The sequence below is a fragment of the Allokutzneria sp. NRRL B-24872 genome (assembly GCF_002155965.1).
Lineage (GTDB): Bacteria > Actinomycetota > Actinomycetes > Mycobacteriales > Pseudonocardiaceae > Allokutzneria.
In genome coordinates, this window is the sequence record NZ_MUMH01000035.1 from 1 (window position 1) to 52,881 (window position 52,881).

Below are 52,881 nucleotides of genomic sequence, written 5' to 3' on the forward strand. Positions count from 1 at the left end.
CTGAGCCTTGAACTCCAACGAGAACTTGTTCGCCATCACGACACCTTCCCGCGGCCGAGCCACCGACCACTCTGACGGTGTCCACCAAACCGGGGCAAGCCCAAAGCTCACCACGTATTGCACTGGACAAAGCACCGAGGGCCAACGGATCTGAACAACATGACGCTGTTGTGCTCGCACCACCATCACGCTATCCACCAAGAGGACTGGAAGATCGTCTTCGCCGAGGACGGAAGGCCGGACTTCATCCCACCACCGTGGGTGGATGCGGAGCGGAAACCGATGCGCAACATCAGAGTCGACCCACGACTCACTGGATGAGGATGCCTGAAAGGTGGTCAGCACAACGGAACTGAGGCTCGGCCTGGGGCGCGAGGGCCCCAGGCCGAGCCGGAACCCCGCTGGAAATCAGATCTTGGTGAGCAGTTCCTTGAGCTTCTCGACGATCGTCCATGCACCCTTGTCGCAGTCGGCCTGGTGCGCGACGTAGTAGCTGTCGATGGTTTTCCGTTCCGCCGCATAGCGTTCGGCGACGAACTTGTCCATGGCGGCACGGGAATCAGCAGCGCACGGGTCGGGGAACTTGTACAGCTCGTGCCAGACGGCGTTGACGAACTTCTTGACGGGATCGGGCATCTTCTTGGCCTGCTTGGCGATGATGTCGGTGCCCGCGAGCACGAACCGCACACCCTTCTTCTGGGCGCAGGCGGCGTCGAAACTCGTGCCGACAGCCTTCACGGCGGCTGTGATATCGCCCTTGGGCACGGGAGCCGGCGGGGCCGCCGAAGCGGACGGGGCGGCGAGGAGGAGTGCGACCGGAACGCAGAACGCTGCGATGATGGGACGCTTCATGCAGGCGACAGTATGCACGCGCACGCCAACCGGCAGGGCACGGCCGGGGCTGTTCGATCGAAGGAGTGATCAGCCGAAGGTGTCCAGCGCGGCCCGCGCCTCGGCCAGCAGCATGCGGTTGCCCAGCTCCTCGGCGTGCGCCAGGGCCAGCTCCAGGTGCTCGCGGGCCAGCGGAAGCTCACCCAGCTGGTGCCGGATCTTGCCGAGCCCGATGTGCGCCAAGCCCATCGCCCAGCGGTCACCGCTGCGGGTGGCGTTGTCCAGAGCGCGGCGCTGGAAGCTGAGCGCCTCCTCGTGCTCGCCGAGCCTGCGGTGCAGCGCGCCGAGCGAACTCACGGCAAGACCCCACGACCAGCGGTCGCCCAACCGCTCGCTCAACTCCAACGCCTGCTCGAAACGAGAACGGGCGCTGTCGTCATCGCCCTCGTCGACATCGATCAAACCGAGGTTGGTCAACGCCAAACTCCGCGACCACAGATCGCCGGTGGCCTCGCTGACCGTCAGCGCCCGGTCGAGTTCCTTGCGCGCCAACGAGATCTCGCCGAGCTGGCGGTACGCGCTGCCGAGGCCGAGTATCGACGGCGCGCGGCCGGACTCGACGCCGAACTTCTCGTACAGCTCATCGGAGCGCAAGAAATGACGCAGCGCCTCCTCGTGCTCGCCCTGCCAATCGTGCACCAGGCCGAGCCGACCGCGCGTCCTGGCCTCGTCGCGTTCGTTGCCCGTGGCCAGATCGCGGTCGAGCGCCTCCCGCAACTGCGCGATCGCCTGCGCGTCGTTGCCGAGGCGCCAGTTGAGCACACCGAGGTTCTTCAAGATCTCCGCGCGGGCGTCGAGATCCCCGAGCCGTTCGGTGGCCGCGAGCGCGATCTCGTGCGTGCGCTGCCAGTCCTGGTGATAGGCCCGCGAGAGGAAGAACTGCCACAGCACAACGGAAATTCGCCACGCGTGCTCATCGGAGCAGTGCTCGACAACCGCGACCAGGTTGGCGCGCTCAGCCTCCAGCCACTGCGACGACGCCCGGGTCGCGGCGGCGAGGTAGTAGTCCCACAGCCGCACCAAGGACTCGTTCACAGCAGCGGGATCTTCTTCTGCGACAGCCGTTGCGGCCGCGTGCCCGCGAAGCAGGTCGTGCAGCCGGTAACGACCGGGTTCTCGCTGCTGCACGAGGTGAACGTCCACAAGGGACTCAAGCAGGTCCTCCGCGTCCAGCGGCTCGATCCCGGCCAGGGCGGCAGTGGCGTCCGCGTCGATATCGGCACCGGGGTGCAGGCCGAGCAAGCGGAACACCCGCCGCTGCGCCTCGTCGAGATGCTGGTGGGACAGCGCGAAAACCGCGTTCAGCTCGGACAGACCGCGAGTGCGCCTGCGGAGCCGCTTGTTCAAGTGCTCGATCGTCCACACTGGACGGTCGCGGAGCCGGGCCGCGGCGATCCTGATGGCCAGCGGGAGGAATCCGCACAGCCGCACGCACTCGCGGACGGACGCGTCGTCGCCGCGCTCGGCACCGGCGATGCGCCGGAACAGGCCGACGGCCTCGTCTTCGCGCAGCACGTCCAGAGCGAGCGATCTCGCGCCGTCCACCTCCGACAAGCGCTTGCGACTGGTGATCAGCGTCAGGCAGCCGGCGTGTCCGGGAAGCAGCGAGCGCACGTGCGCGGCATCGGCGGCGTTGTCCAGGACGAGCAGGACTCGACGGCCTGCGAGCGTCGACCGCCACAACGCGGCGCGCTGCTCGACGGTCGGCGGAATGCGCTCCCCCGGCACATCGACCGCGCGCAGCAGCGTTTCCAGCGCGGCAGCCGGGCTCAGCGGCGGATGCCCCGGCGTGTGCGCGTGCAGGTCGACGAAGAACTGGCCGTCCCGATAGCTCGGCGCGAGCCGGTGGGCGCACCGCACGACGAGCGAGGTCTTGCCGACCCCGCCCATGCCGTCGATCGCGTGCACGTCCGACGTGGCGACGGCGGCCAGCAGCGCGTCCACTTCGGCGTCGCGGCCGGTGAAGTCGCCGATGTCCCTGGGCAGCTCGTTGCGGGGCCGCCAACCGGGCTGCTCGGCCGGGGCCGCGGCTTCGGCCACCTCCCACAGGCCGCGCAGCCGCGCCAGCTCCCGGCGGGTGGCCCCGCACACGGCCGCCACCTGGCCGACCAGGCGGAAATCCGGTGGGAGCACCGTTCCGGCGCAGTAGCGGTGCAGGGTCGACCGGCTCGTCCCGGTCCGGTGCGCCAGCGCGGCGAAGCTGCGCCCCGACCGCTCCTTCAGCCCGCGCAGCGCGGCGGCGAACTCGGCGAGCGCCTCGGTTGCTCCCACCGCCCCATCATCGCGCACACGGGGCGAAGGTCTCACTTGCCAGTGCTTCCAGGAACAAGGCCTCGATGCTTATGCTCCGAATGTGATCCAAACAATCGCGGCGGCCCTGTCGCTCTTATTTTTCTACGTATTTCCCCCGGCGGCCACGGACTGGCTGCCGGTGGGTTCCGGAACCACCTCCGGAGTCAGCGGTTCGGCACTCACCGCGAGCGGTCAGCTACTGATCGTGCGGGACAACAAGAAATCCGGCGAGAACCGCGCCGCCCTCGTCACCTTTCCCGGCGCGAAGGTGACGCCGCTGAAGTGGAAGGGCACCGTGCTGGACGACCTCGAGTCGCTGGCCGCGGTCCCCGGGCGACCGAACGAGTTCGTCGCGCTCGCCAGCTACGGCAAGGGCGCCCGGATCTCCCTGCACGACAAGGAGGTTCGCGTTCTCAGCGAGTTCACCCTGCCCAAGGGCGTCGACGGCGACAACTACGAGGGCTTCGCGCTCTCGGTGCTCGGCGGGCGCACCGTCGCGACGTGGGCGGACCGCGGCCAGGACGCGCGAGCGGGCAGGCTCATCGCCGCCGAACTGGACCTGACGCGGATGACTTTCGGCCCCACCACCTCGCTGAGCATTCGGGCGAACTACCCCGAAAAGGACGTCAGGCACATTTCGGATATCGCGATCACGCATTCCGGAGAAATCCTCGCCTCTTCGGCATCCGATCCCGGGGACGAGGGCCCGTTCACCTCCACTCTTTATCGCGCCGCGCGCGTTTCGATCACCAATGGCCGCCTCGCCCTGACGCCGATCGCCGGGCAGCCGGAAATCGCCCGCCACCCCGGCCACAAGATCGAGGCGATCACCTGCGCGACGGTCACCTGCGACCGTCACGTCCTCGGCACCGACGACGAGTCCGCGGGCGGCTCGGTCAAGTTCGACTGATCCCCCGTCCCGCCCCGCACCGGATCTCCGCGACTGCGCCGCAGCTCAGGAGCTGGTTCCGTCCCACGACGTCCCAGCACCCTGGCCGCGCCGCGGCGCGCGGGGCAGGCTCGGAAGCGCCTGGGGGAAGCGCCGGTGGGACCCCGATCCGCTGGGGTCCCACCGTTGCGCCGCCCGGCCCCTCGCTCACGCCCGAACAGCCGCACTTCGTAAGAAGTCTTCACGAAATGCCTCCGCAGTTGGTGAGAACTTGTTAGACATCGGCTCCCCGCACCTGGAGGAACCGATGCGCCTCATGACCTCCCTGGCCGCCGCGGTGCTGCTCATCGCCGGCGCGGTCACCCCTGCGACAGCCGCCGCCGCTGAGCTGACCCAGATCTCGCGCACCCCGTACAAGCTCGCCGAGGGCGGGAGCTTCGCGCGCTACGCGCCACGAGTGGCCGCACTGGACGGGAAGCTGCGCCGGGCGTCCTTCGCGGACGTGCTCGCCGACGGCAACCGCAAGGCCCGGCCGCTGTGCCGCCCGACCGGGATCAGCGGCGCGAGCGGCTTCTGCTGGCAGAACGACGGGGACACCACCGACAAGCAGTGGTACCCGCAGGGGATCACCGGCAGCTGGGACTCCTCGGCCTCCGGCAGCTACGGCGGGCACAAGGCGATGCTCGTCAGCTGGCACAGCGACAACGCGCCGAAGCCCAAGGGCGTGCGGATCTCCTTCGTCAACTACGACGACCCGGCCAAGGTGTCCTACCGGCACGTCCTGCTCGTCGAACCGACCAGCGACGACACCTTCGGCCCGGTGAAGGTGCACGCGGGCGGCATCGCCTGGGTGGGCGATTTCCTCTACGTCGCCGACACCAAGCGCGGGTTCCGCGTCTTCGACCTGCGCCACCTCTGGCGCACCGAGGCCGACCCCGGCAAGTCCAAGATCGGCAAGGGTGCCGACGGCAAGTACTACGCCTACGACTACCGCTACGTGCTGCCGCAGGTCGGCAGCTACGGGCAGAGCGGCAATGGCAGCTGCTCCGTCTCGCCGCCCGTCACCGCGCCGCTGTGCTTCTCCTTCGTCGGCCTGGATCGCAGCACCACGACCCCGTCGCTGATCGCCGGTGAGTACTACTACGACGGCAAGGGCGGCTCGCGGCTGACGCGGTGGAACCTCAACGCCGACAACAAGCTCGCCGAGGAAACCGCTGCCGGCGCCTACCGCAGCTCGCACCCGAAGATCCAGGGAGCCTTGGCGTACAAGGACACCTTCATGCTCAGCAGCAGCCGCACCTCCACCACCGCCGGCGTGCTCTACCGTTCCAAGGTCGGCGCGGCCAGCTCCACCTCGCACCTGCCCGCCGGCCCCGAGGACCTCTCCTACCAGGCGTCCGCAAAGCGCCTGTGGGCGTTGACCGAGCACCCCGGCAACCGCCAGGTGATCGGCATCCCCATCACCCTCGGCTGACCCACGCCGCGTAGCGCCTGAACGACCCGTTTAGGTACTTGAACGCACCAAACGACCCGTTCAGTGCGTTCAACGCACTGAACGGGTCGTTCAGGGAGATTCGCGCTTGGGAGGTCCCACCGTCGCGCTGCGCGCGGTCGGCTACGCCTACCCTGCGCCCGGCGCGGTGATCCGCAGCAGTGTGATGCGCAGGACCGCACTGTGGACCAAGTAAGTGATCAACCCGTAGTCGAAGGCGCTCGTCCACCGGTCTGTCTTCGCATCGCAGGTGGCGTTGCGCTCGGGGTCAGCCGTCAAGCGAGCGATGTGACGGCTGACCGCTCGCTGCACTTCCGGTGGAAGACTCTGGTACTGGGCCTCGGCATGCGACACCCACGCCACCTCGAACCTGCTCACGGTCCACGCTCGACGTGATCAACGATCACACTCGGGTCGCCCTCTTCGATGCGGCGCTGGTCCTCGTCGATCGCGGCCACGTACTCAGGATTGGCGGCCATGAGGGCGACGGCGAACCAGCGCTGGACCACGGCGTCTACGCGCCCCAGGTCGAAGTCGTCGTCTGCCTCGGCCATCGCGATGTGGAACTCCGCCTCGAAGTCGACGAGTCTGTCGCGGTCATAGGCGGCCAGGGCCGCTCGAACGGCGACGGCGCTGCGCTCGAAGGTCACGCGGGGCCGGCACAACGGCCGGTCAGGGGAGTCGTCGACGACGAGGCCGGGGATCTTCACGCGGCGAGTGTCCGCCACGGCACCGAACCGGGAAATGCCTGGGGTCAGGGGAGTTCGGTCAGCTCGACGGCGGTGGTGAGCACGGTGATCAGCTGCCGCGCGGTGTCCTGGTCGAGCACCATGACGGTGCCGAGCGAGGTGGTCAGCAGCACCTGGCGGCCACGGACCCGCACGTCGAGGGCCGCCGAGCGCCGGGGACGCCGGGGTCCGTCGGTCGAGTCCATCCCACCCCGTTCCGCCCAAGAGACTCCGCCTGAGCGTGCGTACCGTGGATCGTCCGTTAGTGCAAAGGGGTCCTCGTCACCCCGATCCGGTGAGAACGGCGTCATCGGGTGATCCGTGCGGTGTCTCCCCGGCGGAGGTGACGCACATGTCCGCGTCCGTTGGCCGGTGGGAGCTCCGCCGTGTCTGACCTGATCGCCCCCTTCCTCATGACCGTCTTCGCCCTCCTCTTCCTCGGAGCCTGGGACAGCACGCCCTGGCGGCACCTGCGGGCCCGTCGCCGCAGCCGCAGGGTGGTGCGCGAGATCCGCTCCGGCTGCCCCTTCGCCCGGTTGGTCCTACGCCGAGGCGGTGGCAGGCACCGCGCCCGTCCCGTCCGAGGTCTTCCGCTGTCCACAATGGACTTGAATCGGTCGACCGGACGCATCGAGGTGGTTCGCGAGCACCGCCGACGGCACGCGGGTGTGGGGTTGAAACACATGGGCTGAGATCCACATCACCTCTACCGTCGTGGCGGGACACGGGTCGGGGAGGCGCCATGGCGGGCAGGTCCAACACGCTGAGGGTGGTCGGCGCCAGTCTCGCCGGCACCACGGTGGAGTGGTACGACTTCTACATCTACGGCACGGCCGCGGCGCTGGTGTTCAACAAGCTGTTCTTCCCGGCGTCGGACCCGCTGGTCGGCACGCTGCTGGCGTTCGTGACCTACGCGATCGGCTTCCTGGCGCGGCCGCTGGGCGGGCTGGTGTTCGGCCACTACGGCGACCGGCTCGGGCGGAAGAAACTGCTGGTCGCGAGCCTGTTGATGATGGGGATCGCGACCTTCGCGATGGGGTTGCTGCCGACCTACGCCTCCATCGGGATCGGCGCGCCGATCCTGTTGACGCTGCTGCGCCTGGTGCAGGGCTTCGCGGTGGGCGGCGAGTGGGGCGGCGCGGTGCTGATCGTCTCCGAGCACGGCTCGGACAAGCACCGCGGCTTCTGGGCGTCCTGGCCGCAGGCCGGAGTGCCGGGCGGCAACATCCTCGCATCGGCGGCGATGGCGGTGCTCTCGGCGACGCAGAGCAACGAGGACTTCCTGTCGTGGGGTTGGCGCGTGCCGTTCCTGTTCTCCGGCGTGCTGGTGCTGATCGGCATGTGGATCAGGCTCTCCATCGCGGAGTCGCCGGTCTTCGTCGAAGCCGCGGAGCAAGCCAAGGGCACCGACGAGCGTCCTCCGGTGTCGGTGGTGTTCACCCGCTACCGCAAGGAAATCCTGATCACGATGGGCGCCCGCTTCGCCGAGAACGCGGGCTACTACCTGATCACCGCGTTCGTGCTGGTGTACGTGGAGCAGCACCTGAAGCTCGACCGCGGCGTCGCGTTGAACGCGGTGCTGATCGCCTCGGCGGTGCACTTCGTGGTGATCCCGCTGTGGGGAGCGCTGTCGGACCGCGTGGGCAGGCGCCCGGTCTACCTGTTCGGCGCGGCCGGGACGGGCGTGTGGGCGTTCGGTTTCTTCGCGCTGCTGGACCTGCGCTCCTTCGGCGCGATCACGCTCGCGGTCACGATCGGACTGGTCTTCCACGGCGCGATGTACGGGCCGCAGGCCGCCTACTTCGCGGAGATGTTCGGCACCCGGGTCCGCTACTCCGGCTCCTCGATCGGCTACCAGCTGGCGTCGATCTTCGCGGGCTCGCTGGCACCGATCATCGCGACGGCGCTGCTGGCGGCCTACGGCGGCTGGTTCGCGATCGCGCTCTACCTCGCGGGGATGTCGGTGATCTCGGTGGTCGCCGTGGCGCTCTCCCCCGAGACCCGGCACCGCGACCTGCGCGCCGACCCCGACCAGATCCCCGCTACCCCATAGTTTGGGGGCGTGACGGTGGTCGAGCGGTTGGTGGCCGTCGCCGCCGCGGGCGGCGGAGCGGGCGGGCTCGCGGAGGTGGTCGCGGGCTGGCTCGGCGGAACGGTGGTGATCACCGACGCGGAGGGCCGGGAGCTGGCGCGCGCGGGGAGCCGGCGCGGCGGACCGGCGCTCAAGGTCGCGGCGCTCGCGCACGGGCGGCGGGTCGGCGAGGTCAGCCGCACCGGGCCGGAGCTCGACGGCGAGGGGCGGCGGAACCTGGACGTGGCCGCCTCGGTGATCGCGCTCGACCTGCTGGTCCGCGAGTGCGCCTTCGCGGCCGAGGAGCGCGAGCGCGGACAGTTGCTCTCCGACCTCCTCAACGGACACGCGCCTCAGCACGAGCGCGCGCGGCGGTTCGGACTCGACCTCGACGCGCCGTGCTCCGTCGTGGTGCTCGCCGGTCCTGCCGGGCTCGCGTCGGCGGCGGCGCACTTCGCGAGCTCGCACGGCGGCCTCTCCACTGAGCACGAGGACCACGTCGTGCTGCTGCTCCCCGGGGGCGACGCGGCCGACCACGCGGAGCGGAGCGCGCGCGTGCTCGGCGCGGAGCTGCGCAAGCCCGTGACGGCAGGAGCGGCTTCGGATTCGGGCTCGGGCGAGGTGCGGGCCGCGCACGCGGAGGCCGCGCGCTGCCTGACCGCGCTGCGGGCGCTGGGCGGAGCCGGGCGCGGAGCGAGCGCGGAGCAGCTGGGCTTCGTCGGCCTGGTGCTCGGCGAGCAGCCGGAGCCGAAGGCGTTCGTCCGGGCGACGATCGGAGCGCTGCTGGATCACGACGCGAGGCGCGGGACGAGCCTGGTGCCGACGCTGCGCGCGTACTTCGCGGCAGGGCGCAGTCCGACCAGGGCGAAGGACCTGCTGAACGTGCACGTCAACACGGTGGCGCAGCGGTTGGAGCGGATCTCCGCGCTGCTCGGGCCGGGCTGGCAGGAGCCAGCACGCGCGCTGGAGACCGAACTCGCGTTGCGGCTGCTCGACCTGATCCGAATGTGAATATCTGTGTAAGTGTGAAAAAATCTATTACCCCGCTAATGGACCTGTCCGGTCGACTTTGCCGAATTTAGACTGGGGAATAGCCGTATCCGCAGGTCAGACCAGACGAGCCGAAGCGCCGGTCGGGGTGGTGCGATGCTCCAGGAAAGAGTGGGACCACGTTCGAAAAACGGACAACTGTGTACGTTACCCGCTGGTACCTCTAGGCTGCGGGGCGTGGTGACCCGGCGCGACAACGACGGGGCGAGCGGCTGGCTGCCCAGCGGGGCGGACTGTCGCTACGCGGTGGTGCTCGCGGTACTGGTGCTCGTCGGCTCGACGCTGCTCGGCGAGCTGCTCGACGACGCACGTCCGCCCGACGCGTGGGGCTTCGCGCTCGCGCTGATCAGCTCGGCGGCCCTGGCGTGGCGGCGGAGGGCTCCGCTGGCCGCGCTCGCGGTGACGGTGGTGGCGGTCGGCGTCTACACGCTGCTGGGCAACCCCTACGGCCCGATCCACCTGTGCATGGTGCTGGCGATGTTCGAGGTGGCGCTGCGCCGCTCGGCCGCGACCTCGGGCCTGGCCTGCGGTGCCGCCGCGGCGGGCGGGGTGGCCTTCGCGCTGCCCAGGCTGATGGTCGACTTCCGGCAGCCCGCGCTGATCGTGATCGCGTGGACCGGCTGGTTCGTCGTCCCCTGGCTGCTCGGCAGGCTCGCCCAGGTCAGGCAGGCGGCGTCGGACCGGATGCGGCACGCGCTGATGGCCAAGGCCGCGCTGGAGGAGCGGATGCGGATCGCCCGCGAGGTGCACGACGTCGCCGGGCACGGGTTCGCGGTGGTGGCGATGCAGGCCGGGGCGGCGCAGGTGGCACTGGAGGCGCAGCCGGACCAGACCAAGGCCGCGCTGGAAGCGATCCGGTTGACCAGCACCCAGGCCTTGGCCGAGCTGCGGTCGGCGTTGGACACGATCCACGCCAGGGACACCGACTGCCCCGCGGCCACCGGGCTTCGCGGACTGCCTGCGCTCATGTCGAGGGTGCGCGCCGGCGGGATGCTCGTGGAGCAGGAGGTCAACCTGAGGGCGGAGGAACTGCCCGAGGACATCGACGCGGCGGTCTACCGCGTGGTGCAGGAGTCGCTGACCAACGTGCTCCGGCACGCTGGGCCGACCAGCGCGAAGGTGCGGGTCTGCCGAGAGGCCGACGAGATCGTGGTCGAGGTCGCCGACCGGGGCCGGGGCGCGGTGCAGCGGGCCAAACCGCCCGGTCGCGGGCTCACCGGCATGCGCGCCAGGGTCGAGGACGCGGGCGGCAGCTTCCTCGCCGGGCCGCGCGTCGGCGGCGGCTTCGAGGTCCGCGCCCGCTTCCCCTGCCGGGTCTGACTCAGGCCTCAGCGCTTGTAGAGACGGGTCTCCGAACCGCACACGTCCTTGCCGTCGTCCATCTTGCGGCAGACGCGGAAGCGGATGCCCTCGGGCCCGGCGATGCTGGTCATGTGCATGTTCTTCGGACCGGCGGTGGCCCTGTTGTAGGTGGGGCCGACGAAGTACTTCCAGTCGGTGTCGGGCAGGTTGTTGTAGACGACCTTCCACTGCACGCCGGTGCGGCCGTGGCCGTCCTTGGGATCGGCGGTGAGGGTCAGTTCGAAGGGCCACTTGCTGTGCGGACCCGCGGGCCCGTCCTGCCTCGGCTTCCAGACGATCTTGCCCCAGCCGTAGCCGTCCTTGCTCTCGAACTTGGCGACGGTCTCGGCGAGCGCGGGGGTGGCGGTGCCGAGAACGAGCACGGCCGCGAGCGCGGCGGAGGTGAGGGCGCGGCGGCGGTTCGCGGTGGTCATGCCGCGTATCGGACCCTCGCTCGCGATCCGGTTTCAAGCATTTCGGCGAGAACCCCGAGCATAAGCTTGACGGAGTCAACTATATTATTGACGTGGTCAATGATTCGGTGGTCTCGTCAGTCCGGGCGTTCTCGCGGTTCTACACGAACTCGGTGGGCGCACTGCGCTACGGCGCGTTCTCGCTGACCGAGGCGCGCGTGCTGTTCGAGCTGGCGCAGTGCGAGTCGGCCGACGTCGCGGACCTGCGCAAGGAGCTGGACGTGGACGCCGGGTACCTCAGCAGGCTGCTGACCCGCTTCGACGCCGACGGGCTGACCACCCGCGCGAAGTCCGCTGTGGACGCTCGACGCCAGGTGATCAGCTTGACGGACAAGGGAAGGGCGACTCAGCGCGAGCTGGACGACGCGTCCTCGGGCCAGGTGGCCGCGCTGCTGGACGGGCTCAGCGAGCAGGAGCGGGGCGAGGTCGTCGGCGCCATGAACACCATCCGGCGACTGCTCGGCGGCGAAGCGAAGGACCGCACCCTGGTGCTGCGGCCGACGCGGGTCGGCGACTACGGCTGGGTGGTGCAGCGGCACGGCGAGCTGTACGCGCGGGAGTACGGATGGGACGCGAGCTTCGAGTCGCTGGTCGCGCGGATCGTGGCGGACTTCGTCGACGGGCACGACTCCGCGCGCGAGGCCGGGTGGATCGCCGAGGTCGACGGCGAGCGCGTGGGCTGCGTGTTCTGCTTGAAGGAGGACGACGCGACGGCCAAGCTGCGGATCTTGCTGGTGGAGCCGAGCGCGCGCGGCACGGGCGTCGGCGCGCGCTTGGTCGAGGAGTGCGAGCGCTTCGCGAGGGCAGCCGGGTACAAGCGGATCACCTTGTGGACCAACGACGTCCTGAGCTCGGCGCGGCGGATCTACCAGCGCGCGGGCTACGTGCTGGTGGACGAGGAGCGGCACCGCAGCTTCGGCGCCGAGCTGAACGGGCAGAACTGGGCCAAGGACCTCTGAGCTGGCCTCTGGACAAGCTCGGGAAAGCGCTCTCACCCGTTCTGCCCTGTCGCCGGAGGGCGGCGGCCGTCATTGTTGTGACTCCCAACAATCCCGCCGCCGAACGGGAGGTGTTCGGATGAGAGCGCGTGTGGCGGTGGCCCTCGCGACGGCGGGTCTGATGGCAACCTCGTTGCTGAGCTCGACTGTGACGGCGTCGGCGCAGCAGGTCGTCTACCTGGACAAGGGCGCGGCGGTGCAGGACCGCGTCAGCGATCTGATGGCGCGGATGACGTTGGCCGACAAGCTCGGGCAGATGGTGCAGACCGAGCGCAAGGCCGTGCAGCCCGCCGACCTGACCACGCACCGGATCGGCTCGCTGCTCTCCGGCGGCGGCTCGGCCCCGGCGCCCAACACGGCGACGAGCTGGGCCGACATGTACGACACCTTCCAGCGGGCCGCGCTGGCGACACCACTGCGCATCCCGATGATCTACGGCGTGGACGCGGTGCACGGGCACAACAACGTGCACGGCGCGACGATCTTCCCGCACAACATCGGACTCGGTGCGGCCCGCGATCCGGAGCTGGTGCAGCGCATCGGCAAGGCCACCGCCGAGGAGGTCTCGGGCACCGGGATCGACTGGAACTTCGCGCCGTGCCTGTGCGTGGCCCGCAACGACCGATGGGGTCGCACGTACGAGTCCTTCGGCGAGGAGGCTGAGCTGGCCACGGCGATGACGACGTTGGTGACCGGGCTCCAGGGCAGCGCGCTCAACGCGCCGGGCTCGGTGCTGGCGACGGCGAAGCACTGGGTCGGCGACGGCGGCACCACGAACGGCACCGACCAGGGCGACACCGAGGTGTCCGAGGCCGAGCTGCGCTCGCGGCACATCACCCCCTTCCGCGAGGCGATCCGGCGCGGCGTGGGCTCGGTGATGATCTCCTACAGCAGCTGGAACGGCGTGAAGCTGCACGCGCACAAGTACCTGGTGACCGACGTGCTCAAGGCGGAGCTGGGCTTCTCCGGAATCGTGATCTCCGACTGGGACGCCATCGACAAGATCGACGGCCAGCCGGGATTCACGCCGGAGGAGGTCCGCGCCTCGGTCAACGCGGGCATCGACATGATCATGGTGTCCGCGGAGTGGCGGCGGTTCCTCGACCTGCTGCGCGCCGAGGTGGAGTCCGGGCGCGTGCCGATGGCGCGGATCGACGACGCCAACCGCCGCATCCTGACGAAGAAGTTCGAGCTGGGCCTGTTCGAGAAGCCGTTCACCGACCGCTCGTACACCTCGACCGTGGGCAGTCCCGCGCACCGCGCGCTGGCTCGCGAAGCCGTGCGCAAGTCGCAGGTGTTGCTGAAGAACGCCAACGGTGTGCTGCCGTTGCCGAAGACCGCGGACAAGCTCTTCGTCGCGGGCAAGAGCGCTTCGGACATCGGCAACCAGTCCGGCGGCTGGACCATCGAGTGGCAGGGCAAGAGCGGCGCGATCACGCCGGGAACCACTGTCCTGCAAGGCATTCAGCAGGCGGTGCAAGGAACGACGGTCACCTACAACCGCAACGGTGACGGCATCAACGACACCTACAAGGCAGCTGTCGCGGTCGTCGGCGAGACCCCGTACGCGGAGTACAACGGTGATCGGCCCGGCGGCCTCGGCTTGGACTCGGAGGACTTGGCGACTCTGGCCAAGCTCAAGGCGTCCGGAGTGCCCGTGGTCGTGGTGCTGGTTTCGGGGCGCCCCATGGACATCGCGGCTCAGCTGCCCGACTGGTCGGCGTTGGTCGCGGCGTGGCTGCCCGGCACCGAGGGCGCTGGCGTCGCGGACGTGCTCTTCGGCGATCACCCGGTGTCCGGCAAGCTCCCGGTGAGCTGGATGCGCTCGGTCTCGCAGCAGCCGATCAACAACGGTGACGGCAAGTCCGCGTTGTTCGGCTACGGCCACGGCGAGTCGTTCCCGGCGGCGCAGGACGCTTATCAGGTGATCGGCGCGGCCTACTACGACGAGCAGCGCGGAACCGGCGTGCAGCGGTGCACCGACGGCGGGTGCGGCCAGAACGTCGGGTGGATCGCGAACGGCGACCACCTGGGCTACGCCGACGTGGACTTCGGCTCGACGCCCGCCGCTCGCGTGACGACGCGCTTCGCTTCGGGCGCGGCGGCCGGTGGTTCTCTGGAGTACCGCCTGGACTCGCCGACCGGTCCCGTCGTGGCCACGCAGGCGATCACTCCGACCGGTGGCTGGCAGACGTGGGCCAGCGCCACCACCACGGTCACCGGCGCGACCGGCAAGCACCGCCTGTACGTGGTGGCCCGTGGGGGAAGCGGCGACTTCGCCAACCTCAACTGGTTCCAGTTCGCCCGCTGAGGCCGTCGTCGTTTTTTCCCGTTTCGTACTCATAGCGGGTCGGCTACCGCTATGAGTACGAAACGGGTACCACTGCGGCCTGCGGGGCGTTGGGTTCAGCGGCGGCGTTTACGGCTTCTCAGGGACGACGGTGACGGCCACGGCGGTGATGTCGACGGGGGCCACGCCCATGGAGAGCGGGGAGATCTTCTCGAAGGCGCCACGGGTCAGGTTCACGCAGCGGTCGCCCTGAGCCGCGAAGCGGTCGTTGACGCGGACCTCGACGGACAGGCCGGTGCGCTTGTGCGTCACCTTGAGCTTGGTGTCGAAGGGAAGACTCGCGTGGGCGGCGGTCAGCGCGGTCGGGTCGAGCACTTCGCCGCTCGCGGTGTAGACCGGCGTGGTGGCCTCGGGGTTGCCGTACCAGGTGGCCACGCACTGCTTGGGCGGCTCCTCGGTAGCGGAGACGGGGGCAGCGAGGCCGAACACGAGCACTGCCGCGACGAAAAGGGCGCGCACCAAAGGACTCCTCAGTAGACGGACTTGATCAACTGTAGGTGAACGCGCCCCGGTCGAGCACGACGGCACCCGAGGAGTCGGCAGTGCGGAACGCCACTTCACCCGGTCCGGTGCGCCACGCGGACACCACCAGCTCGGCACCCGGCACGACCGGCAGCGAGAACCGTCCGAACATCCGCCGCACCTGGGCGGCCTGGCAGAACTCGCGGATCAGCAGGCGGCACGTGATGCCGTAGGTGCACAGCCCGTGCAGGATCGGCCGCTCGAAGCCGCCGCGCGCCGCGAACGCGGAGTCCACGTGCAGCGGGTTGTGATCACCGGTGAGCCGGTAGAGCAGCGCCTGGTTGGCCGAGGTGGTGAACCGCAGCGAAACGTCCGGCGGCCGGGCGGGCGGCTCCCACGAGGTGGACGGCCCGCGCTCGCCGCCGAAGCCGCCTTCTCCGCGCACGAACACCGACGAAGACGTTGACAGCAAAGGATTTCCGGCTTCGTCGGCGGCGTCCCACCGGCTCGCGACGAGCGCTCCGGAGCCCTTGTCGAACACGTCGGTCACCGTGCGCGTCACCGAGACCGAGCCGCTCGACGGAAGTGGTTGGTGCAGAACGATCTCTTGTTCTCCGTGCAGGAGCAGGGCCGGGTCGTAGTCGCCGAGCCGCTCGTCGAACGCGCCGAACTGGGCGAGCACGACGCCGAAGCTCGGCAGCGCCTCCTGCCCGGTGCTCCACGCCAGCTCGTCCTGACCGGCGCCGACCGCGAGGGCGTAGAGGGCGCTGTCCTCGCGCGTCCACGTGCGCTCCGACGGCCCGGCGGTCTGCCCGACGAGGCTCTGGAAGATCGCCACGCTCAGCCCCTCGGCCCGCCGTCGACGTAGAGCACCTGGCCGGTGATGAAGGACGCGCCGTCGCTGGCGAGGTACGCGACGGCCGAGGCGACGTCCTCCGGCCTGCCGATCCGGCGCAGCGGCACGGCTTCCGCGACCGCCTTCTGGAACTGGTCGAACTCCACGCCGATCCGGCTCGCCGTCGCGGCCGTCATGTCGGTGGCGATGAAGCCCGGCGCGACGGCGTTCACGTTGATGCCGAAGGGCCCCAGCTCGATCGCGAGCGTCTTGGTGAAGCCCTGAATGCCCGCCTTGGCCGCCGCGTAGTTGGCCTGGCCCCGGTTTCCCAGAGCTGAGGTGCTGGAGAGGTTGACGATCTTGCCGTAGCGCTGCGCGACCATGTGCTTCTGCGCGGCCTGGCTGCACAGGAACGCACCGCGCAGGTGCACGTTCATCACCGTGTCCCAGTCGTCGTCGGTCATCTTGAACAGCATGTTGTCGCGGATGACCCCGGCGTTGTTGATCAGGACGTGCAGCCCGCCCAGCTCGTCGACCACGCGCGCCACCGCGGCCTCGACCGCGTCGCGCTGCGAGACGTCGGCGCCGACCGCGATCGCTCGGCCGCCCGCCGCGGTGATCGCGTCGACGGTCTCGGCGCACGCCGACTCGTCGAGGTCGACCACGGCGACGGCGGCTCCCTGTTCGGCCAGCGTGCGCGCGGTGGCCGCGCCGATCCCCCGCGCCGCGCCGGTCACCAGCGCGACCCGTTCCTGCGAGCTGCTCACCCGTCGAACCCCTCTCAGCCCAGTTCCAGTGCCAGATAAAGGTCTACCCGATCCGGGAAGGAGCCAAGATCGCGTCCGGTCAGTTCCTCGATGCGGCTCAGCCGGTATCGCAGGGTGTTGACGTGCACGTGCAGCTGCGCCGCGCTCCTGGTCGGTGAGCCCGCGCAGTCCAGGAACACGCGCAGCGTCTGCACGAGTTCGCCCTTGTGCGCGGCGTCGTAGTCCAGCAGCGGCCCGAGCAGCTTGGTGCGGAAGGACTTCCGCAGCTCATCCGGCACGGTGGCGAGCAGCAGCAGGTGCGAGGCCAGCTCGGCGGCGGTCGCCACCTTGGCCCGGCCAGGGCGGTGTTCGGCCAGCCGCCGCGCCTGCCTGGCCTCCTCGACGGCACCGCGCAGGCCCGCCACCGTCGCCAGGCCACTGACCCCGACGACCAGGCGCGCGTCGCCGAGACCGGGCTCCATCGTGCGCACGGCCTCGCTGATCTCGTCGAGCGCCGCCGCGAGCCCTTTGGCGTCAGCGGACAGCAGCGCCAACGCCTCCTGCCCGGCGACAGCGACGAAGCCGCGCGCCGGGGCTCCGTGGACGAGTTCGCCCAGCACGATCGGCGCGAGCCCTGGGCCGCCGCCGGAGGTCGTCGCGGCGAGCACGCACAGCGGCTCTCCCCTGGCGAAGCCGAGCGCGCCCAGGCGGGACTCGACCTCGTTCTCCTCCACCTCGCCGTGCATCGCGGAGAGCAGCAGCGGCCCGGCGAGCCTGCTCTCCAACCGCTGCCGTTCCTCGCGGCGCGAGCGCTCCAGCGCGATCAGCGTGGCCAGCTCGGTCGCGGTCTCGCTCGCCACCGCGTCCCACTGCTCGTGATCGCCTTCGACCACGAGGAACCAGCTGGCCAGGCGCTGCCCGGCGCGGCTCGCGGAGGGCAGCAGGGACACCGGCTCTCCGGTGCGCTCGCGCGCGGTCTTGGGCAGGCGGTCGGCGTGCAGGAACTGCTGCACCAGCAAGCGCCGACGCTCGGGAGAGATCCCCGGCGGCCCGCCGATCACGCGGCCGGACGGTGCGAGCACCCAACACCGCGCGCCGAGCCGAGCGGCACCCATGTCGAGGACCGCGGCCAGCCCACCGCCGTCAACGGCGGCGGCGACCATCCGGCGGTGCCAGTCCAGCTCGCCGCGCTCCCCGGCCAGCGCCAGCACCACGCGCTCGGTGATCGTCGCGAAGGAGACGTCGACCGGGACGCCGAGCAGGGGTACGCCGTGCGCGCGGCAGGCTTCGACCAGGTCAGCGGGCACGGCACCGAACTCGGCATCCCCCGCGGCCAGCGCGGTCACCCCGGCGGCGGCGAGCGCGGCGACGAAGGCGTCGGAGTCCTCGGCGCTGCGGCGCCAGACCAGGCCGGTCAGCACGAGCTCGCCACCGGAGAGGTAGCGGCTCGGATCGCGCAGGTCGGTGGTGTAGATCCACCGGATCGGGCGATCGAGCTGGTCCGGGCCGGTGAGCAGGGCCAGGTGCAGGTCAGCGGCCTCCACCAGGTCGCGCAGCCTCATCCCGCCCCCTCACCTCTCCAGGGAACCTACCCGCACCGGGTTTGGAGGATGTTACGAAAGGCTCACCCAACTGCGCGCTCGCCTTCATGCGTTCTCGCCATAGTCGCCGTGAGCGCACGCGTGTGTACTGCGAACCACTCTCGGCCGCGAGGAGGGACACCGGTGTCCACTGACCAGTTCGACGCGCGCTTGGACCGGGAGGCCCTGCTCGCCTGCTGCGCGAACCCGCTGTGGGCGGAGCGCGTGGCGCGGGCGCGGCCGTTCGCCGGCGTGGAAGCGCTGGTGGCGTGCGGGGCGAAGGAGCTGGCCGAACTGGACTGGGCGCAGCTCAAGGTCGCCGTCGACGCGCACCCCCGGATCGGTCAGCGGGCCGAGGGCGACGGGCGCGAGGCGAAGTGGTCGCGGGGCGAGCAGTCCGCCGCGGTCACCGAGGACGAGCGCGTGCGGACTGAGCTGGTCGAAGGCAACATCGCCTACGAAGAGCGGTTCGGCCACGTGTTCCTGATCTGCGCGACCGGGCTCGCGGCGGCGGACGTGCTCGCGGCGTTGAGGGAGCGGCTGGGCAACGACGAGGCCGCGGAGCGCGCGGTCGTGCGGGAGGAGCTGGGCAGGATCGTGGAGCTGCGGTTGCGGAAGCTGGTGACGGGATGAGCCTGTCCACGCACGTGCTGGACACCAACAGCGGACTGCCCGCCTCGGGCATGGCGGTGCGGCTGGAGCGGCTGAGCGGGACCGAGTGGGAGCCGCTGGCCGCCGACAAGACCAACGCTGACGGGCGGATCACCGGCTGGGGTCCCTCGGTCGACGTGCCGCCCGCGACCTACCGGCTGGTCTTCGAGACCGCCGACTACCTGACCGCGCAGGGGCTCCCGGTGTTCTTCCCGGAGGTCGTCATCAGCTTCGTGATCACCGACGGCGAGCGGCACCACCACGTGCCGCTGCTGCTGAGCCCGTACGCGTACTCGACCTACCGAGGGAGCTGACCATGACGATCACGCTCGGCGGCAACCAGTACGGCAAGGCCGAGGTGCGCCTGGTCCGGGTGGACCGGGACGGAAAGCGGCACCGCGTCACCGACCTCAACGTGAGCGTCGCGCTGTCGGGCGATCTGACCAGCACGCATCTGACCGGCGACAACAGCAAGGTGCTGCCGACCGACACGCAGAAGAACACCGTCTACGCCTTCGCCAGGGACGGGGTCGGGCAGGTCGAGGAGTTCGGGTTACGCCTCGGCGAGCACTTCGTGCGGTCGCAGAAGTCCATCCACCAGGCGCGGATCGACTTCGAGCAGTACAGCTGGGACCGCATCAAGGATGAGCCGCACTCGTTCTCCCGCAACGGTTCTGGGACACGAACAGCCACTGTCACCTGGTCCGGGGACGGCGCGCACGTGGTCTCCGGGCTGACCGGGCTGACGGTCATGAACACCACGGACTCGGAGTTCTGGGGCTACATCAAGGACGGCTACACCACGCTCGCCGAGACCACCGACCGCATCCTCGCGACCGATGTCGACGCGCGGTGGCTGCACCACACGCACCCCAGCGACTGGCAGGAGTCCTTCGAGCAGGCCAAGCACGACCTGCTCACGGCCTTCGCGGAGACGCACAGCCTCTCCCTGCAACAGACCCTGTACGCGATGGGGCAGCGCGTGCTGGACAAGCAGCCCGGCATCGCCGAGATCCGGCTCTCCATGCCGAACAAGCACCACTTCCTGGTGGACCTGGCGCCGTTCGGCCTGGACAACCCGAACGAGGTCTTCTTCGCCGCCGACCGCCCGTACGGGTTGATCGAGGGCACGGTGCGCCGCGACGATCTTCCCGAGCAGAACTCGGCATGGTGACGAGAGAGGTGTCCACAATGGACTTCATTCGGCCGACGAGCCTCGCGCGGGCCCTGGCCGCCAAGGCCGAGGTGCCCGGGGCGGTGCCGATCGCCGGGGGCACCGACGTGATGGTCGAGCTGAACTTCGACCGGCGCCGCCCGGAGGCGCTGCTGGACCTCAACGCGGTCGGCGAGCTGGCCGAGTGGTCCGAAGTGGACGGACGCATCCGGCTCGGCGCCTGCGTGCCCTACGTCCAGGTGATCGAGGAGCTGGGCGACCGGCTGCCGGGCCTGGCGATGGCCTCGCGGACCGTGGGTTCGCCGCAGATCCGCAACCGGGGCACGGTGGGCGGCAACGTGGCCGGAGCCTCCCCCGCCGGCGACTCGCACCCGCCGCTGCTGGCGTCGGACGCGGTGGTCGAGGTGGCCTCGGTCAGGGGCACCAGGACGATCCCGATCACCGAGTTCTACCTGGGCGTCAAGCGCAGCGCGCTCGAACCCGACGAGCTGGTGACCGCGGTCCTGATCCCCCCGGCCGACGGGCCGCAACAGTTCTCGAAGGTCGGCACGCGCAACGCCATGGTGATCGCGGTGTGCTCCTTCGCGGTGGCGCTGCACCCGTCGAGCGGGACCGTGGGCACCGGGCTCGGCTCGGCCGCGCCCACCCCGCGCCGAGCGTCCGACGCCGAGGACTACATCGCCAACGAGCTCTCGGGGCTGTGGCAGTCGCCCGCGCCGCTGGCGGACTCCGTGCTGCGGCGCTTCGGCGAACTGGTCGGCGCGGCGGCACAACCCATTGACGACGTCCGGGGCAGCGCCGCGTACCGGCGGCACGCCCTGGCCGTGCTCGCCCGCCGCACGCTCGGCTGGGCCTGGCACGACTACCGCGAAGGGCGGGAGACGGCATGCGCGTGAAGTTCACGGTGAACGGCGAGCAACGCACCGCTGACGACGTGTGGGAGGGCGAGAGCCTGCTCTACGTGCTGCGCGAGCGACTCGGCCTGCCCGGCGCGAAGAACGCTTGCGAGCAGGGCGAATGCGGCTCCTGCACGGTGTACCTGGACGACACCCCGGTGTGCGCGTGCCTGGTCGCGGCGGGCCAGGCCCAGGACCGCGAGGTCCGCACGGTGGAAGGGCTCGGCTCCGAGGACGAGCTGGACCCGGTGCAGCAGGCGTTCATCGAGCGCGGTGCCGTGCAGTGCGGCTTCTGCACGCCCGGCCTGATCGTCGCGGCGCACGACCTGATCCGCCGCAACCCCTGCCCGAAGGACGCCGAGATCCGCGAGGCGCTCGCCGGGAACCTGTGCCGTTGCACGGGATACGAGAAGATCATCGACGCCGTGCACACCGCGGCGGCGCACTCCCGCGGGGAGGCGACGTCATGAGAACCGTGATCAACGGCGCCCACGTCGCGACCGTGGACGGCTCCGGAACGGAGTACGCCTCCGGGCACGTGGTGATCGAGGACGGCGTGATCGTCGCGGTTGGCGACGGCGCGGCGGAGACCCGCGAGGGCGACCAGGTCGTCAACGGCTCGGGCTGCCTGGTGACGCCGGGTCTGGTGAACACCCACCACCACCTCTACCAGTGGGCCACGCGCGGATATGCCCAGCAGGCAACGCTTTTCGAGTGGCTGGTCGCGCTCTACCCGGTGTGGTCGGGCATCGACGAGCGCGTGGTGGCCGCGACGACCACCGCTGGGCTGGCGTGGATGGCCAAGTCCGGGTGCACCACGGCGGCTGACCACCACTACGTCTTTCCTTCTGGTAGCGGCGACATCATGGCCGCGCTCGTCAACGGCGGCAAGCGCGTCGGTACTCGGCTGCACATCGTCCGGGGTTCGATGGACTGCGGGAAGTCGCAGGGCGGACTGCCGCCGGACTCCATCGTGGAGACCACCGAACAGGCTTTGCTGGCAACTGAAGAATCCATCACCACCTACCACGACGCGTCGCCCGGCTCGCGCCTCCAGATCGCGGTCGGGCCGTGTTCGCCGTTCTCCGCCAGCGGTGAGCTGATGCGCGAAGGCGCTGCGCTCGCCCGGCGGTACGGCGTGCAGATGCACACCCACCTCGCCGAGACCACCGACGAGGAAGAGCACTGCGTCGAGCAGTTCGGCTGCACTCCGCTGGAGTACGCGGACAAGCTCGGCTGGCTCGGCCCCGACGTGTGGCTGGCGCACGGGATTCACTTCTCCGACAAGGAGATTCAGCGGCTCGGCGCCACGAAGACCGGTGTGGCGCACTGCCCCAGCTCCAACGCGAGGCTGGGCGCGGGCATCGCTCGGGTCCGCGATCTGCTCGACGTCGGCTGCCCCGTGGGGCTCGGCGTCGACGGTGCCGCGTCGAACGAGGCGGGCGGGCTCGGCGACGAACTGCGCCAGTCCCTCTACCTCGCCCGGCTCCGCGGCGGCCCGGCCGCGATCACCGCGCGGGAGTCCTTGTGGCTGGGGACGATGGGCGGGGCGAAGTGCCTCGGCCGGAGTGACGACATCGGCTCGATCGAGGTCGGCAAGCAGGGCGATGTCGCCGTGTGGCGGGTGGACGGCCTCGCGCACGCGGGCATCACCGACCCGGTCGCGGCGCTCGTGCTCGGCTCGCTGCCGCCGTTGGAGCTGCTGTTGGTGGGTGGCGAGACGGTGGTGCAGCTCGGCCAACTGACCACTGTGGACGAAGAGCTGGTCGCAGCGGATCTCGCCGCCGCGTCGCGCGTTCTCGCTGACCGAGCAGGGGTGACGGCATGACATCACAGACCACTCGCACGGCGAACCCGCCGCTGACCACGCCGATCACCGGCGGCGTCGGCGAAAGCCCGCTGCGGCCGGACGGCGCGTTGAAGGTGCGCGGCGAGTTCGCGTACTCCTCCGATCTGTGGGCCGACAACATGTTGTGGGGGGTGACGCTGCGGACTCCGCACCCGTACGCGCGCATCCGGTCGATCGACGTCGGCCCCGCGCTCGCGATCTCCGGGGTCTACGCCGCGCTGACGCACGAGGACGTTCCCGGCCAGAACGCCTACGGCCTTGAACACATCGATCAGCCCGTGCTGGCGGTGGATGTTGTTCGCTACCAAGGAGAAGCGGTCGCGATCGTGGCGGCCGACCACCCGGAGACCGCGCGCAGGGCGGCTGCGGCGATCGTGGTGGACTACGAAGTCCTCGATCCGGTCGACAACGCCGAGACTGCGATCTTCGGCGAGGACGTGCCGAAGCTGCACGAGGGCGGCAACCTCGTGCGCTACGTGCCGATCTTGTTCGGCTCCCAGGACACGACGGCCGAGGTCGTGGTGTCCGGCACGTACGAGGTCGGCATGCAGGACCAAGCCTTCCTCGGGCCGGAGTCCGGCATGGCCGTGCCCGCCGAGGACGGCGGCGTGGACCTGTACGTCGCGACGCAGTGGCTGCACGTGGACCAGCAGCAGATCGCGCCCGCGCTGAACCTCCCGCAGGACAAGGTGCGGATCACGCTGGCCGGTGTCGGCGGGGCCTTCGGCGCGCGTGAGGACCTGTCGATGCAGGTGCACGCGTGCATGCTGGCCTTGCACACCAACAAGCCGGTGAAGATGGTCTACACCCGCGAGGAGTCGTTCTTCGGCCACGTCCACCGCCACCCCGCCGTGATGTACTACGAGCACGGCGCGGACCGCGACGGGAAACTTGTCTACGTCAGGGCGAAGATGTTCCTCGACGGCGGCGCTTACGCGTCCAGCACGGGCGCGGTGGTCGCGAACGCCGCCACGCTCGGTGTCGGCCCGTACAACGTCCCCAACGTCAAGATCGAGGCTTGGGGCGCGTACACCAACAACCCGCCCTGCGGCGCGATGCGTGGATTCGGCGCGGTACAAGCCTGTTTCGCGTATGAGTCCCAAATGGACAGACTGGCCGAGGCGGTCGGCGTCGACCCGGTGGAGATCCGCCTGCGCAACGCGATGAGCGAGGGCTCGATCATGCCCACCGGGCAGCTCGTCGACTCCGCCGCCCCGGTTCAGGAGCTGTTGGAGCGCGTCCGCGACAAGCCCATGCCTGCGGCTCGAACGTCCGAAGTGGACATTCGCACGATGCCGGGTGGCGCCTCCAACACCACGCACGGCGAGGGTGTTGTGCGCGGTGTCGGCTACGGCATCGGCATCAAGAACATCTGTTTCTCCGAGGGATTCGACGACTACTCCACCGCGCGCGTGCGCTTGGAGGTCATCGGCGGCGAGCCAGTCGCGATGGTGCACACAGCGGCTGTCGAGGTCGGCCAGGGCCTGGTGACACTCCAAGCGCAGATCGCGCGAACCGAGCTGGGCGTGCAGCGCGTGACCATCCAGCCCGCCGACACCTCAGTCGGCAACGCGGGCTCCACGTCGGCTTCGCGGCAGAGCTACGTCACCGGCGGCGCCGTTCAGGCCGCGTGCGCAGCGGTGCGCGAGGAGGTGTTCGACCTCGCCCGCGAGCGCTTCGGTGTGAGCGATTTGGCTCTGGAAGGCGGAAAAGTCGTCTCCACGAGCCGTGGCGTGCTCGCGGATCTCGGCGATGTGCTGGGCGACAAGGCGATTGAGCACACGCGCGAGTACCGGCACCGCCCGTCGTTCCCGATCGACCCGCTCACCGGCCAGGGCAACGCCCACGTGCAGTACGGCTTCGCCGCTCACCGCGCGGTGGTCGACGTGGACGTGGACCTCGGCCTGGTGCGCGTCGTCGAGCTGGCGTGCGCGCAGGACGTCGGAAAGGCGATGAACCCGGACGCGGTGATCGGGCAGATCCAGGGCGGGTCGGCGCAGGGGCTCGGGCTCGCGGTGATGGAGGAGATCCAGCTCTCCGGGGCGAAGATCCGCAACCCCTCGTTCACCGACTACCTGATCCCGACGATTCTGGACATGCCGCCGATGGTCATCGACGTGCTGGAGCTGGCCGACCCGAACGCGCCGTACGGCCTGCGCGGCGTCGGCGAGCCCCCGACGATCTCCTCCACCCCGGCGGTCGTCGCGGCCATCCGCGACGCGACGAAGCTGGCGCTGAGCCGCATCCCGGTGCGGCCCGAGCACATCACCGGGACATGAGATGCACGAGATCGCCGGGGAGTTGGCGCGGTGGGGTGACGCGGAGGTCGCCTTCGCCGTAGCCACCGTGATCGACGTGCGCGGCAGTGCTCCTCGGAGCCCTGGTGCCGCGATGGCGGTGCGCGCTGACGGTGCGGTGGTGGGCAGCGTCTCCGGTGGGTGCGTCGAAGGCGCTGTCTACGAGCTGGCGCACCAGGTCCTCAGCGAGGGCGGGGTCCTGCGGCACAGCTTCACCTACTCACCCGACGATCCGTTCGCGGTGGGGTTGACGTGCGGCGGCGAGATCGAGGTGTTCGTCCGAAGTGGACGATCAGCCGCGATGGCCGCCGCCGTCGACGCCGCCGCGAGCGCGCAGGCAGTCGCACTGGTCACCGTGCTCGGCACCGGGGCGGAGGTCGCGGTCTTCGCCGACCACCACGTCGGCTTCTCCGCACCGGAGATGCGCGCCGTGGCAAGGGAAATGCTGCTCGCGGGCAGCACAGGTCTGCGCACGCTGCCCGATGGCACGGAGTTCTTCGTCGAGTCGATCGCGGCTCCGCCGAGGATGCTCGTCTTCGGCGCCGTCGACTACGCAGGCGCGGTTTCTCGCGTCGGAAAGTTCCTCGGCTACCACGTCACGATCTGCGACGCGCGCGCGGTTTTCGCTACCGCGGAGCGCTTTCCCGATGCTGACGAGGTGGTTGTGGAGTGGCCGCACCGCTACCTGGCGAGCACGCACACCGACGCGCGGACCGTGGTCTGCGTGCTCACCCATGACGAGAAGTTCGACGTCCCCGTCCTGGCTGAGGCTCTGCGCATGCCGCTGGCCTTCGTCGGCGCGCTGGGGTCCCGACGCACCAACGAGGCGCGAGCTGAGCGGCTGCGCGCGGCCGGGGTGTCCGAGGAGGAGCTGGCCAGGTTGCGCGCGCCGATCGGGCTCGACCTGGGCGCACGCAGCCCTGAGGAGACCGCTGTGTCGATCGCGGCGGAGATCGTGGCCGCGCGCCACGGCGGAACCGGAAGACCACTGTCCGAAGTGGACGGACCGATCCATCGAACTCATCGGCACGGCTGAGCATTCGGAGGCGGTAATGGCACTGCTGTTCCTCAATGGCGGCGGCATGCGCGGCGGCCCGTTGCACCATCAGCTCCAAGGCGCGGAGCCGGTGCGCGTGGCCCGCAGCGCGCCGAAGTACCGGTACTTCTCCGTCGGCAACCGGTTCCCCGCCATGCACGAGGTCGGCGAGGGCGGGCACAGCGTCGTCGGCGAGCTGTACGACGTGCCGCTGGAGACGCTGCTGCACCACCTCCTCCCGGCCGAGCCCGCCGAGCTGGAGCTGGGCGTGATCGAACTGGAGGACGGAACCGCCTGCCTGGCAACCGTTCTGCGCAAGTCCTACGGCGGCGCCGACCAGCTGATCGACATCTCCGAGGTCGGCGACTGGCGCAAGTGGTGCGCCTCGCAGAGGAATCCTCAGTGACCGCGTACGACCTGGTCGTGCGCTCCCGGTGCACCCACCTCCCCGACAGCGTGCGCCCCGCGGCGGTGTGCGCGCGGGACGGCAGGATCGCCGAGATCGCCGACTACGAGTCCACAGTGGACTCTCCGGTCGAGGTGGATCTCGCTGACCTCGCACTGCTTCCCGGGCTCGTCGACTCGCACGTGCACATCAACGAGCCCGGTCGGACGGAGTGGGAGGGCTTCGCGACGGCGACGCGCGCAGCCGCTGCGGGCGGTGTCACCACGCTGATCGACATGCCGCTGAACTCGTTACCGCCCACAGTGGATGCTGCGGCCCTCGCGACCAAACGTGCTGCTGCACAAGGAAAATGCTATGTCGACGTGGGCTTCTGGGGCGGCGCGATCCCCGGCAACACCCACCACCTCGCCGAGCTGCACGAGGCCGGGGTCTTCGGCTTCAAGTGCTTCACGTCCCCGTCCGGCGTGGACGAGTTCCCGCCACTGTCCTGGGCCGAACTCCCTGACGTGCTCGCGGAGCTGCGGCGGATGGACGCCCTGCTCATCGTGCACGCCGAGGACCCCGCCGAGCTGGCCGAAGCGCCGGACAGCGACGAGTACGCGGGATTCCTGGCCTCACGACCGCCGCGCGCCGAGGACAAGGCCATCGCACGGCTCGCGGGCTTGGCGGAACGCGCGCGAGCGCGGGTGCACGTGCTGCACCTGTCATCGGCGTCCGCGCTCGGGGAGATCCGCTCGTCCACGCTCAGCGCGGAGAGCTGCCCCCACTACCTGACCCTGGACGCGAAGGAAATCCCTGACGGCGCGACGGCTTTCAAGTGCTGTCCGCCGATCCGCGGCCGAGAGAACGCCGACGAGCTGTGGCGCGCGCTGGCTGACGGCACGATCACCTGCGTCGTCTCCGACCACTCCCCCTGCACGGAAACGTTGAAGGAAGGCAGTTTCGGCACCGCGTGGGGCGGCATCTCCTCGCTCCAACTGGGGTTGCCGGTGATGTGGACCGAGGCGCGACGGCGCGGGCACGAGCTGGCCGATGTGGTGCGGTGGATGAGCGCCGGACCCGCCGAGCTGGCCGGGCTCACCGGCCGCAAGGGCGCGATCACAGTGGGCGCCGATGCCGACCTGGTCGCGTTCGACCCCGACGCCGAGTTCACCGTGGACACCGGGAACCTGTTGCACCGCAACCCTGTCACGCCGTACGCGGGCCGAACCCTGCGCGGCGTGGTGACCGAGACCTGGCTGCGCGGCACCCCGGCAGGCCAGGACCCCGTTGGAGTACTGCTCAGGAGGGACACCCGGTGACCGACCAGCCCGACCTGCCCGACCTCGCCGCCCGCTCGCTCGGCGGATCGGTGATCGCCGCCAACGACGAGTTCTTCGCCGAGAAGGAGAACCTGATCAAGGCGGAAGCGCCGACCTTCCGCCCGCACACCTTCACCCCCAAGGGCCAGGAGTACGACGGCTGGGAGACCCGGCGCCGCCGTGGCGATCCCGGTTCCGACTGGGTGGTCGTGCGGCTCGGCGCGCCCGGACTCGTCCGCAGCGTCGTCGTGGACACCGCGTACTTCGTCGGCAACTACCCGGAGAGCTGCACCGTCGAGGCCACGGCCGTGGAGGGCTACCCCGCGCCGTCCGAACTGGACGACCACAAGTGGGTCGAACTCGTGCCGCGAAGTCCGTTGCAGGGCAACACCGCCAACACCTTCCAGGTCTCCAACTCGCAGCGCTTCACCCACGTGCGGCTGACCATCCACCCCGACGGCGGCGTCGCGCGCTTGCGCGTGCTCGGCGAGCCGTTACCCGATCCGCGCGAGCTGGCCGACATCCCGATGGACCTCGTCGCGCTGCTCAACGGCGGCCGGACGACGGCGTGCAGCGACAGCTTCTTCTCCCCGCCCAACAACATGTTGCAGCCCGGGGAGTCCAAGTTCATGAGCGACGGCTGGGAAACCGCGCGGCGGCGCGGCGAGGGCAACGACTGGGCCGTGCTCCGCCTGGCCGGAGCGGCCGTGCCCAAGGTCGCCGAACTGTCCACATTGCACTACAAGGGCAATCCGCCGCACGCGATCAGCTTGCTGGGCAGCGAGAACCCCGACGACCCCGACTCGTGGTTCCCGTTGCTGGAGCACACCGAGGTGCTGCCCGACACCCGGCACCGCTTCCGGCTCAGCGGAAACGCCCCCGTGACGCACGTCCGGCTCGACATCCACCCCGATGGCGGCGTGGCGCGGTTCCGGTTGTGGGGCAAGCTGACCGAGGACGCCGCGACCTCGCAGGCGTTGAGCTGGTTCAACCTGCTGCCCGCCGAGCACGCGGTCGCGGTGCTGACCGGCGACTGCGGACTGACCGAGGCCGCGGCCACCGAGGTCGTCGCGGCCCGCCCCGTCACCGAACTGCCGGAGGAACTGGCGTTGATCGTGCGATGAACCAGGCTGCCGGGATCGTGTTGGCCGCAGGAGCCGGGGTCCGCTACGGCGGGCCCAAGGCTCTCGTCGAGCTGCGCGGCGAACTGCTCGTGGAACGCGCGGCGCGGACGCTGCGCGAGGCCGGCGCGGACCCGGTGGTCGTCGTGGTCGGGGCGCGGGCCGACGAGGTCCGCGCCCGCGCCTCGCTCTCCGGAGCGCTTGTCGTGCACAACCCCGACTGGGCGACCGGCATGGGCTCCTCCCTGCGCGCCGGGCTGATGGGCCTGATCTCGTGCCGGGCCGCCGCCGTGCTCGTGCTCCCCGTCGACATGCCCGGCGTCACCCCCTCCGCCGTCCGCCGTGTCGCCTCGCTGGCCTCACCGGGCGTGCTCGCCGCCGCGTCCTACTCCGGCCAACGCGGGCACCCCGTCCTGCTCGGCCGCGCCCACTGGGCCGCCGTCGCCACCTCCGCCACCGGCGACCAAGGCGCCCGCGACTACCTCCGCGAACACCCGCCCCTGCTCGTGCCCTGCGACGACGTGGCCTCCGGCGCCGACGTCGACCACCCCGAGGACCTCCCTGGGTAACCCCCGCGCGAACGCCGGTTCTGTGCGCCCCTGGCAATGACTTCCCGTACCGTCCGGTATGTGACCGAACCGGTGTCGAGCGACATGCCATGGAACAACGACCCGTGGGAGCGCGACGGCCTCGCCCAGGTGAGCGACATGGTGTCCACCGGACAGATCCACATGGACGCGGGCACCAAGGAGTGGGTCACCAAGCACATGGACGAGTTGATCCAGATCGCGGAGAAGGAACTCAGAGCCGCAAGGCAGTTCTCATATAGGGCACAGAAGATTGATTTCGGCGCCACGCGAGCCGGGCAGGCGATGCGGGAGAAGTTCATCCACCGCAGCTCAGACCAAGAGGGCGGACTCGTCTGGTTCTGGCAGCGATACCATGACGCCCTGGTCGAGTTCCGAAGACGCATAGTCGGAATGGCGACCGCACTCGAAGCCAACGACCGGAAGGGCGCAGAACTCCAGTGGAAGGCCGGATCATGAGCCTCGCCCGTAAGAGCCACGTGTGGCTGGCCATCATGGGCACGACCACGGCTCTCGCCGGCTGCTCCGGTGTTGTCACCGGCCAGGCCACTTCCCCGAGCACACCGAGCCCGGTACTCGCGCCGGGACAAGTCCCAACCGCTGCGGACCTGTGCCGCTTGATGACTCCCGCCGACTTCCCCGTCCAGGGACAAGTCTCGCCAAGCTCCCCCGAACGTGAAGAGAAATACTCCCCTTCGTGCGGATATCACCTGAAAACGGGAGGAATCGGGGAAACCATCTCGGTCAGCCTCAGCTTCATCCCAGAATCGAAGTTGAATCAGGACAGCTTCAAGGGCCGCACGGAAATGGCCGTCGCCGGAAAACGAACCGCCGTTGGCCAGGGATTAATGAAGGGAGAACCAGGGGAGTGCGATCTGGCCTTCGATTCACCCGCTGGAGAGTGGCTGATCGTCGTCATTGACAACTCCGCGCCGAACCGGGACGGATGTGCGGCGGCGAAGCACGTGGCGGAGCGTGTGATTCCTCGGATTCCGTGAACACCGCCCGCGCCACGGTGATGGTTTAGAGCTTCTCGCCCGCCTGGACGCGGCGCACGACCTGCTTCTCCGCGTAGAAGGACACGAAGGGGATGGTGCCCGCGATGAGCACCAGCAGCGTGCCCTTGGCGGACCACTTGCAGCGCTGGGCGAGGTCGAAGGCGGCCACCAGGTACACCATGTAGAGGAAGCCGTGCGCGGGCGCGATGATCGCCGACGGCGTGGTGATGTCGGTGGTCAGGCGCAGCCCCATCGCCACGAGCAGCCCGAGCAGGGCGAAACCCACGATGTAGGCCATCACCCGGAACCGCACGAGCGCCTTGGCGATGCGCGTCTCCGCGAGCGAGTCCTCGGTGGGTGCGTCCTGCTGGGTCATCTCGTCTCCTGATCGCGGAGTTCGCGGAGGTAGCGGTTGTACTCGTCCATCTCGGGGTCCGCGTCGCCAGGCGTCGGGGCGGCCACGGGGCGGCGCCCGTAGCTGGTCGGCTTGGTCTGCGCCGGAGCGGGCGCGACGGGGGCCTCCCCGCGCTCCTCGGCGAGCTCCATGCGCGCCGTCCGCACCCACATGTACACGCCGAAGAGCGCGAACAGCGGCCACTGGAGGGCGTACCCGAGGTTGAGGAAGCTGCCGCCCGCGGACTGCGAGCGCTCCCACTGCCACCAGCCGAGCGCGCAGCACACGACCACCCAGATGACGGCCAGCACATGCAGCACCAACCAGCGGGGAGTCAACAGCCTGGCGAGCACGTGTCGACGGTACACCGCCCCATCGGGCGAACGCGTGACGGTGTGCCCACGCCAACGCTCCCGCTCCGGTGACACCGCACCGCACGATCGGCCCAGTGCGGCACACAGCGTCCACTTCGGCCCCCCGCATGGGCCACCACGACCGCGTGAAGAACTCCTGCGGTGTGCATTTCGTTGCCGCACAAGCATTCCCGGGGTGTGCTGGAGACACACCGCAACCGCTGACCGCAGGAGGACTCTGTCGTGTCCCGCACCTCACGAGTGGCCCAGCTCACCGTCGCCGCACTCGCCGCGCTCGCACTGCCAGTGGCGATCGCCCCAACGGCCTCAGCGGACATCGGGCAGTGCCTGAAGTACTTGGAGCGCGTGGGGATCGAGACGGACCGCACGCACGACAACGCGTGCTGGCACGGCGAACGCGGCTTCGACTCCGACTACCACTTCGCGCGCTGCGTCGACGAACTGCTCGACGTCGGTGTCAAGGCGTACGACGCGCGGAGAGCTTGTGAGCGTGCGACATGGTGACCGAAGGCGTCCGAGCGGGCTCCGAGCACAGCAGCACCATGACGGCGAGCCCGGCCCCGAGATGGGTCCGGCCGTGGCCCCGAGACCCTTTACCCGCGCCGGTGAAGCGCGCATGACCTGGTGGCCGCCCCGCTGAAGCACGCGGACGATGCGGCCCTCTCAGCGGCGGGCGGCCAAGCCACCTTCACGGTGGTGCCGCCCGCCGCATTCATGCGCTGAGGACACGGTCACATGGCGTTGGGCGTGTAGCGGGGATAGGGCCGGGCGGCCTCGGCCAGGGCGTCGGCGACGGTGTCCACTTCGGACAGTGGGAGCACGGCGGTCGTGATGCGCAGGTGGTGCGTCCCGGTGGCGCGGACGAGGAACGGCGAGCCCGGGGCGGCGCCGATGCCCTGGGCGGCGAGCACGACGAGGGCTTCCCGCTCGCGCTCCACCTCCACCCAGAGGTTGATGCCGTCGGCGCCGATGGACTGCACGCCCCGGGCGTCGAGCGCGGTGCGCAGGGCCTCCCGCCGCTGCGCGTACACCGTCCGCGCCCGGGCGACGGCGGCGACGCTGCCCGGATCGGTGAGCATGCCGACGAGGATCTCCTGGAGCAGCCGACTCGACCACGCCGCGCCGAGGTGCCGCCTCGCGACGAGCGGCCCGACCAGCCGCGAAGGCCCGCCGAGAGCGGCCAGCCGCAGGTCAGGGCCGTGCGACTTGGAGAAGCTCTGGATGCGCACGACCCGTTCGGGCAGCGCCGACGCCAGGCTCACCGGCGGGGCCACCGCGACGTCGCCGACGTGGTCGTCCTCGATCACCACCACGTCCGGGGCCTCCGCCAGCAGCGCGCCCAGCTCGGCGATCCGCGCGGCGGAGGTGCTGGTCCCGGTCGGGTTCTGCGCGCGCGGCTGCATCAACAGCGCGGTCGGCCGTTCGGCCAGCGCGGCGCGCAGCGCGTCCGGGCACATGCCCTCGGCGTCCATCGGCACGGGCAGCGCGGTCGCTCCGACGGCGTCGAGCAGGTCCAGGAACGGCGGGAACGTCGGGTTCTCCACGATCACCCGGTCACCGAGCGCGACGAGCTGGCTGAGCGCGCGGTCGATGCCGTCGAGCGAGCCGTTGACGATGGTCAGCTCCTGCGGGTCGCAGATCCCCCGCCACGACTCGCGGACCAGCCGCTCCAGCTCGGGCAGCACCGGCGTGTCCAGGTACCCCGACAGCGGCGGTTGGCCGTCCACGCGCGCGAGCGCGGGGCCGAGCGGGGGCAGCAGCTCGGGGTCGGGGACGCCCGCGGAGAGGTCGCGGGTGAACCGCCCGGTCGCCCCGGCGAGCCGCCAGAAGCGCGCGGGCTCGGCTCGGCGCTGCCCTCCGGTGACGAAGGTGCCGTTGCGGCCCCGGGTCTCGATCGCGCCGATCCGGGTCAGTGAGCGCCACGACTCGCTGACCGTCGTGGGGCTCACGCCGATCTCACGCGCCAGCGCCCGCACCGTGGGCAGTTTGCCGCCAACGGCCAGCTCACCGGCCCTGATCAGCCGGTTCACCGAGGCGGCTATGCCCTCGGCCGAGGTGTCTTCGATCTTGTTCGCGAGCCAGCTCAGGTCAACGTCCACCGCCACCACCGGCACTCGGGTGAAAAGTTTGTCCGGTAACAAAACATGTATTGCACCAGTGTGTTCCGCTTCATAGGTTCTACACCCTCTACCGCCCACCCCCGCAGGGAGCTTCCGGCATGGCCAACGTGGTGCGCGCGGCGCTCGTCCAGACCAAGTGGACCGGCGACGCCGAGTCGATGACAGAGCTGCACGAGAAGTACGCCCGCGACGCCGCCGCGCAGGGCGCCAAGATCATGGGCTTCCAGGAGGTGTTCAACGCCCCCTACTTCTGCCAGGTGCAGGAGCCCGAGCACTACAAGTGGGCCGAGCCCGTGCCGGACGGCCCCACCGTGAAGCGGATGCAGGCGCTGGCCAAGGAGACCGGCATGGTGCTGGTCGTGCCGATCTACGAGGTCGAGCAGTCCGGCTTCTACTACAACACCGCCGCCGTGATCGACGCCGACGGCTCCTACCTGGGCAAGTACCGCAAGCACCACATCCCGCAGGTCAAGGGCTTCTGGGAGAAGTACTACTTCAAGCCGGGCAACCTGGGCTGGCCGGTGTTCGACACCGCGGTCGGCAAGGTCGGCGTCTACATCTGCTACGACCGGCACTTCCCGGAGGGCTGGCGCGCGCTGGGCCTGGCCGGCGCGCAGATCGTCTACAACCCCTCCGCCACCAGCCGCGGCCTGTCGGCCTACCTCTGGCAGCTGGAGCAGCCCGCGGCGGCCGTGGCCAACGAGTACTTCGTGGCCGCGATCAACCGGGTCGGCGTCGAGGAGTACGGCGACAACGACTTCTACGGCACGAGCTACTTCGTGGACCCGCGCGGCCAGTTCGTCGGCGAGCCGGCCAGCGCGCACGACGAGGAGCTGGTCGTGCGCGACCTCGACCTCGACCTGATCGACGAAGTGCGGCAGCAGTGGGCGTTCTACCGCGACCGCCGCCCGGACGCCTACGGCCCGCTGACGGAGGCCTGATCACTATGGGAACGCACGCGGATCTTTACAAGCGGCACCAGGCGGTCATGCCGAGCTGGATCGCCACCTACTACGACCCGCCCATCGAGCTGGACCGCGGCGAGGGCCGCCACGTCTGGGACGCCGAGGGCAACCGCTACCTGGACTTCTTCGGCGGCATCCTGACCACGATGACGGCGCACGCGCTGCCCGAGGTCACCAAGGCGATCACCGAGCAGGCCGGGAAGATCCTGCACACCTCGACGGTCTACATGAGCCGTCACATGGTGGAGCTGGCCGAGCAGATCGCCGAGGTCTCCGGCATCCCGGACGCGCGGGTCTTCTTCACCACCAGCGGCACCGAGGCCAACGACGCCGCGCTGCTGCTGGCGACGAGCTACCGCAAGTCCAACCAGGTGTTGGCGATGCGCAACAGCTACCACGGGCGCTCGTTCTCGGCGGTGTCGATCACCGGGAACTCGGCGTGGTCGGCGACCAGCCTGTCGCCGTTCCAGACCTTCTACGTGCACGGCGCCAACAGCTTCCGCAGCCCGTTCAAGGACCTGCCGAAGGGCGAGTACATCGCCGCGTGCGTCGCGGACCTGCGCGAGGTGCTGGACCAGACCGCGAAGAACGTCGCGTGCCTGATCGCCGAGCCGATCCAGGGCGTCGGCGGGTTCAGCGTCCCGCCGGACGGGCTCTACGGCGCCTTCAAGGAGGTGCTGGACGAGCACGGCATCCTGTGGATCAGCGACGAGGTGCAGACCGGCTGGGGCCGCACCGGCGAGAACTTCTGGGGCTGGCAGGCGCACGCCCCCGAGGGCGTCACGCCGGACATCGTCACCTTCGCCAAGGGCATCGGCAACGGCACCTCCATCGGTGGCGTGATCGCGCGCGCGGACGTGATGAACTGCTTGCAGGCCAACTCGTTGTCCACCTTCGGCGGCAGCCCGATCACCATGGCGGCGGGCCTGGCGAACCTGAAGTACCTGCTGGACAACGACCTGCCAGCGAACTCACGTGAGATCGGCGGCTGGCTGATCGAGCAGCTGCGCGCCGCCGGAGAAGAGCTGCCGGTCGTCGCGGACGTGCGCGGCAAGGGCCTGATGATCGGCGTCGAGCTGGTCAAGCCCGGCACGCTCGACCCGGCTCCCGCCGCCGCGACGGCCGCGCTGAACGCGGCGCGCGAAGGCGGACTGCTGATCGGCAAGGGTGGCTTGCACGGCAACGTGTTGCGCCTCGCGCCGCCGCTGTCGCTGACCCGCGCCGAGGCCGAAGAAGGCCTGCGGGTGCTGAGGCACGCGCTCACCGTCGCGCAGGAGGCGTCGGCATGAGGACGGTCATCCAGTACGGCCTCGTGATCAACTCCTCCGGCGAGCTGCACGCCGATGTGCTGATCGAGGACGACAAGGTCGTCGCGCTCGCGGTCACCGGCTCCGAACTGGCGTCCTCGTGGACGGCGGGCGCGGACAAGGTGATCGACGCGACGGGCAAGTACGTGCTGCCCGGCGGCGTCGACGCGCACACGCACATGGAGATGCCCTTCGGCGGCACCGTCGCGGCGGACACCTTCGAGACGGGCACGCGCGCGGCGGCGTGGGGCGGGACCACGACGATCGTGGACTTCGCCATCCAGCAGAAGGGTTCCTCGCTGCGCGAGGGCCTGGACGCGTGGCACGCCAAGGCCGAGGGCCAGTGCGCCATCGACTACGCCTTCCACATGATCGTCAGCGACGTGAACGACCAGTCGCTCAAGGAGATGGACACCCTCGTCGGCGAGGGCGTGACCAGCTTCAAGCTGTTCATGGCCTACCCGGGCGTGCTCTACAGCGACGACGGCCAGATCCTGCGCGCGATGCAGCGCGCCGGGGACAACGGCGGCCTGATCATGATGCACGCCGAGAACGGCATCGCGATCGACGTCCTTGCGGCACAAGCACTTGAGCGCGGTCAGACCGATCCGAAGTACCACGGCGTCGTGCGCCGCGAGCTGCTGGAGTCCGAGGCGACGCACCGGGCGATCCAGCTCGCGCGCGTCGCGGGCTCCCCGCTCTACGTCGTGCACCTCTCGGCGTCGCAGGCGCTGGCCGAGGTCGCGACCGCGCGGGACATGGGGCTCAACGTCTTCGCGGAGACCTGCCCCCAGTACCTCTACCTGTCCACAGAGGACTTGGCGAAGCCGGGATTCGAGGGCTCGAAGTACGTGTGCTCGACGCCGCTGCGGCCGATGGAGCACCAGGCCGAGCTGTGGAAGGGCTTGCGCACCAACGACCTGTCCGTGGTGTCCACCGACCACTGCCCCTTCTGCTTCAACGACCAGAAGGTGCTCGGGCTCGGCGACTTCACCAAGATCCCCAACGGTCTGCCCGGCGTGGAGAACCGGATGGACCTGCTGCACCAGGGCGTGGTGGACGGGCACATCAGCCGCCGCCGGTGGGTCGAGATCGCCTGCGCCACCCCGGCGCGGATGTTCGGCCTGTACGGGCGCAAGGGCGTGCTCCAGCCGGGCGCGGACGCCGACGTGGTGATCTACGACCCGAACGCGGAGCAGGTGCTCTCCGCCGAGACGCACCACATGGCGGTCGACTACTCCTGCTACGAGGGCAAGCGGATCACCGGCAAGGTCGAGACCGTGCTGTCCAGGGGCCGCGTCCTCATCGAGGGCGAGAACTACCACGGCCGCAAGGGCGACGGCGCCTATGTGCCGCGCGAGACCTGCCAGTACCTCACCTAGGAGCTTGTGCGTGAAGACGATCAACCACTGGATCGGCGGCGAGCTCACCGAGGGCACCTCGGGGCGTTTCGGCGCGGTGACCAACCCGGCGACCGGTGAGCGGTCCGGGCAGGTCGCGCTCGCTTCGGTGTCCGATGTGGACACTGCGGTCGCGACGGCCAAGGAGGCCTTCGAGTCCTGGCGCAACGCCTCGCTGGCGAAGCGCTCGCAGGTGCTGTTCGCCTACCGGGAGCTGTTGCACCGCAACCGCGACGAGATCGCGTCGCTGCTGACCTCCGAGCACGGCAAGGTGCACTCGGACGCGCTCGGCGAGGTCGCGCGCGGGCTTGAGGTCGTGGAATTCGCTTGTGGCATCCCGCAACTGCTGAAGGGCGGGTACTCCGAGGGCGCGTCCACGTCGGTGGACGTGTACTCGCTGCGCCAACCGCTCGGCGTGGTCGCGGGCATCACGCCGTTCAACTTCCCGGCGATGGTTCCACTGTGGATGTTCCCGATCGCGATCGCCTGCGGCAACACCTTCGTGCTCAAGCCGAGCGAGAAGGACCCGTCGGCGGCGCTGCGCGTCGCGGAGCTGTTCGGCGAGGCCGGGCTCCCGCCGGGCGTGCTGAACGTGGTGCACGGTGACGCGACGGCGGTGAACGCGCTGCTCGACCACACCGACGTGAAGGCCGTGTCGTTCGTCGGCTCCACGCCGATCGCGCAGCACGTGTACTCGCGTGGAACCACTGCGGGCAAACGGGTTCAGGCCCTCGGTGGCGCGAAGAACCACATGATCGTGCTGCCCGACGCGGACATGGACCTCGCCGCCGACGCCGCGGTCTCGGCTGCTTACGGCTCTGCTGGTGAGCGCTGCATGGCCGTCTCCGTGCTGGTCGCGGTCGGCGCGGCGGGCGATGAGCTGGTCCCGAAGATCACCGAGCGGATCGCGAACCTGCGCATCGGTCCCGGCGACGACCCGAAGTCCGAGATGGGTCCGCTGATCACGCGCGAGCACCGCGACAAGGTCGCGTCCTATGTGGAGGCTGGCGCGGCTGCGGGCGCTTCGGTCGTGGTCGACGGGCGCGAGCTTTCCGTTGACGGGGACGGGTTCTTCCTCGGTGTGAGCCTGATCGACCACGTCACGCCGGAGATGAGCGTCTACACCGACGAGATCTTCGGGCCGGTGCTGTCGGTGGTCCGCGCGGACAGCTACGACGAGGGCGTGCGGCTGATCAACGAGAACCAGTGGGGCAACGGCGCGGCGATCTTCACCAGGGACGGTGGGGCCGCGCGGAAGTTCCAGAACGAGGTCGAGGCGGGCATGGTCGGCGTGAACGTGCCGATCCCGGTCCCGGTCTCCTATTACTCCTTCGGCGGGTGGAAGGCGTCGTTGTTCGGCGACAGCCACGCGTACGGGCCGGAGGGCGTGCACTTCTACACGCGCGGCAAGGTCGTCACGTCGCGCTGGCCCAACCCGGCCGACCGCGGTATCGATCTCGGCTTCCCGCAGAACCGATAGGAGCGCGCGATGGACTTCGGCATGGTGTTGCAGACCGATCCACCCGCCTCCGGGGTGATCGAGCTGATGAAGCGCTCCGAGGACGCCGGGTTCGGCTACGGCTGGACCTTCGACTCCTGCATCCTCTGGCAGGAGCCGTTCGTGATCTACAGCCAGATCCTGGCGCAGACCTCGAACATGATCGTCGGGCCGATGGTGACCAATCCGGGCACCAGGGACTGGTCGGTCACCGCGTCGTTGTTCGCCACGCTCAACGACATGTACGGCAACCGCACTGTCTGCGGGATCGGGCGCGGCGACTCCGCCATGCGCGTCGTCGGCAACAAGCCGAACACGTTGGCGCGCCTTGGCGAGGCCATGCACGTGATCAAGGAGCTGGCGGAGGGCCGTTCGGTCACCGTCAACGACAAGGACGTGCAGATCCCGTGGGTCCGCGACGGTTCGCTGCCCGTGTGGATGGCGGCCTACGGGCCGAAGGCGCTGGAGATGACCGGTCGCCAGGCGGACGGCTTCATCCTCCAGCTCGCCGACCCGTACCTCACCGAGTGGATGGTCAAGGCCGTGCGCACGGCCGCATCCGACGCCGGCCGTGACCCCGCTTCGGTGAAGATCTGCGTCGCGGCGCCCGCGTACGTCAGCGAGGACCTGGACCACGCGCGGTCGCAGTGCCGGTGGTTCGGCGGCATGGTCGGCAACCACGTCGCCGACCTGGTGTCGCGCTACGGCGAGCACTCCGACATGGTGCCGGAGGCGCTGACCGCCTACATCAAGGAGCGGCAGGGCTACGACTACAGCCACCACGGCAAGGCGGGCAACCCCAGCACCGACTTCGTGCCCGACGAGATCGTGGACCGCTTCTGCCTGATCGGCCCGCCCGAGCGGCACATCGAGAAGCTGGAGCACCTGCGCTCGCTCGGCGTCGACCAGTTCGCCGTCTACAACATGCACGACGCCAAGGAGGCCACCATCGCCGCCTACGGCACCAAGATCATCCCCGCCCTCTCCTGAGCTCGCGGTGGCGTAAGCCCTGAACGACCCGTTTGGTGCGCTGAGCGCGCCGAACGGGTCGTTTGGTGCGTTGGGGGACCTGAACGGGTCGTTCAGGGCTTCACCCCAAGGTCGCGGAGTGGAACAGTGGTGTACCGTTTCGGACCGTGGGGGTTCCTGAGAAGAAGCGTGGGGCGGTCTGGTGCCTGCTGGGGGCGACCGGGCTGTCGGTGATGGGCAACTCGATCGTGGCGATGGCGCTGCCGTGGCTGATCCTGCAGCGCACGGGCAGCGCGACGATCGCGGGTGTGGTGGGCTCGGCGGCGGTGCTGCCGGGCCTGCTGTCGGCGATGTTCGGCAGCGCGCTGATCGACCGCCTCGGGCGGAAACTGGTGAGCAACGGCGCGGACGTGCTGAGCGCGCTCGCGGTGGCGGCCGTGCCGATCATGGACATGCTGGTCGGGATCGACGCCGCGTTGATGGCGCTGCTGGTGGCGATCGGCGCGACCTTCGACGGCCCGGGCATGGCCGCGCGCGAGTCGCTGCGGCCTGACGTGGCCAAGCACTCCGGCGTCCCGCTCGTGAAGATCAACGCCTGGGGCGAGACGGTGGACAGCCTCGGCGCATTCGGCGGGCCCGCGGTGGCCGGCGTGCTGATCGGGATCTTCGGGCCGGCGAACACGTTGTGGCTGACCGTCGGCATGTTCCTGCTCGCGGTGCTGCTGGTCTGGTTCGGCGTGCCGAGGGTGCCGCCGCGCCCGCAGGCCCGCGAGGAGTCCTACCTGCGCTCGGTGCGCACGGGCCTGGTGTTCGTGCTGCGCGACCCGGTGCTGCGCTCGGTCACGCTGATGTCGGTGATCGCGATGATCTTCCTGAGCCCGATCGACCCGGTGTTCTTCCCGGCCTACCTCCAGGGCGAGCAGGTCTCGCCCGCGCTGGCCGGGCTCGTGCTGGCGGCGTTCCCGGTCGGCACGGTGATCGGTTCGCTGGCCTACGGCATGGTCGCGGAGAAGCTCAACATGCGGATGACGCTGAGCGCCGGACTGCTGCTGGCCGGAGTCGGCCTCGCGCTGTTCGTGTTCACGCCGCCGGTCTACGGCATGATCGCGCTGGCCGTCGCGGTGGGCATCGCCGCGGGACCGCTGAACCCGATCATGGCGACCGGGCTCCAGGAGCGCACCCCGGACCACCTGCGTGGCCGGGTGATCGGCACGGTGGTCGCGCTGAGCGGAGCGCTCACCCCGGTCGGCCTGCTCGCCGCCGGGCCGGTGGTGGACGGCTTCGGCGCGCCGTTCGGCTTCGTCGTGATCGGCGCCGGGTGCGCCCTCACCGCGCTCTACTGCTTCTTCAGCAAGGGCATCCGGCAGATCGACTCCTCCGAGCCTCAGCCGAGCCCGGCCTTGCCGTCGACGACGGTGTAGGTCTTCGCCACGCTCCTGGTCACCTTGGCGGGGTTGGGTTCCAGCGCGTTCGACACGGTGACGTACTGCGTCGTCAGCTTCTCCGGTGTGACCGTGGTGTGCGCGTAGCCGCGCCGTTGACTGACGAAACGCAGGTGCGGGTTGGCTTTCAGGTACGCCGCGCCCGGGACTCCGTCGTTGGGCGAGGTGATCGAGCCGACCACGAACTCCGTGCCGACGACGGGCGCGTTGGCGGCGAAGTAGTCCTGCTTGATGTTCGCCGCCCAGTGCCGGTGCACGTCGCCGGTCAGCACGATCGGGTTGCGCACCTTGCGGTCGAGCCAGCCCTGGACGATCCGGTCGCGCGAGTGCGGGTAGCCGTCCCACGCGTCGGTGCTCACATCACAGGTCGCGGGCTTGCCGTCGTCGTCGCGCTGAGCGAAGAACACTTGCTGGCCAAGGAAATCCCACCGCGACGCTGGCTGGGCGAGCCCGTCGAGCAGCCACTTCTCCTGCACGTCGCCGGTCAGCGTGCGGCGGGGGTCGCGGATCACTCCGCAGTCCTTCGCCGCGGCCTGCTTCCACCGGTACTGACGCGTGTCGAGCATGTGGAAGCGCGCGAGCCCGCCCCAGGAAACCCTGCGGTACAAGGGAATCGCGGTCCCGGTCGGACGCTGCGCGGCACGGAGGGGCATGTTCTCGTAGAAGGCTCGCAGTGCGGCGGTCTTGCGCGCCTTGAAGTCTCCGGCGGGGTCGTTGTCACCGCGGTGGTCGGCCGCCCAGTTGTTCTCCACCTCGTGGTCGTCGAACACCACGAGCCACGGCGCGGCGGCGTGCGCGGCCTGGAGGTTGGGGTCCATCCGGTGCTGGGCGTAGCGCAGGCGGTACTCGGCGAGCGTCGTGACTTCCTTGCGCGGCACGTACTTCCGGCTCGGATTGGGCACCGGCCCGGCGCTCGTGCGCCACGGCGCTTCGTAGATGTAGTCGCCGAGGAAGAGCACGAGATCGGGCTTGTCCTGCGCCATGTAGCGGTAGGCGTGGAAGAAACCGTGCTCGTAGTGCGCGCACGAGGCGAACGCGAACGTCAGCTTCGACGCCAAGCCCGACGGAGCGGTCCCGGCCGTCCCGTGCGGGGACTCGTGGCCGTCTGAGAGGAAGCGGTAGAAGTACTTCGCGCCCGCCTTCAAGCCGCCGACCTCCACGTGCACCGTGTGCGCGTCGGCCGGGCGAGCGAGCACGGTGCCCGAGGCGGCCAGCGGGGCGAAGGACTCGTTTTCCGAGACCTCCCAACGGACTTCGACATCACGGTTGGGCATGCCGCCGAGGCCGTCGCCGTTGAGCGGGGCGACCGCGAGGCGGGTCCACAGCACGAAGCCGTCCGCGCTCGGTTCCCCCGATGCGACTCCGAGGGTGAACGGCGAGGCGCTGAGCGCGCGGGCGGGCGTCGCTCCGGTCGCGGCGACGAGGCCGCCGAGCAGGAAGACGCGGCGGTTCAGCTGGGCCATGTCAGCACGCCGTCCACTTGTGCGAGCTGGCCAGGTTGTCCAGCTGTCGCAGGTGCGACACCGCCGAACGCGGGCCGATCGTGATCAGCGGCTTCGCGTGGTTGATGTCCTGGTAGAGCGTCACGCAGCGGGCCGGATCGTTGTTGACCACCGACGAGGCGCGGTTGTCCAGCGAGTACGTCGTACCGTGGAAGACGTCGCCGTTGGTGTAGTTGGCGTCGTCGCCCACGAAGTCGAGCAGGCCGCCCGTGTAGTTGGCCAGCCGGTACACGCACAGCTCGCCCGACTCGCACTTGCCGTTCTTGCTCGCCGCCGACGCCGTCCCGGCCGTCGTCAGCACCAGGAGCGCGGCGCCCAGCAGCACCGTCGCGGTCCGTCTGACCATGCGTTCCCCAAAGTCAGTCGTTGACGTACAACGTGAAGACCTTGTCAGAAACTGTCAGACCCGCGTACCGCCGAACGCCCCGCACGGCGCTCGTCCGATCGGCGCGCTCCACCTCAATGACTCGTTCAGTCCGTTCAACCACCTGAACGAGTCATTGACCACGTTGACCGTGCTGAACGAGTCATTCAGCACGCCCAACCACGCGAATGACTCGTTCAGGTGGTTGGCGCCTGGCGAACGGCTCGTTCGGTGCGGTGAACGCACTGAACGGGTCGTTCAGTGCGGTGAGCGCACCAAACGACCCGTTCAGGGCGAAACGTGGACCAACCTCAATGACTCGTTCAGCACGGAAGGCGCGCGAAACGAGGGGTGGGTCAGACGCGGATGCCGCGCTGGGCGAGCCAGCCGATGGGGTCGACGTCGCGACCGCCGGGCAGCTTGACCTCGAAGTGCAGGTGCGGGCCGGTGGACTGGCCGCGGTTGCCGATGGTGGCGATCTGCTCGCCCGCGCTCACCTTCGCGCCGAGCCGGGTGGTGATGGTGTTCATGTGCCCGTAGGTGGTGATGGTGCCGTCCTCGTGCTGCACGCGGACCCACAGGCCGAAGCCGCTGGCCGGACCGGCGTCGATGACCACGCCCGCCGCGGCGGCCCGGATCGGGGTGCCGATGGCGTTGGCGATGTCGATGCCGCGGTGGGTGGTGCCCCAGCGGGCGCCGAAGCCGGAGGTGAGCCTTCCCTCGGCGGGCTTGGCGAAGGCACCGCGGACGGAGTTCTTCTTCTCCTCGGCGGCCTTCTTGGCGTCCTCGGCGGCCTTCACGGCCTTCTTCGCGGCCTCTTCGGCCGCGGCGCGCGCCTGGTTCTCGGCGGCGGTGCGCTCGTCCTTGACGCGCACGCCCAGGCTCAGCTTGGCGAGTTCCGCCGAAGGGTCGGCCTGCGCCAGGTTGGGCAGCATCTCGACGGCCTTGGGCGGGGCGGCGTAGCGGGCCTTGAAGAGGTTGGCCTCGGCCGCGGAGGAATCGGCACTGCTTCCGGCGGCGACACCCTGGTAACCGATGACGATCAGGGCGCCCGCCGCGACCGCTGCGACCGCGGCCTTGCCTGCGGGAGCGGGCTTGGTGGTGCTGGACGGACGGCGGACCCGCTTCGGGGCGGTGGTCCTGCCTGCGCGTCGCAAAGCTTCTTCGAGAGCCGGGGAGGTTGCCCCACCCGGGGAACGATGTCGAGCCACTACCAGCCCTTTCACTCACGTCGGGGAGTCCGGACGGGACACCCGGCGGGGGATCCGGGGTGGCTCCGGCCTGGGCTGCCGGTGCCGTGTCCGTGGTGCTGTTCGGACCGTGATGTGCAGCGGCGAAGCTAACGGGGGGTTACCAGTAGGGGCAACCCTCACCCGCCTGGGGGGTGATCTATCCCACAAACAACTACCGTTAGTTAAGGCAACCTTGAGGGAACGCGCGCCTGAGCGGCCTAAACACGCTCTACCTGCGACGAACGGGGCACGGTGAGCCGGAAACGACAGCCCGCGCCGTGGTTGGACACGTCGAGCGAACCCCCGAGCGCGCGCACCAAACCCTGAGCGATCGGCAGGCCCAGGCCGGCCCCCGACTCCCCCGGCGTACGCGCCTGACCACCGCGAAAGGCGACGTCGAAGACGCGGTCAAGATCGCCCGGCGGGATGCCTCCGCACTCGTCGTCGACCGTCACCCAGGCGGCTCCGTCAGCCACGCCCGCGCGCACGGTCACAACGCCGCCCTCAGGGGTGTGCCGGAGCGCGTTGTCGAGCAGATTGCGCAACGCCCGCGTCAGCTCGCGCTGTCCCCCGAGCACCACAGGCCACTCCTCTACCTCCACGCGCACGGAGGAGGAGCCCACAACGTCCTCCACGACGTCGCGCAGGGGCACCGGATCGCGCCGAGGCCGTACTTCGCCCGCGTTGATCCGTGAGAGCTCGAAGAGGTCGTCGACCATCGCGGAGAGGCGGTCGGTCTCGCCGCGAACGCGCAGGACGTACTCACGGACCTCAGCGGGGTCGGACACCACGCCGTCCGCGAGCGCCTCCGTCATGACCCGAACGCCCGCGAGCGGCGTGCGCAGGTCGTGGCTGATCCACGACACCAACTCGCGCCGGACCGAAGCGGCCTCGCGCTCCCACACGCTGCGCCTGCTGATCGATCGGCCGAGCAGCAGCGCCACCGGCACGGTGATCACTGTGACCAGCCCGCACACCACGAGCGCGGCCTGGGTCTGCTGGGTGTACATGAAGCCGCAGATGCCGATGATCCCGGCCAGCGTCGCCGCCAACGGGACGAGCACGAGCACCGCCATGGAGACGGTCAGGGAGCCGCGTCGCAGACGGTGCAGTAATACAGTGCCGATCGCCGCGACGGGCACCGCGCAGGCGAGCCCGATCAGCGCCATCTTCGGCAGGTCGGCGAGCACCGGGCTCACCCCGAGGGGTCGTAGCGGTAGCCGACGCCCCACACCGTCGCGATCCGGGCGGGAGCGGCCGGATCGGCCTCGATCTTCTCCCTGAGCCGCCGCACGTGCACCGTCACCGTCGACTGGTCGCCGAACTCCCAGCCCCACACCTCGGCCAGCAGGTCGGCGCGGCTGTACGCGCGGCCCGGATGCGCCATCAGGAAGGCGAGGAGGTCGAACTCGCGCCCGGTCAGGGTCAGCTCGCCGCCGTCGCGCTCGGCCCGCCGCGCGGTGAGGTCCAGCCGGAGCGTCCCGTCGGCGAGCGCGGGCGTCGCGGCGGGGACCGGCCGGGAACCGACCCGCCGGAGCACGGAGGAGACGCGGAGGGCCAGCTCCCGGGCGCTGAACGGCTTGCTGACGTAGTCGTCGGCGCCGAGGGACAGCCCGAGGACGCGGTCCTCCTCGTCCCCCCGCGCGGTCAGCATGATCACCGGGACGGCGCTGCGCTCGCGGAGACGGCGGCAGACCTCCAGGCCGTCGACGCCGGGCAGCATGAGGTCGAGCACGACGAGGTCGGGTTCGCGCTCGGCGGCCATGCGCAGCGCCTCTTCGCCGTCTCCGGCCAGCTCCACCTGGTGCCCGGCGAGTTCGAGGTAGCGGCGGACCACGTCGCGCACGGTGAGGTCGTCATCGACGACGAGCACCCGGCCGGTCACGTCGGCCTTCGGCAGTTCCTCCATCGTCGTGGTGTAACAGATCAACGACCCGCATGCAGGCGTGATGTGGTCTTACGAAGTGCTTACGGCACTCAGCTGATCAGCGCGGCCACGCGCAGTGGACGTGCCCGCTGTGCCCGGCGTTGCCCGGTCCGAGCACCTCGGTGGCGCCGTACGCGCGGCACTTGTTCATGAACGCCCGGTAGCTCGGGTGACTGGAGCTGACCGCGCGCCCGTTGATCTGGTCGACGTCGAAGGCCAGCCCCGCGTAGTGCCGCGAGTTGGAGCTGTGGTCGCCGCCGACGATCGTGGTCACGCGGAACTTGTACCCGGCCGTGGCGCGCATCTTGAGCATGCCGGTGAGCGTGCGGTCGGTCAGCGTCACCTTCTTGACGCCGACGTCGCTCCACGGGCTGGTGCTGGCCTTGCGGCCCGCCGCGGCGTCGTTGATGTTGGAGCGCGCGGTCGATGCCGGGTGGTTGCGACCGCTGACGTGGGAGTTGAGCAGGACGATGCCCGCGTCGGCCTTGATCTTCTTGGCGGTGGCGGCACTGGTCAGCTCGGCATCCGGCCCCGGCTCCGCGAGCGCGGTCCCGGAGGCTCCGAGCAGCACGGCGCTCGCACAGGCGAGGCCGCTCAACACAAGTCTCGTTCGCGTCATCTCAGCAGGCTGGCATCGGCCGGTTAAGGCTCGCTTTCGATCCGCCTGCTCAGCCCTTCACGGCGCCGTCGAGCATCCCCCTGATGAAGTGCCGTTGCAGGAACAGGTAGACCAGCACCACCGGCAGCGCGACCAGCACCGACGCGGCGGCGAGCAGCGGCACGCTGGTCACCGCGCGCCCGGAGAAGAAGCGCAGGCCGAGCGGAGCGGTGCGCAGCGCCTCGTCGGTCACCATGACCAGCGCGAGCAGGAACTCGTTCCAGGTCCACATGAACACCATGACGATCAGCGTCACGAGCGCCGGGCGGCCCATCGGCAGGAGCACGCGCCACAGCGTCTGCCAGTGCCCGGCGCCGTCGAGCCGAGCCGCCTCCACGATCGACCGCGAGGTCGAGCTGAAGTACGTGCGCATCCAGAAAGCGCCGAACGCCACCGACTGCGCGACCTGAGGGCCGATCAGCGCCACGTAGGTGTTGGTCAGCCCGAGGTCTCGCAGATCGAAGTACAGCGGCACCACGACGGCCTCCGCAGGCACCATGATCCCGACCAGCATCAGGTAGAACAGCGCCTGGTGGCCGCGGAAGCGCATGGTGCCGAAGGCATATCCGGCGAGCACGGACAGCACCACGGAGATCACCACGACGCACGCGCTGACGATCGCGCTCGTGCCGAGGTAGCTGCCGAAGTTGCCCTGCTGCCACGCCGTCACGAAGTTCTCCCAGTGCACCCCGCCCTGCCCGACGACCTCGGGTCGCAGCGCGGTGAACAGGATCGCCAGCACCGGGTAGAGCGCGTAGGCGGTGAAAACGCCCAGAACCGCATATGTACCAACGCGTTCCAGTCGGGAAGCCCTCATCAGCGATCCCTCCCGGTGATCTTAGTGATACCAAAGGTGATCACGAACGCGAGTACCGTCAGCGTGATCCCGATGGCAGCGGCCGAACCGACCTGTCCACTGTGGAACGCGCGGTGGTAGATCTCGTAGGACGGCACGGTGGTCGAACCGCCGGGGCCACCCTGCGGAGTCATCACGTACACGAGGTCGAACGTGCGCAGCGCCGCGATCACGGTCAGCGTCAGCGCCACACCGATCTCGGCGCGCAGCGCGGGGAGCACCACCGTGCGGAACTCGCGGACGACTCCACCGCCGTCGAGGCGCACGGCGTCGAACAGCTCGTTGGAGATCTTGCCGATGCCGCCGAGGAAGAGCACGACCGCGAGCCCGGTCTGCACCCAGGTCCCCACAAGCCCGACCGCGATCAGCGCGGTGCCCGAGTCGCCCAGCCACGCGGTGACCAGGCCGTCGAGCCCCACGAAGCGCAGCAGGTCGTTGAGCGCGCCGTCCGGGGCGAAGATCCGCTGCCACGCGATCGCGACGACGACCATCGCGACGACCTGAGGCAGGAACAACGCGGTCCGGAAGAACGCCATGCCGCGAATCCTGGTGCGGGACAAGGCGGTCGCGAGCACGAGGCCGATGCTCACCGGCAACACCGCGAAGAACACCAGCAGCACGGCGACGTGCCCGAAGGCCGACAGGAACCCGACGTCGGCGGCGAGCGCGGCGTAGTTCTCCAAGCCGACGAACGTGCCCAGCGTCAGCCCGTCCCAGGAGAACAGGGAGATCCATCCGCTGTGCAGCAAGGGGAACAGCAGGAACAGTCCGTACACGAGGAACGCCGGCAGGATGTAGAGGTAGCCGACGCGCCTCGGCTCAGCGGCCGCCACGGTTCTTGTCCAGGTCGTCCTGCAACACCGTCAGGAACTGCTCGACGGAGAGCTGCTTGGCCAGCAGCTGCTCGGTCGCTCCGGTCACCACGTCGTAGGCGGTGGCCGTCGCGTAGTCCAGGTACGGCACCATCTGCGTCGAGCGCGAAGCGGTCTGCCACGCGGCGAAGACATCCTTGTTGAGCCCGGAGACCGTCTGCTTGTCCGCTTCGGTCGCTGGCAGATTTCCGTTGTCCGCCAACACCTTCATCGCGGCGGAGTTGGTGATGAAGTCGATGTAGGCGGCAGCCGCGTCCGGGTTCTTGCTGCGCCCGCTGACCGCGAACGGCAGGCCCGTGCCGCCGGTGACCGTCTGCCCGGGAGGCAGTTGGAAACCGGCCTTGTCGCCCATGGCCGCCTGCAGGTCCGCGCTCAGCCAGGTGCCGCTGACGTGGAAAACGCCCTCGCCCCTGGCGAAGGCGGCCCACGAGTCATCGCCCTTGATCCCCGCGAAGCCCTGCGGGAAGTAGCCGTTGTCGGCCCAGGAGAGCACCAACCGCGCGGCCTGCTTGTTCGCGTCGGTGTTCCAGGTGACGCCGTCGCGGCCGGTGGCCAGCCGCGTCTCCTCCTCGGCCTTGCCGTAGCGGTGCATCGCGAGGCTGAACAGGTAGGTGCCGCTGCTCTTCTCCAGGTTGCCGAACTGGATCGGCAGCTCGCCCGCGCGCTTGGCAGCGGCCAGCGCGGCGTCGAACTCCTCCCAGGTCCTCGGCGGCTGGACGCCGAGCTTGGCCAGCTTCTCCTTGTTGTAGTAGAGCCCGACCAGCTCGCCGGTCTGCGCGACGCCGTAGAGCTTGCCCTCGCCGAGCACGGCGCCGCTGTCGGGGTACTTGGCGAGGCGCAGCACGGAGTCCGGCATCCGCTCGGTCCACTTGTGCGCCGTCGCGTAGCCGTCGAGCGGTTGCAGCAGACCGGCTTTGACGAACGAGCCCATGTCCTGCTTGCCGTTGTTGACCTGCACGACGTCGGGCGCGTCCGCTCCGGTCAGCCCGAGCTTCACGGTGCTGCGCAGGTCGTCGAAGGAGCGCGCGACCCGCTTGATCCTGATGGTGGGGAACTTGCGCTGGAACGCGTCGTTCAGCGCGGTGATCTGCTTCTCCTGACCGCCCCGGACCTCCTGGTCCCAGACGGTCAGCGTCACCTCGCCCATGGTCGCGGGGTCGGTGCGCACCTCCCCCGCCGGGCGGTCGGCCGGGCGCTGCCCGCTCGATCCGGACCCGGGAACGCACCCGGCGAGGACCAGGGACAGGGACAGGGCCGCGAGAGACGCCGCGAAGCCGCGCAAGTTTCCTCCTCACATCACGGGTTTCCCCGGAGGCCGATCGTCGGGCTGGCCCTGCGCACGGTGGCACAGCCGTGGCTGGGCAGCAGGTCGTCGAGGAAGTGGTAGCCGCGCAGGCCGTCGTCGGGGCGGCAGCTCAGCGCCCGCCACCACGTGGCGATGTCGCACCAGCCGGGCGCCGACAGCGAGCCGCCGAAGTGCTGCACCGACAGCGCCGCGCACAGGTTGGCGAAGTGCACGCGGTCGGCGAGCGGCCACCCGGCCAGCGTGCCGAACACGAAGCCCGCGCCGAAGACGTCCCCGGCTCCGGTCGGGTCGAGCGCGTTCACGTTGAGCCCGCCGACCTCGGCCTCCTCGCCGGTGCGCGAGTCCACCGCGACCGCGCCGTCGCCGCCGCGCGTGACCACGACGACCGGGACGATCTCGGCGAGCTTGCGCGCTGCGGCCTTGGGGTCGTCGGTGCGGCTGTAGCGCGTGGCTTCGACGGAGTTCGGCAGGAAGACGTGGTAGCCGTCGAGCAGCTCGCGCAGCATCGAGGGCGCCCACTTCTCGCTCGGGTCCCAGCCGACGTCGGCGAACAGCAGCGAACCGTCCTGCTTGGCCTGCTTGACCCAGTTGTCGCTGTGCAGGTCCACGTGCACGAAGCACGCGCGCGTCCTCGGCGGCGGGCTGAGCAGTTCGTCGGCGCCGGTGGGCGACGCGTGGCCGTGCGTGACCATGCTGCGGTCCTTGTTGACCGCCATGGACACCGTCAGCGGCGAGTGCCAGCCGTAGAAGCGGCGCGAGTGCGTGAGGTCGACCTTCTCCTGGTTGGCCAGCACGTCCCAGCAGAAGTCGCCGTAGACGTCCTCGCCGAAGGCGGCGGCCAGCCCGGTCTTGAGCTGGAGCCTGCTCAGCGCGACGGCGAGGTTGGCGATCCCGCCGGGACTGGAGCCGAGGCCGGTCGACCAGATCTCGGTCCCGGTCCTGGGCAGGTGCGGCAGGCCGGTGAAGATGATGTCGAGGAAGACCGTGCCGGAGAGCAGCACGTCCAGCGCCGGGGGCTCCCCCGGCAGCTTCGCTCCCGCGTCGAGGTCCACCTCGATCTCGACGTGGTCGTGGTCGTGGCGCTCGTCGTGTGGGCCATGGGGCGGCTGATGATCCACCGACTACTCCTCCCCTGCGAATTCGTGGAGTCTGCACCCGCGTGCAGAGATGTGACAAGACATGAGCATGCCACCTGACGCGGATCGGACTTTTTGGGACTTCTTCGGACTTCACCGGCCAAACGATCACAGATGTGAGCGGTTTTGACTGATAGTGTTCAGATCGTGCTTCCTCAGCGCCGCCACTCGGAGATCCTGCGATGCCTGTCGCGGGAGGGCTCGGCCTCCGTCACGACGCTCGCCGAGCTGCTGGACGCCAGCCACGCCACCATCCGCCGCGACCTGATCTGCCTTGAGCGCGACGGTGTGCTGACCAGGGTGCACGGCGGCGCGATGATCAGCGCTGACGCCGAGCCGCCCTTCGACTACGCGGCGGGCGAGGACCTGGCCGACAAGGACGCCGTGGCCAGGGCCGCCGCGAACCTGGTCGCCGACGGCGAGGTGCTGTTGCTGGACATCGGCACGACCACCCACCGCCTCGCCGCGCACCTGCACGGGCGCGCCGTCACCGTTATGACCAGCAACCTCGCCGTCTACGAGGAACTGGTCGGCGACCACGCGGTGCAGCTGATCCTGCTCGGCGGCGTGGTGCGGCGGAACTACCGGTCCATGGTCGGCTTCCTGACCGAGGACGCGCTGCGCCAGGTGCGGGCGAACCGGCTGTTCATGGGCACGGCGGGCGTGCGCGCCGACGGCTCCGTCATGGACGACACCGTGGTCGAGGTGCCGCAGAAGCGCGCCATGCTCGCCGCGGCCGACCAGGTGGTGCTGCTCGCCGACGCGGCGAAGTTCCCGGGCGCGGGCCTGGCCAGGATCTGCGGGCCGGACGAGGTGAACGTCCTGGTCACCAACGCCGGGGCGGACGAACGGACGCTCAGTGTGATGAGCGAGTCGGGTGTGGAGGTAGTGCGCGCATGAGACTGGTCGTGCTGGGCGGCGGCGGGTTCCGCGTCCCGCTGGTGCATTCGAGCCTGCTGGGCGATCCGGACCGCCTGGTGGACGAGCTGGTGCTCTACGACGTCGATCCCTTGCGGCTCAAGGGGATTTCGGCCGTTCTCGACCGGCAGGCGGCTTCGTGTTCGTGGCGCCCTCGGCTGCGCGTGACCACGTCGCTGGAGGACGCGGCGCGCGGGGCCGACGTCGTGTTCTCCGCGATCCGCGTCGGCGGCCTGCACGGTCGCACACTGGACGAGCGCGTGGCTCTCGGCGAGAACTTGCTCGGCCAGGAAACCGTTGGTGCTGGCGGGATCTGTTACGCGCTGCGGACGATCCCGGTCGCCATGGAGATCGCGTCCACTGTGGACAGACTGGCTCCGGACGCGTGGCTGATCAACTTCACGAACCCCGCGGGCATGGTCACCGAGGCCATGTCGGCGGTGCTCGGCGACCGTGTCGTCGGCATCTGCGACTCCCCCGTGGGCCTGTGCCGCCGCGTGGCCCGCGCGCTGGACGTTCCCTTCGAGCGCGCTGGCTTCGACTACGTGGGGCTCAACCACCTCGGGTGGCTGCGCGCCGTGCGGGTCAACGGCCACGACCGCCTGCCCGCGCTGTTCGACGATCCCGTCGCGCTGACGTCCTTCGAGGAGGGCAAGCTCTTCGGCGCTTCGTGGCTGCGGACGCTGCGCGCGATCCCCAACGAGTACCTGCACTACTACTACTTCGCCCGCGAGACCCTGGCTTCGATCTCCGGCCAGGCGACGACTCGCGGCGAATTCCTTCTGACACAACAGGATCGCTTCTACTCCCAGGTCCTCGCCGCGCCCGATGCGTTGGAGCTGTGGGAGAACGTGCGATTGGAGCGCGAGGCCACCTACATGGCGGAGGGCCGCTCCGTCGCCGACGCCGGTGAGCGCGACGCCTGCGACATGGACGGCGGCGGCTACGAGCAGGTCGCGCTCAGCCTGATGACCTCCATCGCGGGCAACAACCCCACTTCGCTGATCCTCAACGTCCGCAACCGAGGCGCTGTGCCCGGCCTGCCCGACGACGCCGTGGTCGAAGTGCCGTGCGTCGTCGGGCAGGCCGGGCACAGCGCCTCGGTTGCGGACGTTGAGGATCAGCGA

54 protein-coding genes and 1 pseudogene are annotated in these 52,881 nt (G+C 69.8%); 32 read left to right on the forward strand and 23 right to left on the reverse strand.

The window, feature by feature from the left end:
* From CCN37_RS40735 to CCN37_RS10245, 3 genes are all read right to left on the reverse strand, one after another.
* A partial coding sequence (locus tag CCN37_RS40735; protein ID WP_210407952.1) for a hypothetical protein occupies positions 1 to 198 on the reverse strand: 198 nt, incomplete at its 3' end.
* Between the two features lie 210 nt (positions 199 to 408).
* Positions 409 to 852 carry a hypothetical protein gene (locus tag CCN37_RS10240; protein ID WP_086820479.1) on the reverse strand — a complete coding sequence of 148 codons (444 nt, stop codon included), beginning with the start codon at positions 850 to 852 and terminating at the stop codon, positions 409 to 411.
* Between the two features lie 69 nt (positions 853 to 921).
* A complete protein-coding gene (locus CCN37_RS10245; RefSeq protein WP_168200612.1) occupies positions 922 to 3,162 on the reverse strand; it encodes a tetratricopeptide repeat protein in 2,241 nt (746 codons plus the stop codon).
* 82 nt (positions 3,163 to 3,244) lie between these two features.
* Between CCN37_RS10245 and CCN37_RS10250 the strand changes: the two genes are divergently transcribed.
* Positions 3,245 to 4,093 carry a hypothetical protein gene (locus CCN37_RS10250; protein ID WP_143261539.1) on the forward strand — a complete coding sequence of 283 codons (849 nt, stop codon included), beginning with the start codon at positions 3,245 to 3,247 and terminating at the stop codon, positions 4,091 to 4,093.
* Positions 4,094 to 4,379: 286 nt separating this feature from the next.
* Complete coding sequence (locus CCN37_RS10255; RefSeq protein ID WP_246842929.1) at positions 4,380 to 5,546, forward strand: hypothetical protein; 1,167 nt, start codon at positions 4,380 to 4,382, stop codon at positions 5,544 to 5,546.
* A gap of 392 nt (positions 5,547 to 5,938) precedes the next feature.
* Here CCN37_RS10255 and CCN37_RS10265 read toward each other — a convergent pair whose 3' ends face one another.
* Positions 5,939 to 6,274 (reverse strand): DUF6247 family protein, encoded by a 336-nt coding sequence (locus CCN37_RS10265; RefSeq protein ID WP_210407953.1) that lies wholly within the window; start codon positions 6,272 to 6,274, stop codon positions 5,939 to 5,941.
* A 44-nt stretch (positions 6,275 to 6,318) separates the two neighbouring features.
* Entirely contained in the window at positions 6,319 to 6,498 is a 180-nt protein-coding gene (locus CCN37_RS10270; protein WP_086820483.1) for a hypothetical protein, read from the reverse strand.
* A 180-nt stretch (positions 6,499 to 6,678) separates the two neighbouring features.
* Here CCN37_RS10270 and CCN37_RS10275 point away from each other — a divergent pair, with 180 nt between their 5' ends.
* The 4 genes from CCN37_RS10275 (at position 6,679) to CCN37_RS10290 (ending at position 10,733) form a co-directional block, all read left to right on the forward strand.
* Complete coding sequence (locus tag CCN37_RS10275; protein ID WP_086820484.1) at positions 6,679 to 6,984, forward strand: hypothetical protein; 306 nt, start codon at positions 6,679 to 6,681, stop codon at positions 6,982 to 6,984.
* A gap of 50 nt (positions 6,985 to 7,034) precedes the next feature.
* Positions 7,035 to 8,345, forward strand: a complete 1,311-nt coding sequence (locus tag CCN37_RS10280) for an MFS transporter (RefSeq protein WP_086820485.1) — start codon at positions 7,035 to 7,037, stop codon at positions 8,343 to 8,345.
* A 9-nt stretch (positions 8,346 to 8,354) separates the two neighbouring features.
* Positions 8,355 to 9,374 carry a CdaR family transcriptional regulator gene (locus CCN37_RS10285; RefSeq protein ID WP_086820486.1) on the forward strand — a complete coding sequence of 340 codons (1,020 nt, stop codon included), beginning with the start codon at positions 8,355 to 8,357 and terminating at the stop codon, positions 9,372 to 9,374.
* 216 nt (positions 9,375 to 9,590) lie between these two features.
* Positions 9,591 to 10,733, forward strand: coding sequence for a sensor histidine kinase (locus CCN37_RS10290; protein ID WP_246842930.1), 1,143 nt, complete (start codon positions 9,591 to 9,593; stop codon positions 10,731 to 10,733).
* 8 nt (positions 10,734 to 10,741) lie between these two features.
* Here the strand turns inward: CCN37_RS10290 and CCN37_RS10295 are convergent, their stop codons facing one another.
* Positions 10,742 to 11,188 (reverse strand): hypothetical protein, encoded by a 447-nt coding sequence (locus tag CCN37_RS10295; RefSeq protein ID WP_086820488.1) that lies wholly within the window; start codon positions 11,186 to 11,188, stop codon positions 10,742 to 10,744.
* A gap of 92 nt (positions 11,189 to 11,280) precedes the next feature.
* Here CCN37_RS10295 and CCN37_RS10300 point away from each other — a divergent pair, with 92 nt between their 5' ends.
* From CCN37_RS10300 to CCN37_RS41410, 3 genes and pseudogenes are all read left to right on the forward strand, one after another.
* A complete protein-coding gene (locus CCN37_RS10300; protein ID WP_086820489.1) occupies positions 11,281 to 12,186 on the forward strand; it encodes a bifunctional helix-turn-helix transcriptional regulator/GNAT family N-acetyltransferase in 906 nt (301 codons plus the stop codon).
* Between the two features lie 118 nt (positions 12,187 to 12,304).
* A pseudogene (locus tag CCN37_RS10305) lies at positions 12,305 to 14,128 on the forward strand (glycoside hydrolase family 3 protein); the annotation flags it as partial.
* A gap of 21 nt (positions 14,129 to 14,149) precedes the next feature.
* A complete protein-coding gene (locus tag CCN37_RS41410; RefSeq protein ID WP_256388032.1) occupies positions 14,150 to 14,536 on the forward strand; it encodes a carbohydrate-binding protein in 387 nt (128 codons plus the stop codon).
* Positions 14,537 to 14,644: 108 nt separating this feature from the next.
* On the opposite strand, the gene CCN37_RS39755 is transcribed toward CCN37_RS41410, so the two are convergent.
* The 4 genes from CCN37_RS39755 to CCN37_RS10325 are packed head-to-tail and all read right to left on the reverse strand — an operon-like array spanning position 14,645 to position 18,180.
* Positions 14,645 to 15,034: a septal ring lytic transglycosylase RlpA family protein gene (locus tag CCN37_RS39755; RefSeq protein WP_210407955.1), complete on the reverse strand. Its 390-nt coding sequence runs from the start codon at positions 15,032 to 15,034 to the stop codon at positions 14,645 to 14,647.
* A gap of 28 nt (positions 15,035 to 15,062) precedes the next feature.
* Complete coding sequence (locus CCN37_RS10315) at positions 15,063 to 15,875, reverse strand: MaoC/PaaZ C-terminal domain-containing protein (RefSeq protein WP_086820491.1); 813 nt, start codon at positions 15,873 to 15,875, stop codon at positions 15,063 to 15,065.
* Between the two features lie 2 nt (positions 15,876 to 15,877).
* Complete coding sequence (fabG, locus tag CCN37_RS10320) at positions 15,878 to 16,639, reverse strand: 3-oxoacyl-ACP reductase FabG (protein ID WP_086820492.1); 762 nt, start codon at positions 16,637 to 16,639, stop codon at positions 15,878 to 15,880.
* A gap of 14 nt (positions 16,640 to 16,653) precedes the next feature.
* A complete protein-coding gene (locus CCN37_RS10325; RefSeq protein ID WP_086820493.1) occupies positions 16,654 to 18,180 on the reverse strand; it encodes a PucR family transcriptional regulator in 1,527 nt (508 codons plus the stop codon).
* 162 nt (positions 18,181 to 18,342) lie between these two features.
* Here CCN37_RS10325 and uraD point away from each other — a divergent pair, with 162 nt between their 5' ends.
* The 14 genes from uraD to CCN37_RS10395 are packed head-to-tail and all read left to right on the forward strand — an operon-like array spanning position 18,343 to position 30,514.
* Entirely contained in the window at positions 18,343 to 18,831 is a 489-nt protein-coding gene (gene uraD / locus CCN37_RS10330; protein ID WP_246842931.1) for a 2-oxo-4-hydroxy-4-carboxy-5-ureidoimidazoline decarboxylase, read from the forward strand.
* The gene (gene uraH, locus CCN37_RS10335) at positions 18,828 to 19,163 is read left to right on the forward strand and encodes a hydroxyisourate hydrolase (RefSeq protein ID WP_086820495.1); all 336 of its coding nucleotides are present in this window, start codon (positions 18,828 to 18,830) and stop codon (positions 19,161 to 19,163) included. Before uraD ends, uraH begins: the two co-directional genes overlap by 4 nt.
* A 2-nt stretch (positions 19,164 to 19,165) precedes the next feature.
* Complete coding sequence (pucL, locus tag CCN37_RS10340) at positions 19,166 to 20,023, forward strand: factor-independent urate hydroxylase (RefSeq protein ID WP_086820496.1); 858 nt, start codon at positions 19,166 to 19,168, stop codon at positions 20,021 to 20,023.
* Between the two features lie 17 nt (positions 20,024 to 20,040).
* Complete coding sequence (locus CCN37_RS10345; protein ID WP_086820497.1) at positions 20,041 to 20,919, forward strand: xanthine dehydrogenase family protein subunit M; 879 nt, start codon at positions 20,041 to 20,043, stop codon at positions 20,917 to 20,919.
* Entirely contained in the window at positions 20,910 to 21,389 is a 480-nt protein-coding gene (locus tag CCN37_RS10350; RefSeq protein ID WP_086820498.1) for a (2Fe-2S)-binding protein, read from the forward strand. Before CCN37_RS10345 ends, CCN37_RS10350 begins: the two co-directional genes overlap by 10 nt.
* Positions 21,386 to 22,747, forward strand: coding sequence for an 8-oxoguanine deaminase (locus CCN37_RS10355; RefSeq protein ID WP_086820499.1), 1,362 nt, complete (start codon positions 21,386 to 21,388; stop codon positions 22,745 to 22,747). The genes CCN37_RS10350 and CCN37_RS10355 overlap by 4 nt, the downstream gene beginning before the upstream one ends.
* Positions 22,744 to 25,047 (forward strand): xanthine dehydrogenase subunit D, encoded by a 2,304-nt coding sequence (pucD, locus tag CCN37_RS10360; protein ID WP_086820500.1) that lies wholly within the window; start codon positions 22,744 to 22,746, stop codon positions 25,045 to 25,047. Before CCN37_RS10355 ends, pucD begins: the two co-directional genes overlap by 4 nt.
* Position 25,048: 1 nt before the next feature.
* The gene (locus CCN37_RS10365; protein ID WP_086820501.1) at positions 25,049 to 26,101 is read left to right on the forward strand and encodes an XdhC family protein; all 1,053 of its coding nucleotides are present in this window, start codon (positions 25,049 to 25,051) and stop codon (positions 26,099 to 26,101) included.
* Between the two features lie 16 nt (positions 26,102 to 26,117).
* Complete coding sequence (locus CCN37_RS10370) at positions 26,118 to 26,507, forward strand: gamma-glutamylcyclotransferase (protein ID WP_086820502.1); 390 nt, start codon at positions 26,118 to 26,120, stop codon at positions 26,505 to 26,507.
* Positions 26,504 to 27,808: an allantoinase AllB gene (allB, locus tag CCN37_RS10375; protein WP_086820503.1), complete on the forward strand. Its 1,305-nt coding sequence runs from the start codon at positions 26,504 to 26,506 to the stop codon at positions 27,806 to 27,808. Before CCN37_RS10370 ends, allB begins: the two co-directional genes overlap by 4 nt.
* Positions 27,805 to 28,932, forward strand: a complete 1,128-nt coding sequence (alc, locus tag CCN37_RS10380; RefSeq protein ID WP_086820504.1) for an allantoicase — start codon at positions 27,805 to 27,807, stop codon at positions 28,930 to 28,932. The genes allB and alc overlap by 4 nt, the downstream gene beginning before the upstream one ends.
* Entirely contained in the window at positions 28,929 to 29,498 is a 570-nt protein-coding gene (locus CCN37_RS10385) for an NTP transferase domain-containing protein (RefSeq protein WP_086820505.1), read from the forward strand. The genes alc and CCN37_RS10385 overlap by 4 nt, the downstream gene beginning before the upstream one ends.
* Positions 29,499 to 29,558: 60 nt before the next feature.
* Complete coding sequence (locus CCN37_RS10390; protein ID WP_143261540.1) at positions 29,559 to 29,975, forward strand: hypothetical protein; 417 nt, start codon at positions 29,559 to 29,561, stop codon at positions 29,973 to 29,975.
* Complete coding sequence (locus tag CCN37_RS10395; RefSeq protein ID WP_086820507.1) at positions 29,972 to 30,514, forward strand: DUF3558 domain-containing protein; 543 nt, start codon at positions 29,972 to 29,974, stop codon at positions 30,512 to 30,514. The genes CCN37_RS10390 and CCN37_RS10395 overlap by 4 nt, the downstream gene beginning before the upstream one ends.
* 25 nt (positions 30,515 to 30,539) lie before the next feature.
* Here CCN37_RS10395 and CCN37_RS10400 read toward each other — a convergent pair whose 3' ends face one another.
* Positions 30,540 to 30,890: a DUF3817 domain-containing protein gene (locus CCN37_RS10400; RefSeq protein WP_086820508.1), complete on the reverse strand. Its 351-nt coding sequence runs from the start codon at positions 30,888 to 30,890 to the stop codon at positions 30,540 to 30,542.
* Positions 30,887 to 31,261, reverse strand: coding sequence for a hypothetical protein (locus CCN37_RS10405; protein ID WP_086820509.1), 375 nt, complete (start codon positions 31,259 to 31,261; stop codon positions 30,887 to 30,889). Before CCN37_RS10405 ends, CCN37_RS10400 begins: the two co-directional genes overlap by 4 nt.
* A 243-nt stretch (positions 31,262 to 31,504) precedes the next feature.
* On the opposite strand from CCN37_RS10405, the gene CCN37_RS10410 reads away from it, so the two are divergent.
* Positions 31,505 to 31,786 carry a hypothetical protein gene (locus CCN37_RS10410; protein ID WP_143261541.1) on the forward strand — a complete coding sequence of 94 codons (282 nt, stop codon included), beginning with the start codon at positions 31,505 to 31,507 and terminating at the stop codon, positions 31,784 to 31,786.
* Positions 31,787 to 32,013: 227 nt separating this feature from the next.
* Here the strand turns inward: CCN37_RS10410 and CCN37_RS10415 are convergent, their stop codons facing one another.
* Entirely contained in the window at positions 32,014 to 33,381 is a 1,368-nt protein-coding gene (locus CCN37_RS10415; RefSeq protein ID WP_210407956.1) for an aminotransferase class I/II-fold pyridoxal phosphate-dependent enzyme, read from the reverse strand.
* Positions 33,382 to 33,500: 119 nt separating this feature from the next.
* Between CCN37_RS10415 and CCN37_RS10420 the strand changes: the two genes are divergently transcribed.
* From CCN37_RS10420 to CCN37_RS10445, 6 genes are all read left to right on the forward strand, one after another.
* The gene (locus CCN37_RS10420; RefSeq protein ID WP_086820511.1) at positions 33,501 to 34,343 is read left to right on the forward strand and encodes a nitrilase-related carbon-nitrogen hydrolase; all 843 of its coding nucleotides are present in this window, start codon (positions 33,501 to 33,503) and stop codon (positions 34,341 to 34,343) included.
* Positions 34,344 to 34,348: 5 nt separating this feature from the next.
* Positions 34,349 to 35,656, forward strand: a complete 1,308-nt coding sequence (locus CCN37_RS10425) for an aspartate aminotransferase family protein (protein WP_086820512.1) — start codon at positions 34,349 to 34,351, stop codon at positions 35,654 to 35,656.
* Positions 35,653 to 37,056: a dihydropyrimidinase gene (gene hydA / locus CCN37_RS10430; protein WP_086820513.1), complete on the forward strand. Its 1,404-nt coding sequence runs from the start codon at positions 35,653 to 35,655 to the stop codon at positions 37,054 to 37,056. The genes CCN37_RS10425 and hydA overlap by 4 nt, the downstream gene beginning before the upstream one ends.
* On the forward strand, positions 37,022 to 38,554 hold the full coding sequence (locus CCN37_RS10435; RefSeq protein ID WP_371503932.1) for a CoA-acylating methylmalonate-semialdehyde dehydrogenase: 1,533 nt from the start codon (positions 37,022 to 37,024) through the stop codon (positions 38,552 to 38,554). Before hydA ends, CCN37_RS10435 begins: the two co-directional genes overlap by 35 nt.
* Positions 38,555 to 38,563: 9 nt before the next feature.
* Complete coding sequence (locus tag CCN37_RS10440; protein WP_086820515.1) at positions 38,564 to 39,562, forward strand: TIGR03842 family LLM class F420-dependent oxidoreductase; 999 nt, start codon at positions 38,564 to 38,566, stop codon at positions 39,560 to 39,562.
* A gap of 146 nt (positions 39,563 to 39,708) precedes the next feature.
* Positions 39,709 to 40,962: an MFS transporter gene (locus CCN37_RS10445; RefSeq protein ID WP_210407957.1), complete on the forward strand. Its 1,254-nt coding sequence runs from the start codon at positions 39,709 to 39,711 to the stop codon at positions 40,960 to 40,962.
* On the opposite strand, the gene CCN37_RS10450 is transcribed toward CCN37_RS10445, so the two are convergent.
* The 10 genes from CCN37_RS10450 to CCN37_RS10495 form a co-directional block, all read right to left on the reverse strand.
* On the reverse strand, positions 40,926 to 42,446 hold the full coding sequence (locus tag CCN37_RS10450) for an alkaline phosphatase (RefSeq protein ID WP_086820516.1): 1,521 nt from the start codon (positions 42,444 to 42,446) through the stop codon (positions 40,926 to 40,928). The genes CCN37_RS10445 and CCN37_RS10450 overlap by 37 nt on opposite strands.
* 1 nt (position 42,447) lies before the next feature.
* Positions 42,448 to 42,831 carry a peptidase inhibitor family I36 protein gene (locus CCN37_RS10455; protein ID WP_086820517.1) on the reverse strand — a complete coding sequence of 128 codons (384 nt, stop codon included), beginning with the start codon at positions 42,829 to 42,831 and terminating at the stop codon, positions 42,448 to 42,450.
* 374 nt (positions 42,832 to 43,205) lie between these two features.
* The gene (locus CCN37_RS10460) at positions 43,206 to 44,006 is read right to left on the reverse strand and encodes a M23 family metallopeptidase (RefSeq protein WP_246842932.1); all 801 of its coding nucleotides are present in this window, start codon (positions 44,004 to 44,006) and stop codon (positions 43,206 to 43,208) included.
* 293 nt (positions 44,007 to 44,299) lie between these two features.
* Entirely contained in the window at positions 44,300 to 45,250 is a 951-nt protein-coding gene (locus CCN37_RS10465; RefSeq protein WP_086820530.1) for a HAMP domain-containing sensor histidine kinase, read from the reverse strand.
* A gap of 26 nt (positions 45,251 to 45,276) precedes the next feature.
* Positions 45,277 to 45,990, reverse strand: coding sequence for a response regulator transcription factor (locus tag CCN37_RS10470; RefSeq protein WP_086820518.1), 714 nt, complete (start codon positions 45,988 to 45,990; stop codon positions 45,277 to 45,279).
* A gap of 76 nt (positions 45,991 to 46,066) precedes the next feature.
* Positions 46,067 to 46,627: a hypothetical protein gene (locus CCN37_RS10475; protein WP_086820519.1), complete on the reverse strand. Its 561-nt coding sequence runs from the start codon at positions 46,625 to 46,627 to the stop codon at positions 46,067 to 46,069.
* A 49-nt stretch (positions 46,628 to 46,676) separates the two neighbouring features.
* Positions 46,677 to 47,483 (reverse strand): carbohydrate ABC transporter permease, encoded by an 807-nt coding sequence (locus CCN37_RS10480; protein WP_086820520.1) that lies wholly within the window; start codon positions 47,481 to 47,483, stop codon positions 46,677 to 46,679.
* A complete protein-coding gene (locus CCN37_RS10485) occupies positions 47,483 to 48,355 on the reverse strand; it encodes a carbohydrate ABC transporter permease (RefSeq protein WP_086820521.1) in 873 nt (290 codons plus the stop codon). The genes CCN37_RS10480 and CCN37_RS10485 overlap by 1 nt, the downstream gene beginning before the upstream one ends.
* Positions 48,342 to 49,676: an extracellular solute-binding protein gene (locus CCN37_RS10490; protein WP_086820522.1), complete on the reverse strand. Its 1,335-nt coding sequence runs from the start codon at positions 49,674 to 49,676 to the stop codon at positions 48,342 to 48,344. The genes CCN37_RS10485 and CCN37_RS10490 overlap by 14 nt, the downstream gene beginning before the upstream one ends.
* A gap of 14 nt (positions 49,677 to 49,690) precedes the next feature.
* On the reverse strand, positions 49,691 to 50,818 hold the full coding sequence (locus tag CCN37_RS10495) for a carbohydrate kinase family protein (RefSeq protein ID WP_371503936.1): 1,128 nt from the start codon (positions 50,816 to 50,818) through the stop codon (positions 49,691 to 49,693).
* A 165-nt stretch (positions 50,819 to 50,983) separates the two neighbouring features.
* Between CCN37_RS10495 and CCN37_RS10500 the strand changes: the two genes are divergently transcribed.
* Together CCN37_RS10500 and CCN37_RS10505 are read left to right on the forward strand one after the other, a co-directional pair.
* Entirely contained in the window at positions 50,984 to 51,736 is a 753-nt protein-coding gene (locus tag CCN37_RS10500; protein WP_086820523.1) for a DeoR/GlpR family DNA-binding transcription regulator, read from the forward strand.
* The coding region (locus CCN37_RS10505) for a 6-phospho-beta-glucosidase (RefSeq protein WP_086820524.1) at positions 51,733 to 52,881 on the forward strand (1,149 nt) is incomplete at its 3' end. The genes CCN37_RS10500 and CCN37_RS10505, both read left to right, overlap by 4 nt.

What these genes read in the sequence shown, in the direction of transcription:
- CCN37_RS10435 (WP_371503932.1), top strand. Translation starts at nt 37,022, where the DNA reads ATGTGCCGCGCGAGACCTGCCAGTACCTCACCTAGGAGCTTGTGCGTG.
- CCN37_RS10450 (WP_086820516.1), bottom strand. Translation starts at nt 42,446, where the DNA reads ATGGCCCAGCTGAACCGCCGCGTCTTCCTGCTCGGCGGCCTCGTCGCC.
- CCN37_RS10295 (WP_086820488.1), bottom strand. Translation starts at nt 11,188, where the DNA reads ATGACCACCGCGAACCGCCGCCGCGCCCTCACCTCCGCCGCGCTCGCG.
- CCN37_RS10240 (WP_086820479.1), bottom strand. Translation starts at nt 852, where the DNA reads ATGAAGCGTCCCATCATCGCAGCGTTCTGCGTTCCGGTCGCACTCCTC.
- CCN37_RS10420 (WP_086820511.1), top strand. Translation starts at nt 33,501, where the DNA reads ATGGCCAACGTGGTGCGCGCGGCGCTCGTCCAGACCAAGTGGACCGGC.
- uraH (WP_086820495.1), top strand. Translation starts at nt 18,828, where the DNA reads ATGAGCCTGTCCACGCACGTGCTGGACACCAACAGCGGACTGCCCGCC.
- CCN37_RS10440 (WP_086820515.1), top strand. Translation starts at nt 38,564, where the DNA reads ATGGACTTCGGCATGGTGTTGCAGACCGATCCACCCGCCTCCGGGGTG.
- CCN37_RS10395 (WP_086820507.1), top strand. Translation starts at nt 29,972, where the DNA reads ATGAGCCTCGCCCGTAAGAGCCACGTGTGGCTGGCCATCATGGGCACG.
- CCN37_RS10365 (WP_086820501.1), top strand. Translation starts at nt 25,049, where the DNA reads ATGCACGAGATCGCCGGGGAGTTGGCGCGGTGGGGTGACGCGGAGGTC.
- CCN37_RS10370 (WP_086820502.1), top strand. Translation starts at nt 26,118, where the DNA reads ATGGCACTGCTGTTCCTCAATGGCGGCGGCATGCGCGGCGGCCCGTTG.
- CCN37_RS10480 (WP_086820520.1), bottom strand. Translation starts at nt 47,483, where the DNA reads ATGAGGGCTTCCCGACTGGAACGCGTTGGTACATATGCGGTTCTGGGC.
- CCN37_RS10325 (WP_086820493.1), bottom strand. Translation starts at nt 18,180, where the DNA reads ATGAGGCTGCGCGACCTGGTGGAGGCCGCTGACCTGCACCTGGCCCTG.
- CCN37_RS10455 (WP_086820517.1), bottom strand. Translation starts at nt 42,831, where the DNA reads ATGGTCAGACGGACCGCGACGGTGCTGCTGGGCGCCGCGCTCCTGGTG.
- CCN37_RS10255 (WP_246842929.1), top strand. Translation starts at nt 4,380, where the DNA reads ATGCGCCTCATGACCTCCCTGGCCGCCGCGGTGCTGCTCATCGCCGGC.
- CCN37_RS10425 (WP_086820512.1), top strand. Translation starts at nt 34,349, where the DNA reads ATGGGAACGCACGCGGATCTTTACAAGCGGCACCAGGCGGTCATGCCG.
- CCN37_RS10465 (WP_086820530.1), bottom strand. Translation starts at nt 45,250, where the DNA reads ATGGCGCTGATCGGGCTCGCCTGCGCGGTGCCCGTCGCGGCGATCGGC.
- CCN37_RS10470 (WP_086820518.1), bottom strand. Translation starts at nt 45,990, where the DNA reads ATGGAGGAACTGCCGAAGGCCGACGTGACCGGCCGGGTGCTCGTCGTC.
- pucD (WP_086820500.1), top strand. Translation starts at nt 22,744, where the DNA reads ATGACATCACAGACCACTCGCACGGCGAACCCGCCGCTGACCACGCCG.
- pucL (WP_086820496.1), top strand. Translation starts at nt 19,166, where the DNA reads ATGACGATCACGCTCGGCGGCAACCAGTACGGCAAGGCCGAGGTGCGC.
- CCN37_RS10280 (WP_086820485.1), top strand. Translation starts at nt 7,035, where the DNA reads ATGGCGGGCAGGTCCAACACGCTGAGGGTGGTCGGCGCCAGTCTCGCC.
- CCN37_RS10345 (WP_086820497.1), top strand. Translation starts at nt 20,041, where the DNA reads ATGGACTTCATTCGGCCGACGAGCCTCGCGCGGGCCCTGGCCGCCAAG.
- CCN37_RS10355 (WP_086820499.1), top strand. Translation starts at nt 21,386, where the DNA reads ATGAGAACCGTGATCAACGGCGCCCACGTCGCGACCGTGGACGGCTCC.
- CCN37_RS10475 (WP_086820519.1), bottom strand. Translation starts at nt 46,627, where the DNA reads ATGACGCGAACGAGACTTGTGTTGAGCGGCCTCGCCTGTGCGAGCGCC.
- CCN37_RS10400 (WP_086820508.1), bottom strand. Translation starts at nt 30,890, where the DNA reads ATGACCCAGCAGGACGCACCCACCGAGGACTCGCTCGCGGAGACGCGC.
- hydA (WP_086820513.1), top strand. Translation starts at nt 35,653, where the DNA reads ATGAGGACGGTCATCCAGTACGGCCTCGTGATCAACTCCTCCGGCGAG.
- CCN37_RS10350 (WP_086820498.1), top strand. Translation starts at nt 20,910, where the DNA reads ATGCGCGTGAAGTTCACGGTGAACGGCGAGCAACGCACCGCTGACGAC.
- CCN37_RS10385 (WP_086820505.1), top strand. Translation starts at nt 28,929, where the DNA reads ATGAACCAGGCTGCCGGGATCGTGTTGGCCGCAGGAGCCGGGGTCCGC.
- CCN37_RS10270 (WP_086820483.1), bottom strand. Translation starts at nt 6,498, where the DNA reads ATGGACTCGACCGACGGACCCCGGCGTCCCCGGCGCTCGGCGGCCCTC.